At 67.4% G+C, this 57,010-nt stretch carries 52 protein-coding genes and 2 tRNA genes (2 of these 54 cut by a window edge); 24 read left to right on the top strand and 30 right to left on the bottom strand.

What is annotated here, in order from left to right; genetic code table 11:
• Both AC1VXD_RS05120 and yidD read right to left on the bottom strand, forming a co-directional pair.
• Positions 1-1,154, bottom strand: partial view of a dihydroorotase gene (locus tag AC1VXD_RS05120; RefSeq protein ID WP_482991135.1) — the 5' portion only. It extends 193 nt beyond the left edge of the window; the window shows 1,154 of its 1,347 coding nt (coding positions 1-1,154); its start codon is at positions 1,152-1,154; its stop codon lies beyond the left edge, outside the window.
• Between the two features lies 1 nt (position 1,155).
• Positions 1,156-1,410: a membrane protein insertion efficiency factor YidD gene (yidD, locus tag AC1VXD_RS05115; RefSeq protein WP_108747043.1), complete on the bottom strand. Its 255-nt coding sequence runs from the start codon at positions 1,408-1,410 to the stop codon at positions 1,156-1,158.
• A gap of 271 nt (positions 1,411-1,681) precedes the next feature.
• Here yidD and dksA point away from each other — a divergent pair, with 271 nt between their 5' ends.
• Complete coding sequence (dksA, locus tag AC1VXD_RS05110) at positions 1,682-2,896, top strand: RNA polymerase-binding protein DksA (protein ID WP_482991134.1); 1,215 nt, start codon at positions 1,682-1,684, stop codon at positions 2,894-2,896.
• A gap of 205 nt (positions 2,897-3,101) precedes the next feature.
• Here the strand turns inward: dksA and AC1VXD_RS05105 are convergent, their stop codons facing one another.
• Genes AC1VXD_RS05105 through cysS form a run of 3 tightly spaced genes read right to left on the bottom strand, consistent with a single transcriptional unit; the run spans position 3,102 to position 6,229 of the window.
• Positions 3,102-4,349 (bottom strand): MFS transporter, encoded by a 1,248-nt coding sequence (locus tag AC1VXD_RS05105; protein WP_482991133.1) that lies wholly within the window; start codon positions 4,347-4,349, stop codon positions 3,102-3,104.
• A complete protein-coding gene (locus AC1VXD_RS05100; protein WP_482991132.1) occupies positions 4,346-4,798 on the bottom strand; it encodes a SufE family protein in 453 nt (150 codons plus the stop codon). The genes AC1VXD_RS05105 and AC1VXD_RS05100 overlap by 4 nt, the downstream gene beginning before the upstream one ends.
• Positions 4,799-4,852: 54 nt before the next feature.
• The gene (gene cysS / locus AC1VXD_RS05095; protein WP_482991131.1) at positions 4,853-6,229 is read right to left on the bottom strand and encodes a cysteine--tRNA ligase; all 1,377 of its coding nucleotides are present in this window, start codon (positions 6,227-6,229) and stop codon (positions 4,853-4,855) included.
• Between the two features lie 189 nt (positions 6,230-6,418).
• Between cysS and AC1VXD_RS05090 the strand changes: the two genes are divergently transcribed.
• The 11 genes from AC1VXD_RS05090 (at position 6,419) to AC1VXD_RS05040 (ending at position 17,797) form a co-directional block, all read left to right on the top strand.
• Positions 6,419-6,982 (top strand): hypothetical protein, encoded by a 564-nt coding sequence (locus AC1VXD_RS05090; protein WP_313204794.1) that lies wholly within the window; start codon positions 6,419-6,421, stop codon positions 6,980-6,982.
• Between the two features lie 353 nt (positions 6,983-7,335).
• Positions 7,336-8,346 carry an N-acetylornithine carbamoyltransferase gene (locus tag AC1VXD_RS05085; protein WP_482991130.1) on the top strand — a complete coding sequence of 337 codons (1,011 nt, stop codon included), beginning with the start codon at positions 7,336-7,338 and terminating at the stop codon, positions 8,344-8,346.
• Positions 8,347-8,466: 120 nt separating this feature from the next.
• Positions 8,467-9,663 (top strand): argininosuccinate synthase, encoded by a 1,197-nt coding sequence (locus tag AC1VXD_RS05080; RefSeq protein WP_482991129.1) that lies wholly within the window; start codon positions 8,467-8,469, stop codon positions 9,661-9,663.
• A 109-nt stretch (positions 9,664-9,772) separates the two neighbouring features.
• A complete protein-coding gene (locus AC1VXD_RS05075; RefSeq protein ID WP_200753575.1) occupies positions 9,773-10,861 on the top strand; it encodes an acetylornithine deacetylase in 1,089 nt (362 codons plus the stop codon).
• A gap of 24 nt (positions 10,862-10,885) precedes the next feature.
• Entirely contained in the window at positions 10,886-12,214 is a 1,329-nt protein-coding gene (locus AC1VXD_RS05070; RefSeq protein ID WP_367382731.1) for an acetylglutamate kinase, read from the top strand.
• Positions 12,215-12,219: 5 nt separating this feature from the next.
• Positions 12,220-12,822, top strand: a complete 603-nt coding sequence (locus AC1VXD_RS05065) for a GNAT family N-acetyltransferase (RefSeq protein WP_482991128.1) — start codon at positions 12,220-12,222, stop codon at positions 12,820-12,822.
• Positions 12,819-13,772, top strand: a complete 954-nt coding sequence (argC, locus tag AC1VXD_RS05060; RefSeq protein ID WP_482991127.1) for an N-acetyl-gamma-glutamyl-phosphate reductase — start codon at positions 12,819-12,821, stop codon at positions 13,770-13,772. The genes AC1VXD_RS05065 and argC overlap by 4 nt, the downstream gene beginning before the upstream one ends.
• Positions 13,773-13,805: 33 nt before the next feature.
• Positions 13,806-15,101, top strand: a complete 1,296-nt coding sequence (gene argH, locus AC1VXD_RS05055; protein WP_482991126.1) for an argininosuccinate lyase — start codon at positions 13,806-13,808, stop codon at positions 15,099-15,101.
• Positions 15,101-15,364: a YciI family protein gene (locus tag AC1VXD_RS05050; RefSeq protein WP_482991125.1), complete on the top strand. Its 264-nt coding sequence runs from the start codon at positions 15,101-15,103 to the stop codon at positions 15,362-15,364. Before argH ends, AC1VXD_RS05050 begins: the two co-directional genes overlap by 1 nt.
• A gap of 10 nt (positions 15,365-15,374) precedes the next feature.
• Entirely contained in the window at positions 15,375-16,532 is a 1,158-nt protein-coding gene (proB, locus tag AC1VXD_RS05045) for a glutamate 5-kinase (RefSeq protein ID WP_482991124.1), read from the top strand.
• On the top strand, positions 16,529-17,797 hold the full coding sequence (locus AC1VXD_RS05040) for a glutamate-5-semialdehyde dehydrogenase (protein ID WP_482991123.1): 1,269 nt from the start codon (positions 16,529-16,531) through the stop codon (positions 17,795-17,797). Before proB ends, AC1VXD_RS05040 begins: the two co-directional genes overlap by 4 nt.
• Positions 17,798-18,672: 875 nt before the next feature.
• Here the strand turns inward: AC1VXD_RS05040 and pgaD are convergent.
• The 10 genes from pgaD to AC1VXD_RS04990 all read right to left on the bottom strand — a co-directional run bounded on the left by pgaD (position 18,673) and on the right by AC1VXD_RS04990 (position 29,498).
• Entirely contained in the window at positions 18,673-19,164 is a 492-nt protein-coding gene (gene pgaD / locus AC1VXD_RS05035) for a poly-beta-1,6-N-acetyl-D-glucosamine biosynthesis protein PgaD (RefSeq protein ID WP_482991122.1), read from the bottom strand.
• Positions 19,161-20,414 carry a poly-beta-1,6-N-acetyl-D-glucosamine synthase gene (pgaC, locus tag AC1VXD_RS05030; RefSeq protein ID WP_482991121.1) on the bottom strand — a complete coding sequence of 418 codons (1,254 nt, stop codon included), beginning with the start codon at positions 20,412-20,414 and terminating at the stop codon, positions 19,161-19,163. Before pgaC ends, pgaD begins: the two co-directional genes overlap by 4 nt.
• 1 nt (position 20,415) lies before the next feature.
• Positions 20,416-22,302, bottom strand: coding sequence for a poly-beta-1,6-N-acetyl-D-glucosamine N-deacetylase PgaB (pgaB, locus tag AC1VXD_RS05025; RefSeq protein WP_482991143.1), 1,887 nt, complete (start codon positions 22,300-22,302; stop codon positions 20,416-20,418).
• Between the two features lie 10 nt (positions 22,303-22,312).
• Positions 22,313-24,352 (bottom strand): poly-beta-1,6 N-acetyl-D-glucosamine export porin PgaA, encoded by a 2,040-nt coding sequence (gene pgaA / locus AC1VXD_RS05020; protein WP_482991120.1) that lies wholly within the window; start codon positions 24,350-24,352, stop codon positions 22,313-22,315.
• 470 nt (positions 24,353-24,822) lie between these two features.
• A complete protein-coding gene (locus tag AC1VXD_RS05015) occupies positions 24,823-26,028 on the bottom strand; it encodes an MFS transporter (RefSeq protein ID WP_482991119.1) in 1,206 nt (401 codons plus the stop codon).
• A 190-nt stretch (positions 26,029-26,218) separates the two neighbouring features.
• Positions 26,219-26,295 (bottom strand) — tRNA-Pro (locus tag AC1VXD_RS05010).
• A 141-nt stretch (positions 26,296-26,436) separates the two neighbouring features.
• Positions 26,437-26,513, bottom strand: a tRNA-Pro gene (locus AC1VXD_RS05005).
• Between the two features lie 55 nt (positions 26,514-26,568).
• Positions 26,569-26,685, bottom strand: a complete 117-nt coding sequence (gene cydX, locus AC1VXD_RS05000) for a cytochrome bd-I oxidase subunit CydX (RefSeq protein ID WP_482991118.1) — start codon at positions 26,683-26,685, stop codon at positions 26,569-26,571.
• A 59-nt stretch (positions 26,686-26,744) separates the two neighbouring features.
• Complete coding sequence (cydB, locus tag AC1VXD_RS04995; RefSeq protein WP_482991117.1) at positions 26,745-27,899, bottom strand: cytochrome d ubiquinol oxidase subunit II; 1,155 nt, start codon at positions 27,897-27,899, stop codon at positions 26,745-26,747.
• 15 nt (positions 27,900-27,914) lie between these two features.
• Positions 27,915-29,498 (bottom strand): cytochrome ubiquinol oxidase subunit I, encoded by a 1,584-nt coding sequence (locus tag AC1VXD_RS04990; protein ID WP_482991116.1) that lies wholly within the window; start codon positions 29,496-29,498, stop codon positions 27,915-27,917.
• Positions 29,499-29,721: 223 nt separating this feature from the next.
• Between AC1VXD_RS04990 and cydD the strand changes: the two genes are divergently transcribed.
• Positions 29,722-31,470: a thiol reductant ABC exporter subunit CydD gene (cydD, locus tag AC1VXD_RS04985; protein ID WP_482991115.1), complete on the top strand. Its 1,749-nt coding sequence runs from the start codon at positions 29,722-29,724 to the stop codon at positions 31,468-31,470.
• Positions 31,467-33,161, top strand: a complete 1,695-nt coding sequence (gene cydC / locus AC1VXD_RS04980) for a thiol reductant ABC exporter subunit CydC (protein ID WP_482991114.1) — start codon at positions 31,467-31,469, stop codon at positions 33,159-33,161. The genes cydD and cydC overlap by 4 nt, the downstream gene beginning before the upstream one ends.
• 71 nt (positions 33,162-33,232) lie before the next feature.
• Here the strand turns inward: cydC and AC1VXD_RS04975 are convergent, their stop codons facing one another.
• From AC1VXD_RS04975 to ccmA, 11 genes are all read right to left on the bottom strand, one after another.
• Positions 33,233-33,577: a DUF1294 domain-containing protein gene (locus tag AC1VXD_RS04975; RefSeq protein WP_482991113.1), complete on the bottom strand. Its 345-nt coding sequence runs from the start codon at positions 33,575-33,577 to the stop codon at positions 33,233-33,235.
• Positions 33,578-34,690, bottom strand: a complete 1,113-nt coding sequence (gene metX, locus AC1VXD_RS04970; RefSeq protein ID WP_482991112.1) for a homoserine O-acetyltransferase MetX — start codon at positions 34,688-34,690, stop codon at positions 33,578-33,580.
• Positions 34,691-34,839: 149 nt separating this feature from the next.
• Positions 34,840-35,832, bottom strand: a complete 993-nt coding sequence (locus AC1VXD_RS04965; RefSeq protein WP_482991142.1) for a tetratricopeptide repeat protein — start codon at positions 35,830-35,832, stop codon at positions 34,840-34,842.
• The gene (locus tag AC1VXD_RS04960; protein ID WP_482991141.1) at positions 35,826-36,275 is read right to left on the bottom strand and encodes a cytochrome c-type biogenesis protein; all 450 of its coding nucleotides are present in this window, start codon (positions 36,273-36,275) and stop codon (positions 35,826-35,828) included. Before AC1VXD_RS04960 ends, AC1VXD_RS04965 begins: the two co-directional genes overlap by 7 nt.
• A gap of 4 nt (positions 36,276-36,279) precedes the next feature.
• A complete protein-coding gene (locus AC1VXD_RS04955) occupies positions 36,280-36,897 on the bottom strand; it encodes a DsbE family thiol:disulfide interchange protein (RefSeq protein WP_079222496.1) in 618 nt (205 codons plus the stop codon).
• An 8-nt stretch (positions 36,898-36,905) separates the two neighbouring features.
• Positions 36,906-38,825: a heme lyase CcmF/NrfE family subunit gene (locus tag AC1VXD_RS04950; protein WP_482991140.1), complete on the bottom strand. Its 1,920-nt coding sequence runs from the start codon at positions 38,823-38,825 to the stop codon at positions 36,906-36,908.
• A 12-nt stretch (positions 38,826-38,837) separates the two neighbouring features.
• Positions 38,838-39,299, bottom strand: coding sequence for a cytochrome c maturation protein CcmE (ccmE, locus tag AC1VXD_RS04945; protein ID WP_108769353.1), 462 nt, complete (start codon positions 39,297-39,299; stop codon positions 38,838-38,840).
• Positions 39,296-39,484 carry a heme exporter protein CcmD gene (gene ccmD, locus AC1VXD_RS04940; RefSeq protein WP_482991111.1) on the bottom strand — a complete coding sequence of 63 codons (189 nt, stop codon included), beginning with the start codon at positions 39,482-39,484 and terminating at the stop codon, positions 39,296-39,298. The genes ccmE and ccmD overlap by 4 nt, the downstream gene beginning before the upstream one ends.
• A complete protein-coding gene (gene ccmC, locus AC1VXD_RS04935) occupies positions 39,481-40,233 on the bottom strand; it encodes a heme ABC transporter permease CcmC (RefSeq protein ID WP_482991110.1) in 753 nt (250 codons plus the stop codon). Before ccmC ends, ccmD begins: the two co-directional genes overlap by 4 nt.
• A gap of 43 nt (positions 40,234-40,276) precedes the next feature.
• Positions 40,277-40,972: a heme exporter protein CcmB gene (ccmB, locus tag AC1VXD_RS04930; RefSeq protein ID WP_108769350.1), complete on the bottom strand. Its 696-nt coding sequence runs from the start codon at positions 40,970-40,972 to the stop codon at positions 40,277-40,279.
• Positions 40,969-41,616 (bottom strand): heme ABC exporter ATP-binding protein CcmA, encoded by a 648-nt coding sequence (gene ccmA, locus AC1VXD_RS04925; protein WP_482991139.1) that lies wholly within the window; start codon positions 41,614-41,616, stop codon positions 40,969-40,971. Before ccmA ends, ccmB begins: the two co-directional genes overlap by 4 nt.
• Positions 41,617-41,828: 212 nt before the next feature.
• Between ccmA and AC1VXD_RS04920 the strand changes: the two genes are divergently transcribed.
• The 4 genes from AC1VXD_RS04920 to AC1VXD_RS04905 all read left to right on the top strand — a co-directional run bounded on the left by AC1VXD_RS04920 (position 41,829) and on the right by AC1VXD_RS04905 (position 45,018).
• A complete protein-coding gene (locus AC1VXD_RS04920) occupies positions 41,829-42,977 on the top strand; it encodes a pyridoxal phosphate-dependent aminotransferase (protein ID WP_482991109.1) in 1,149 nt (382 codons plus the stop codon).
• Entirely contained in the window at positions 42,977-43,594 is a 618-nt protein-coding gene (locus tag AC1VXD_RS04915) for a DUF4304 domain-containing protein (protein ID WP_482991108.1), read from the top strand. The genes AC1VXD_RS04920 and AC1VXD_RS04915 overlap by 1 nt, the downstream gene beginning before the upstream one ends.
• Before the next feature lie 64 nt (positions 43,595-43,658).
• A complete protein-coding gene (locus AC1VXD_RS04910; RefSeq protein ID WP_482991107.1) occupies positions 43,659-44,465 on the top strand; it encodes an amidohydrolase in 807 nt (268 codons plus the stop codon).
• Positions 44,466-44,583: 118 nt separating this feature from the next.
• Complete coding sequence (locus tag AC1VXD_RS04905; protein ID WP_482991106.1) at positions 44,584-45,018, top strand: hypothetical protein; 435 nt, start codon at positions 44,584-44,586, stop codon at positions 45,016-45,018.
• Between the two features lie 489 nt (positions 45,019-45,507).
• Here the strand turns inward: AC1VXD_RS04905 and AC1VXD_RS04900 are convergent, their stop codons facing one another.
• From AC1VXD_RS04900 to AC1VXD_RS04885, 4 genes are read right to left on the bottom strand one after another with little or no spacing between them, the layout of a single operon-like run.
• On the bottom strand, positions 45,508-46,221 hold the full coding sequence (locus AC1VXD_RS04900) for a hypothetical protein (RefSeq protein WP_482991105.1): 714 nt from the start codon (positions 46,219-46,221) through the stop codon (positions 45,508-45,510).
• 36 nt (positions 46,222-46,257) lie between these two features.
• Positions 46,258-47,934, bottom strand: coding sequence for a pseudouridine synthase (locus tag AC1VXD_RS04895; protein ID WP_482991104.1), 1,677 nt, complete (start codon positions 47,932-47,934; stop codon positions 46,258-46,260).
• Positions 47,927-48,808 carry an SMC-Scp complex subunit ScpB gene (scpB, locus tag AC1VXD_RS04890; protein WP_482991103.1) on the bottom strand — a complete coding sequence of 294 codons (882 nt, stop codon included), beginning with the start codon at positions 48,806-48,808 and terminating at the stop codon, positions 47,927-47,929. Before scpB ends, AC1VXD_RS04895 begins: the two co-directional genes overlap by 8 nt.
• 13 nt (positions 48,809-48,821) lie before the next feature.
• On the bottom strand, positions 48,822-49,727 hold the full coding sequence (locus tag AC1VXD_RS04885; RefSeq protein WP_482991102.1) for a segregation and condensation protein A: 906 nt from the start codon (positions 49,725-49,727) through the stop codon (positions 48,822-48,824).
• Between the two features lie 372 nt (positions 49,728-50,099).
• Between AC1VXD_RS04885 and AC1VXD_RS04880 the strand changes: the two genes are divergently transcribed.
• From AC1VXD_RS04880 to AC1VXD_RS04855, 6 genes are all read left to right on the top strand, one after another.
• Positions 50,100-50,399: a YciI family protein gene (locus AC1VXD_RS04880; protein ID WP_482991101.1), complete on the top strand. Its 300-nt coding sequence runs from the start codon at positions 50,100-50,102 to the stop codon at positions 50,397-50,399.
• The gene (locus tag AC1VXD_RS04875) at positions 50,396-50,671 is read left to right on the top strand and encodes a BolA family protein (protein WP_482991100.1); all 276 of its coding nucleotides are present in this window, start codon (positions 50,396-50,398) and stop codon (positions 50,669-50,671) included. Before AC1VXD_RS04880 ends, AC1VXD_RS04875 begins: the two co-directional genes overlap by 4 nt.
• 148 nt (positions 50,672-50,819) lie before the next feature.
• A complete protein-coding gene (locus tag AC1VXD_RS04870; RefSeq protein WP_079222482.1) occupies positions 50,820-51,857 on the top strand; it encodes a LacI family DNA-binding transcriptional regulator in 1,038 nt (345 codons plus the stop codon).
• A gap of 74 nt (positions 51,858-51,931) precedes the next feature.
• Positions 51,932-54,991: a TonB-dependent receptor gene (locus AC1VXD_RS04865; RefSeq protein ID WP_482991099.1), complete on the top strand. Its 3,060-nt coding sequence runs from the start codon at positions 51,932-51,934 to the stop codon at positions 54,989-54,991.
• Positions 54,992-55,242: 251 nt separating this feature from the next.
• Positions 55,243-56,847 carry a glucoamylase family protein gene (locus AC1VXD_RS04860; RefSeq protein ID WP_482991098.1) on the top strand — a complete coding sequence of 535 codons (1,605 nt, stop codon included), beginning with the start codon at positions 55,243-55,245 and terminating at the stop codon, positions 56,845-56,847.
• A 49-nt stretch (positions 56,848-56,896) separates the two neighbouring features.
• Positions 56,897-57,010: the 5' portion of a sugar ABC transporter substrate-binding protein gene (locus AC1VXD_RS04855; protein ID WP_482991138.1), read on the top strand. It continues 1,182 nt past the right edge of the window; the window shows 114 of its 1,296 coding nt (coding positions 1-114); it begins with the start codon at positions 56,897-56,899; its stop codon lies beyond the right edge, outside the window.

Here is a 57,010-nt window from a genome sequence, read left to right as displayed (position 1 = left end):
TCGGCGAAATAGCCTTCGCGCAGGAAGCCGCGCTCTTCCACGTCGAACAGCTGCGCCGGGGCGTGGGCGAACTTCTGCACCACCTGCTCGCGGGTCAGCTTGCCTTCGTGCACGCGCTCCAGCGCGGCCACCAGCGCGTACTGCACCAGCGGCAGGCCGGACGGTGCCTGCGCGTAGGGCTTCTGCTTCTCTTCCCAGGTATGCGGGGCATGGTCGGTGGCCAGCACGTCCAGCACGTCATCGGCCAGCGCGGCGGTGATCGCCTCGCGGTCGGAGACTTCCTTGATGGCCGGGTTGCACTTGATCAGGTTGCCCTTGGTTGCGTAATCCGGGCGCGCGAAGTGCAGGAAGTGCACGCAGGTTTCGGCGGTGATCTGCTTGCGGCTGCCGTCGGCGCGGATCAGCGGGCCCTTCTCGAACAGCGCCAGCTCGTCGGCGGTGGAGATGTGCAGCACGTGCAGGCGGGTGCCGTGCTTGCGCGCCAGCGACATCGCCAGGCGGGTCGACTTGATGCAGGCCTCGCGCGAGCGGATGTCCGGATGCATGTCCGGGGTCAGCGCGTCGCCGTACTTTTCCTGGAAGGCCTTGAGGTTGGCATCGATCATCGGTGTGTCTTCGCAGTGCGTGATGATCGGGGTCGGGCATTCGCGGAAGATCGCGTCCAGCGTCTCCGGGTCGTCCACCAGCATGTTGCCGGTTGAGGCGCCCATGAACACCTTCACGCCCGGTGCCTTCTTCGGGTCCAGCGCGCGGATCGCTTCCAGGTTGTCGTTGCTGGCGCCGTGGTAGAAGCCGTAGTTGGCCCAGGCGCGGCCGCGTGCCAGCTCGTACTTGGCTTCCAGGATGGTCGAATCCAGGGTCGGCGGGTTGGTGTTGGGCATGTCCATGAAGCTGGTCAGGCCACCGGCCACCGCGGCCGCCGATTCGCTGGCGATGTCGCCCTTGTGGGTCAGACCCGGTTCGCGGAAGTGCACCTGGTCATCGATCATGCCGGGCAGCAGCCAGCGCCCGGCCGCGTCCACCACCTGCTCGCCGTCGCGCGGGGCCAGGCCGCTGCCGATCTGCGCGATGCGGCCGTTCTCGATGCGCAGGTCGCCGTCGAAGGTGCGGCCTTCGTTGACCATGCGGGCGTTGGTGATGAGGGTGGAGGACATGTCAGTGTTTTCCTGTGCAACGGCAAGAGGGGGCGTTGGGGGATTCGGGCACCGGGTCGAAGCCGCCGGGATGGAACGGGTGGCAGCGGCCAAGGCGGCGCGCGGCCAGCCAGCTGCCACGCAGCGGACCGTGCATCGAGATGGCGTCCATGGCGTATTCAGAACAGCTCGGCACGAAACGGCAGCGCGGCCCCAGGAGGGGGCTGATGAAGCGCTTGTAGAAGCGCAGCAGGGCAATGAGCAGGCGCGAGATCACCCAGTCATCTTATGCCAGTTGGCATGAAGGCCACATTTGTGCAGGATGGGGTGTTGGTCGCATGTCGCCCATGGCCTGCGACCGGTACCGGCACCGTGGGGTGCCGGCCAGGTTCCGTACCGCGCGAGGCGGTCCATGTTCGTCGGACCGACACTTTGGGCCGCTGGCTCCAGGACTGAATGGAGCAGGCCCCCAAGGTTGCTGCTGCGGGTCGGGTAGGCTATAAAGGCCCGCTTTCCCGGGCCCCGGGGAATCCAAGGAAGAGCGTTTCGTGGCTGCTAAAAAAACTGCAAAGAAGGCCGTCGAGGCCGCCAAGAAAACCGCCAAGCCTGTTGTGAAGAAGTTGGCGGCCAAGCCTGTTGCCAAGAAGCCGGCCAGCAAGACGGCCACCAAGGCAGCATCCTCGCAACCGGCGGCCAGGAAGGCCACCGCAACGAAATCGCCGGCCAAGGCCAGCAAGCCAGCGGCGAAGAAGGCCGCTGCGCCGGCCAAGGCCAAGCCCGCGGCAGCCAGCAAGAAGGCGCCGCTGGTGAAGAAGGCAGCCAGCAAGGCGGCACCGGCCAAGAAGGCCGTCGCCAAGCCCGCGCCGAAGTCGGTGGCCAAGAAGGCCGCGGCCAGACCGGTCGCCAAGCCGGCGGCGAAGAAGGCTGCACCGGCTAAACCCGTCGCCACGTCTGCCGCTGTAAAGAAAGCCACCAAGAATGTCGCCAAGCCGGCTGCCAAGCCGGCCCCGGCCCCGGTAGTGAAAACCGCACCGAAGCCCGCCGCCAAGGCAGCTCCGGCCAAGTCTGTCCCGGCCAAGACCGCGGCAGTGGCAGCAGCCAAACCGGCCCCCAAGCCGGCCCCGGCCGCCACCCCTGCAGCATCGACCGCCCCGCAATCCAAGAATCCCGTGCCCGTTTCGAAATCGCCTGCCAAGACCGCCGTGAAAACCGCCGTGAAACCTGATCCCGCTCCGAAGACCGTGTCGCGCCCCGTGGGCAAGGTCGCCGTGGCTGTGACCGCCCGTTCGGCGGCGCCGGCCCCGCGCAGCAAGTACAAGGTCGTCGAATACAAGACCGACGAGGCCACCGGCCGCCCGATCCTGCCGACCGGCTACAAGCCCAGCTCGGAAGAGGAGTACATGAGCCCGCTGCAGCAGGAATACTTCCGCCAGCGCCTGCAGAACTGGCGCGCCGACCTGGTGGAAGAATCCAAGCAGACCATCGAGAACCTGCGCGAGGAAGTGCGTGACATCGGCGACGAAGCCGAGCGCGCGACCCGCGAGACCGAGAACTCGCTGGAACTTCGTACCCGCGACCGTTACCGCAAGCTGATCGGCAAGATCGACAGCACCCTGAAGCGCCTGGAAGCCGGCGACTACGGTTACTGCGTCGACACCGGCGAAGAAATCGGCTTGGAGCGCCTCGAAGCGCGCCTGACCGCCGAGCGCACCATCGACGCCCAGGAGCGTTGGGAGCACCTGCAGAAGCAGCAGGGCGACTGATTCCAGAGCGTTGTCTGGTCATGCGAAAAACCCGGCCTCGGCCGGGTTTTTTGTTGGTCGAGCCATGCTCGGCTGGCCGTTTGTAGAGCCGAGCCCATGCTCGGCTGGCTGTTTGTAGAGCCGAGCCCATGCTCGGCTGGCTGTTTGTAGAGCCGAGCCCATGCTCGGCTGGCCGTTCAAGAAACGCAGTCGAGCAAGCTCGACTCTACTGCAGATCGCGCAGGTTCAACTTCCGCAGCGTCGGGTTCTTCCACGCCGTGATCCCGGCCACGCTCAGCACCGCGAACCCGCCCAGCACCACCGCCGGCACCAGGCCCAGCAGCTTGGCCATCGTGCCCGCATAGAACGCGCCCAGCTCGTTGGACGAGCTGATGAAGATGCCGTTGATGGACGACACCCGCCCGCGCATCTCCTCCGGCGTGGCCAGCTGCAGTATGGTCGAACGCACCACCACCGAGACGCCGTCGAAGGCCCCGTAGAACAGCAGGATCAACGCCGACAGCCAAAAATGCCGGGACAGGCCGAAGCTGACCACGCACAGGCCGAAACCGGCCACGGCGAACAGCAGCACGCGGCCGGCGTTCTTCTGCAGCGGGTGGCGGGCCAGCCACAGGCCGACCGCGATCGAGCCCAGCGCCGGTGCCGCGCGCAGGATGCCCAGGCCCTCGGGGCCGTAGTGCAGGATCTCCTGCAGGAAGGCCGGCAGCATCGCCACCACACCGCCCAGCAGGACCGAGAACATGTCCAGCGCCATCGCGCCGACCATGATGCGGTTGCCGACCACGAAGCGGGCGCCCTCGGCGATGCTCTTGAAGATCGGTGCGGCCGGGCCGTCGTGCACCGGCTCGCTCACCTTCAGCGTGGCCAGGCAGCCCATCGCCACCACGGCGAAGGCGGTGGCCACGCCGTAGGACAGGCCCTTGCCGCCCCAGCCGACCAGGATGCCGCCCAGCGCCGGGCCGACCACCATGCCCGACTGGAACACCACGCTGCCCAGGCCGGCGCCGCGGGCGAACTGGCTGCGTTCGAGCACGCGGGCAAACAGGGCGTTGTAGATGGGCGACAGAAACGCACGGACCATGCCGGTCAGCGCGATGGCGGCATAGATCGGCCACACGCCCTGGAACGGCAGCCAGCCGGTGGCGACGCCGGTCAGCACCACCGCGGTGGCGACCAGGCCCGCGCAGGCGACCATGCCCAGCCGGCGGCGCGGCAGGTGATCGACCAGGTAGCCGGCAAACGGCGCCACGCAGAAGAACGGCAGCACTTCGGCCAGGCCGACCAGGCCCAGCGAGAACGGATTGCGGGTGACTTCGTAGATGTGCCAGCCGACGGTGACGGCCACCACCTGATAGGACAGCATCGCGAAGATGCGATAGGCCAGCAGCTTGGCAAACCCCGGCCGGCCCAGCAGGGCCAGCGCGCCTTCGTCTGCGGTGGCGGCGGCGGTCACGACTGTTCGCGCTGCAGCTGGGCCTGCGCGGTCTCGCGGATGAAGGCCAGCATCGCCGCCACGCCGTTGCTGCGGGTGGGCGACAGGTGGCGGGCCAGGCCGATGTCCTGGATGTAGCTCGGTTCGGTGTCCAGGATTTCCTGCGCCGAGCGCCCGGAATACACGCGCAGGGCCAGGAAGATCAGGCCGGAGACGATGGCCGAATCACTGATGGCGTGGAAGCGCAGCGACTGCGCGTTGCCCTCGGGCACGATCCAGACCATCGACTGGCAGCCGAGCAGGCGGTGTTCTTCGGTCTTCCACGCATCGGAGAAGGCCGGCAGCTTGCGGCCGAGGTCGATCAGGTACTGGTAGCGCTCGGACCAGTCGCTGAAGAAGGCGAATTCCTCGGCGATGGCGGCCTGGGCTTCGGCGGCGGTGGGTTCAAGTGGGAACGGGGAGTCGGTCACAACGGTCTCTGCAGTGGGGGCGTGGCCGGACGCGCCGGCACGGGGCAGGGCGGGTCAGGCGCGCTTGCGCGCCCAGCGCACGCCCTGCGGGGTGTCTTCCAGCACGATGCCCTCGGCGGCCAGCTGGTCGCGGATGGCGTCGGAGCGGGCGAAATCGCGGGCCTGCTTGGCGGCGGCACGCTCGTCGATCAGCGCCTGGATGCGCGCATCGTCGTCGCCTTCGCTGGCCGCGGTGCCGAACCACTGCGCCGGGTCGACCTGCAGCAGGCCCAGGGCCAGGCCCGCGCCGAGCAGTTCACCCTTCAGGCGCGCGCGTTCGGCCGGGGCGGTGGCGCGGCGCGCCTCACCGGCGATGCGGGCCACTTCGGCCAGCGCCTGCGGGGTGTTCAGGTCGTCGTCCAGGGTCGCCTCGACGGCCGCCGGGATCGCCGCCGTGGCGGTGACGTCTGCCAGGTCGCGCAGGGTGCCGTACAGGCGGTCCAGGGTGCGCGCGGACTGTTCGATGAGCGCATCGGACCAGTCCAGCGGCTGCCGGTAGTGGGCCGACAGCAGGGCCAGACGCAGCGCCTCGGGCGGGTGCTGGCGGACCAGGTCGTGCACGCGTTCGATATTGCCCAGCGACTTGCTCATCTTGGCGCCGCCGAAGTTGAGCATGCCGTTGTGCATCCAGAAGCGGGCGAAGATCCGGCCCCCATGGGCACATTCGCTCTGCGCGATCTCGTTCTCGTGGTGCGGGAACTGCAGGTCCACGCCACCGGCATGGATGTCGATGGTCTCGCCCAGATGGGCGGCGGCCATCGCCGAGCATTCGATGTGCCAGCCCGGGCGGCCCCGGCCCCACGGCGATTCCCAGCCGGGCAGGTCGTCGCTGGACGGCTTCCACAGCACGAAATCGCCGGCATCGCGCTTGTACGGGGCCACCTCGACGCGGGCACCGGCCAGCATTTCCTCCGGATCGCGGCGCGACAGCTTGCCATAGCCGTCGAAGCTGGCCACCGCGAACAGCACGTGGCCCTCGGCGGCGTAGGCATGCCCGTTGGCGATGAGCTGCTCGATCATGGTGATGATCTGCGGCATGTGCGCGGTCACCTCCGGCTCGATGTCCGGCGGCACCACGCCCAGCGCGGCCATGTCTTCACGGTAGGCGGCGGCGAACCTGTCGGTGATGGTGCTGATCGGCACGCCCTGCTCACGCGCGGCGCTGTTGATCTTGTCGTCCACGTCGGTGATGTTGCGCGCGTAGCGCAGGCCACCAAAACGGCGCCGCAGCAGGTCGGCCAGCACCCCGAACACCACCGGGCCACGGGCGTTGCCGATGTGCACGTAGTTGTAGACCGTCGGGCCGCACACATACAGGGTCGGACAGGCCGGGTCGATCGGGGTGAACGGTTCGAGCTGGCGAGTCAGGTTGTTGTGCAGGCGCAGGGTCATGGGGCTGTGGCTGGGGGACAAGCCTGTGATTTTAGAACGTGTCGGGCCCCAATGGGGGGATGGCCGACGGCCGGCGGGCGGGGCAGGGGGGCCGCCGAGGGGTGGGCAGGAACTGCGCGGACGGGTAATGTTCAGCCCCTGCCGGTCGTCACTGCCTACACTATCGCCGTGCCCTTTCTTCCATCGCCAATGAAATCCACCGCGTTGCTGACCCTGGCCTGCCTGTCGGCGGCGCCGGTCGTGGTCCAGGCCCAGGAGGCCGAACCCCGCAACCGCGTGGTGATCGTGGAGAACGTGAAGTTCGACTACGCCCAGGTCCTGAACGTCGAGCCGGTGTTCCAGACCCTGCGCGCGACCCGGACCGAGGAGCACTGCGAGCCGATTTCGACCCGCACTCTGGCCCCGGTTAACGTAACCGGCGAGGAGCCGGTGGAAGACAAGGGCCGGATCGGCCGCTTCTGGGACTCGGTGCGCTCGATGTTCAAGCGCAGCGACGAGGAGGCCGCCCAGGAGGTTGCCGCCGAGAATCCGACCCCGGCCCCGGCCAACAACGGCCCCATGCTGACCCGTGACTGCAAGATCGTGCCGGTCGGGCGTGAGTTCCGCCGGCCCATCGCCTATGACGTGGATTACGTCTACAAGGGCACCAAGTACCGCTCGCGGCTGCCGGAAGACCCCGGCAACCGGCTGAAGGTCCGGGTGTCGATCACCCCCTGGGTGGGCCCCGAGCAGGCTGCGGCCAGCACCCCCTGACCTGCGCCGGGCCTGTTCTGCCGGCCGCGTGGGGTCTTGCGCCGACCCCGCCCCCATGCAAAGATAATCGACCATGAAGCTCACCGACTTCCAGCACGACAGCAGCGCCGCCCGCCAGGCCACTGGCATGACGTCGCGTGCCCGTCGACCGGAACCCCACATCCTCGCTGGGTAACCGGAGCTTTCTGCTGTTCGTCCGATGAAAACCCAGCCTCCCGGCTGGGTTTTTTCGTTTCCGCGCTTCAAAAATGCATGTTCCGGAAGCTTCATCTGGAACTTTTTCGTCCCACCCTGTTTCCCTGTTCTCCCTTCCACCGCGTCGAACCACCGGCGCCGCCACGCAAGGAAAGATGATGTCCCCCAAGCACTTCCTGAACACCCAGGACTGGAGCCGCAGCGATCTTGACGCGCTGCTGACCCAGGCCGCGCTGTTCAAGCGCAACAAGCTCGGCGACCAGCTCAAGGGCAAGTCGATCGCGCTGGTGTTCTTCAACCCGTCCATGCGCACCCGCACCAGCTTCGAACTGGGCGCGTTCCAGCTCGGCGCCCACGCGGTGGTGCTGCAGCCGGGCAAGGATGCATGGCCGATCGAATTCAACCTCGGCACGGTGATGGACGGCGACACGGAAGAGCACATCGCGGAAGTGGCCAAGGTGCTGGGCCGGTACTGCGACATCATCGCCGTGCGTGCGTTCCCCAAGTTCCAGGACTGGGCCTACGACCGCCAGGACATCGTCCTCAACAGCTTCGCCAGGTATTCGCCGGTGCCGGTCATCAACATGGAGACCATCACTCACCCGTGCCAGGAACTGGCCCACGTGATGGCGCTGCAGGAACACTTCGGCACCCAGGACCTGCGCGGCAAGAAGTACGTGCTGACCTGGACCTACCACCCCAAGCCGCTGAACACCGCCGTGGCCAACTCGGCGCTGACCATCGCCACCCGCATGGGCATGGACGTGACCCTGCTGTGCCCGACCGCCGACTACATCCTCGATGAGCGCTACATGGGCTGGGCCGAGCAGAACGTCGCCGAGAGCGGCGGTTCGCTGAAGATCAGCCATGACATCGACAGCGCCTACGCCGGTGCCGACGTGGTCTACGCCAAGAGCTGGGGCGCGCTGCCGTTCTTCGGCAACTGGGAGCCGGAAAAGCCGATCCGCGACGAGTTCAAGCACTTCATCGTCGACGAACGCAAGATGGCGCTGACCAACAACGGTGTGTTCAGTCACTGCCTGCCGCTGCGCCGCAACGTCAAAGCCACCGACGGCGTGATGGATTCGCCGCAGTGCATCGCCATCAACGAAGCCGAGAACCGACTGCACGTGCAGAAGGCGATCATGGCGGCGGTTGCCGGGCGCTAGATAAAACAAAGGGTGGAGCCGACCGTTGGTCGGCTGCTCCCGCAGCGGTGCAGCCAACATTCCAGCCGACCAACGGTCGGCTCTACCGAATTCCCATCCCCCCAAGTGGACCTGATTCCCATGAGCAACAAAGACGTCGTTCTCGCCTTCTCCGGCGGCCTGGATACCAGCTTCTGCGTGCCCTACCTGCAGGAGCGCGGCTACAGCGTGCACACCGTGTTCGCCGATACCGGCGGCGTGGATGATGAAGAGCGCGATTTCATCGAGAAGCGCGCCGCTGAGCTGGGCGTGGCCAGCCACCAGACCGTCAACGGCGGCCCGGCCATCTGGGAAGGCTTCGTCAAGCCGTTCGTATGGGCCGGCGAAGGCTACCAGGGCCAGTACCCGCTGCTGGTTTCCGACCGCTACCTGATCGTCGATGCCGCGCTGAAGCGTGCCGCCGAACTGGGCACCAACATCATCGCCCACGGCTGCACCGGCATGGGCAACGACCAGGTCCGCTTCGACCTGGCCGTGAAAGCCCTGGGTGACTACCAGATCATCGCGCCGATCCGCGAGATCCAGAAGGAACACACCCAGACCCGCGCCTACGAGCAGAAGTACCTGGAAGAGCGCGGCTTCGGCGTGCGCGCCAAGCAGCAGGCCTACACCATCAACGAGAACCTGCTGGGCCTGACCATGTCCGGCGGCGAGATCGACCGTTGGGAAGCCCCGGGCGAGGGTGCCCGCGGCTGGTGCGCACCGCGCAGCGAGTGGCCGGAACAGGCCCTGACCGTGACCCTGAAGTTCGTCGAAGGCGAAGCCGTCGAACTGGACGGCAAGGCGCTGCCGGGCGACCAGATCCTGGCCAAGCTCAACAAGCTGTTCGCCCCGTACGGCGTCGGCCGTGGCGTCTACACCGGTGACACCGTGATCGGCCTGAAGGGCCGCATCGTGTTCGAGGCCCCGGGCCTGGTCTCGCTGCTGGCCGCGCACCGCGCGCTGGAAGATGCCGTGCTGACCAAGCAGCAGAACCGCTTCAAGCCGGAGGTGGCACGCAAGTGGGTGGAGCTGGTGTACGAAGGCTTCTACCACGACCCGCTGAAGACCGACATCGAGGCCTTCCTGAAGTCCTCGCAGGCCAAGGTCAACGGTGAAGTGGTGCTGGAAACCCGTGGTGGCCGCGTCGACGCGGTGGCCGTGAAGTCGCCGCACCTGCTCAACACCAAGGGCGCCACCTACGCCCAGTCGGCCGACTGGGGCGTGGAAGAGGCCGAAGGCTTCATCAAGCTGTTCGGCATGAGCTCGACGCTTTACGCGCAAGTCAACCGCGGTTGACCCACCTGCGCCGCTGGCGCGCCCCCTCGAACACCAAGGGGGCTCTCCAGCAGGCGCATTCCGGTAGCGCCGGGCCATGCCCGGCGGAATTCCACAGGATTGTTGATTCATGCTTGAACAGACGCTCGATCACCTGCAGGCCCTGGTGTCCTTCGACACCCGCAACCCGCCGCGTGCGATCACCACCGGTGGCATCTTCGATTACCTGCGCGCGAACCTGCCCGGCTTCAACGTCGAGGTGATCGACCACGGTGCTGGTGCGGTCAGCCTGTACGCCGTGCGCGGTACGCCGAAGTACCTGTTCAACGTGCACCTGGACACCGTGCCGGACTCGCCGCACTGGAGTGCCGACCCGCACGTGATGCGCCGCCTGGACGACCGCGTGGTCGGCCTCGGCGTGTGTGACATCAAGGGCGCGGCCGCTGCGCTGGTGGCCGCGGCCAATGCCAGCGATGGCGACGCCGCGTTCCTGTTCTCCAGCGACGAGGAAGCCAACGACCCACGCTGCATCGCCGCGTTCCTGGCCCGTGGCCTGCCGTACGAAGCGGTGCTGGTGGCCGAGCCGACCATGAGCGAGGCCGTGCTGGCCCACCGTGGCATCAGCTCGGTGCTGATGCAGTTTGCCGGCCGTGCCGGCCATGCCTCGGGCAAGCAGGATGCGGCCGCAAGTGCTTTGCACCAGGCCATGCGCTGGGGCAACCGCGCGCTGGACCATGTGGAATCACTGGCCTCGGCGCGCTTCGGCGGCCTCACCGGCCTGCGCTTCAACATCGGTCGCGTCGAGGGTGGCATCAAGGCGAACATGATCGCCCCGGCCGCTGAAGTGCGTTTCGGCTTCCGCCCGCTGCCGTCGATGGACATCGATGCGCTGCTGGCCACCTTCGCCGGTTTCGCCGAACCGGACGCCGCACTGTTCACCGAAACTTTCCGTGGCCCCAGCCTGCCTGCCGGTGACATCGCCGAAGCCGAAAACCGCCGCCTGCTGGCGCGCGACGTGGCCGATGCGCTGGAGCTGCCGATCGGCAACGCCGTGGATTTCTGGACCGAAGCCTCGCTGTTCTCGGCCGGTGGCTACACCACGATGGTGTTCGGCCCGGGCGACATCGCCCAGGCGCACACCGCCGATGAGTTCGTGACGCTGGATCAGCTGCAGCGCTACACCGACGCCGTGCATCGCATCATCGCCGCCGGCGCCTGATACCTACCTTCTGACGAAACCGAAATGTCTCCTGCCCTCCAGCCCCACCGCCAGACCCGCCAGACCATCGTGCGCCTGCTTTCCAGCATGGCCAGCGCGAAGGAGATCAGCCAGTACCTCAAGCGTTTCTCGCAGCTGGACGCCAAGCGCTTCGCCGTGGTCAAGGTCGGCGGCGCGGTGCTGCGCGACGATCTTGAAGCACTGACCTCCTCTCTGTCGTTCCTGCAGGAAGTCGGCCTGACCCCGATCGTGCTGCACGGTGCCGGCCCGCAGCTGGATGCCGAACTGTCGGCCGCCGGCATCGAGAAGCAGACCGTCAACGGCCTGCGGGTGACCTCGCCGGAAGCGCTGGCGATCGTGCGCCGCGTGTTCCAGCAGTCCAATCTGCGCCTGGTCGAGGCCCTGCAGCAGAATGGTGCGCGCGCCACCTCCATCACCGGCGGCGTGTTCGAAGCCGAATACCTGGACGTGGACACCTACGGCCTGGTCGGTGAAGTGAAGCGGGTCAACCTGGCCCCGATCGAGGCCAGCCTGCGCGCCGGTTCGATCCCGGTCATCACCAGCCTGGGCGAGACCGCCGGCGGCCAGATCCTCAACGTCAACGCCGATTTCGCCGCCAACGAGCTGGTGCAGGAACTGCAGCCGTACAAGATCATCTTCCTCACCGGCACCGGCGGCCTGCTGGACGAGTCGGGCAGCGTGATCGATTCGATCAACCTGTCCACCGAATACGACCACCTGATCGCGCAGCCGTGGATCCACGGCGGCATGAAGGTGAAGATCGAGCAGATCAAGGACCTGCTGGACCGCCTGCCGCTGGAATCGTCGGTGTCGATCACCCGCCCGGCCGACCTGGCCAAGGAACTGTTCACCCACAAGGGCTCGGGCACGCTGGTGCGCAAGGGCGAGAAAGTGCTGCGCGCCACCGGCTGGGACGAACTGGACCTGCCGCGCCTGAAGGGCCTGATCGAATCCAGCTTCGGCCGCACCCTGGTGCCGGATTACTTCGAGAAGACCAGGCTGCTGCGCGCCTATGTCAGCGAGAACTACCGCACTGCGGTCATCCTCACCGACGAAGCCGAAGGCGTGTACCTGGACAAGTTCGCCGTGCTCGATGACGCGCAGGGCGAGGGCCTGGGCCGTGCGGTCTGGAACGTGATGCTGGAAGAAACCCCGCAGCTGTTCTGGCGCTCGCGCAACGGCAACCCGATCAACCACTTCTACTACGCCGAGTCCGATGGCTGCTACAAGCAGAACACCTGGAAGGTGTTCTGGTTCGGCGCCGATGGCATCGACCGCATCAAGACCTACGTCGACCACTGCGCCGCGCGCCCGCCGAGCCTGAAGGACTGAGCGCGATGAACCACGCCGATGCCTGGTCCACCGTACCCACCCTGCGCGGCCAGCACGTGATGCTGGAGCCGCTGCAGGTTGAGCATGTGCCCGGCCTGGCCGCGGCGCTGCAAGGCAGCGGCCTGGACCAGCTCTGGTACACCCAGGTGCCGTCGCCGGAGCGGGCAGGGCACTACGTGCAGGCCGCGCTGGACGTGCAGGCCGAAGGCAAGGTGCTGCCGTTCGTGATCCGTGATGCGGCCGGCGCGATCGTCGGCAGCACGCGGTTCTATGCGCTGGAGCCGGGCGTGCCGCGGCTCAGCCTTGGCTACACCTGGTACGCCCCGCGCGTGCAGCGCACCGGGGTCAACACCGAGGCCAAGCTGCTGTTGCTGCAGCACGCCTTCGAGACCCTGGGCTGCATCAGCGTGGTGCTGGAAACCAGCTGGTTCAACAACACCTCGCGCGCCGCCATCGCCCGCTTGGGCGCGAAGCAGGACGGCGTGCTGCGCAACTACACCCGGCATGCCGACGGCACGCCGCGCGACACCGTCATCTTTTCCATCATCGACGCGGAATGGCAGGGCGTGAAGCGCCACCTGCAGCACCGCCTGGACCATCACGCATGAACGATTCGACTTTCACCCTGGGCATTGTCGGTGCCCGCGGCCACACCGGCGCCGAGCTGATCAAGCTGGTCGCCACGCACCCGCGCCTGCAGCTCGCCTTCGTGTCCTCGCGCGAGCTGGCTGGCAAGCCCCTGGCCGACCATCACCCCGAATACAAGGGTGAGCTGCACTACGAAAACCTGGACGCCGATGCCGTGGCTGCCAAGGGCGTGGACGCGGTGATCCTGGCCCTGCCCAATGGGCTGGCCGCACCGTTCGTGGCCGCCATCCAGGCTGCCAGGCCGGAGACCGTGATCGTCGATCTGTCGGCTGATTACCGCTTCGACGGCCAGTGGTACTACGGCCTGCCGGAACTGACCCGCGGCCGCTACCAGGGCCAGAAGCACATCAGCAACCCGGGCTGCTACGCAACGGCGATGCAGCTGGCGATCCACCCGCTGCTGGACCTGCTGGCCGGTCCGCCACAGTGCTTCGGTGTCTCCGGTTACTCCGGTGCCGGCACCTCGCCCTCGGACAAGAACAATCCGGAGCTGCTGGCCGACAACCTGATGCCGTATTCGCTGACCAACCACATGCACGAGCGCGAAGTCTCCGCGCAGCTGGGCGTGCCGGTCGAGTTCATGCCGCACGTGGCCCCGCACTTCCGTGGCATCACCCTCACCGCCAACCTGTGGCTCAACCGCGCACAGACCCGCGAGCAGATCGTCGAGCGCTTCCAGCAGGCCTACGCCGCAGAAGCACTCGTGGAGATCATGGACGAAGCGCCGTGGGTCAGCCACATCGCCGGCCGCCATGGCGCGCAGGTCGGTGGCTTCACCTTGGCCCCGGGCAACAAGCGGGTGGTGGTGGTGGCGACCCTGGACAACCTGCTCAAGGGCGCGGCCACCCAGGCCATGCAGAACCTCAACCTCGCGCTGGGCATCGACGAACTGACGTCGATCCCGCACTGACACCGCTTAGTTACCGCCTTCCCGGAGCCCCCCATGGCAGACCTTCTTTGGCAGAAGCCCGGCGTCGCCGTCGACGCCCAGATCCAGACCTTCCTCGCCGGCGATGACGTGATCCTCGATCGCGAATTCTTCCTGCACGACATCGCCGCCAGCGCCGCGCACGCGCAGAGCCTGCAGCACATCGGCATCCTCAGCGCCGACGAGCTGGAAGGCCTGCTGCGCGAACTGGAGGTGCTGGCGCAGGACTTCCGCGCGGGCAGTTTCGTGCTTGATACGCAATACGAGGATGGCCACTCGGCCATCGAAGCCCGCCTGACCGAGCGCCTGGGCGATGCCGGCCGCAAGATCCACACCGGCCGCAGCCGCAACGACCAGATCCTGGTCGCCACCCGTCTGTGGCTGAAGGAAAAGCTGCAGCGCGTGGCCCAGCTCAGCGCCGAAGTGGCCAAGGTCGCGCTGGACCGCGCGCAGGCCGAGAAGGACCTGCCGATTCCCGGCTACACCCACATCCAGCGCGCCGTGGTCTCTTCGGCGGGCATGTGGTGGGCCGGCTGGGCCGAGGCCTTCATCGACAACGCCGTGCGCGCGCGTGATACCCATGCGCTGGTCGACGCCAATCCGCTGGGCACCGCCGCCGGTTACGGCGTGAACCTGCCGCTGGACCGCGAACACACCACCGCTGTGCTGGGCTTTGCGCGCATGCAGATCTCGCCGATCTACGCGCAGCTGTCGCGCGGCAAGTTCGAGCTGGCCGCACTGGAAGCGCTGGGTGGCGCGACCCTGGATCTGCGCCGCATCGCCTGGGATCTTTCGCTGTTCACCAGCGCCGAGTTCGGTTTCGTCGCGCTGCCGGCGCAGTACACCACCGGCAGTTCGATCATGCCGAACAAGCGCAACCCGGACGTCATCGAACTGATGCGCGCCACCCACGCCAGCGTGGCTGCGGCACGCACCGAGATCGAGCAGCTGCTGTCGCTGCCGTCGGGTTACCACCGCGACCTGCAATCTTCGAAGGGCGCCATCTTCCACGGCTTCGGCCGCGGCCTGGCCGCGCTGGAGCTGCTGCCGGCGCTGCTGGCCAACCTGGAATGGCGCGACGACAGGCTGCGCGCGGCGATCGATTCGGGCATGTACGCCACCGACGTGGCGGTGGAAGCGGCCGTGGCCGGCGTACCGTTCCGCGAGGCCTACAAGGCCGCGGCCGCCGGTGCCGACAGTGCAGGGCAGGGCCGCACGCCGGAAGGCAGCCTGGCCGCGCGCGTGTCGCCCGGTTCGGCCGCCGACCTGCGCCTGGATGAGCTGCGTACGCGCTGGCAGGCGCTGGGTTGATGGCGGGCACCGTCTACCTGGTGCTGGCCATGCGCCGGCCCGACTTCAACGCCGCCGCCGTGCAGCCGCACCTGGATTTCCTCGAGGCGCTGCGCGAGCGCGGCCAGCTGCAGCTGACCGGTGGCTTCAGCGATGGCACCGGCGGCGCCTACCTGCTGCGCAACGTGGGCAGCCTTGCCGAAGCCCAGGCCATCGTCGCCACTGATCCGCTGGTGACGATGCAGGCCTCGCACCTGACCGTGCACGAATGGAACACCCGCTGAGACGCACCTGATGACCCTGCACGCCACCCACGTCGCCTCGCCGTTCCCCGAACAAGCGCTGCCGCCGTGGCGGCGTGCCGTGCTCAAGGTCGGCAGCAGCCTGCTGGCCGCCGATGGCGGTGGCCTGTCGCCGCGCCATGCGCTGGGCCTGGCCCAGTTCGTCTCGGCCAATGTGCTGGCCGGTCGCGAGGTGGTCATCGTCTCGTCCGGCGCAGTCGCCGCCGGCCGCGCCATCCTGCCGCGTGCCGATGAGCCGGGTGCGGCGATGGCCGCGCGGCAGGCGCTGGCCGCGCTCGGCCAGGCACAGCTGATCGGGCTCTGGCAGCGCTTCTTCGAACGCCCGGTTGCCCAGGTACTGTTGACCCACGACGACCTGCGCAACCGTCGCCGCTACCTCAATGCACGCGCCACGCTGACCGAGCTGCTGCGCCTGGGCGCGTTGCCGGTGGTCAACGAGAACGACACCGTGTCGGTGGACGAACTCAAGCTGGGCGACAACGATAATCTCGCCGCCACCGTGGCCGCGCTGGTCGATGCCGATGCGCTGTTCATCGCCACCGACATCGACGGCCTGTACAGCGCCGACCCGCGCACCGTCGCCGACGCGCGGCCGCTGCACGACGTGCCGGAGCTGGATGAGGCGGTGTTGGCGATGGCAGGCGGTGCCGGTTCGCGCGCCGGGACCGGCGGCATGCGCACCAAGCTGGAAGCCGCGGCCAAGGCTGGCCGGCTCGGCATCGAAACCTATCTGTTCAACGGCCGCAGCGGCGACGTGGTGCGTGCGTTGGCGCAGGATCGCCTGTTCGGCACGCGCATCCACGCCGCGCGCAGCCGCGAGGCCGCACGCAAACACTGGCTGCGTCACGCACCGCTGGCCGAGGGCGCGATCGTGGTCGATGCCGGTGCAGCGCAGGCGATGCGCGAGAAGGGCGCCTCGCTGCTGCCCGGCGGCATCACCGGTGCCGACGGCGATTTCCGCCGCGGCGACATGGTGCAGGTGTGCTGGCAGGCCCCGCAGGGTCGCCTCTGCGTCGCCCGCGGCGTCAGCCAGTACGCCGCCGATGACGTGCGCCGCATCGCCGGCCGCCATTCCCGCGACATCCAGGCCGTGCTCGGTTACAACTACGGCGGTACCGTCGTCCATCGCGACGACCTGGTGCTGCCATGACCGGACTGCAGGACACCCATATGAGTGAGATCGAAGCGCAGGCACGTGCCTGCCGTGACGCGGCCCAGGTGGTCGCCGGCCTGGACAGCGCCGCACGCGGCAGGCTGCTGCAGGCCATGGCCCAGGCCCTGGAAATGAACGCCGGGTCGATCCTGGCCGGCAATGCCCGTGACCTCGTCGCTGCACGCGAGAAGGGCGTCGGCAGTGCGATGCTCGACCGCCTGGCACTGGATCCGGCGCGCCTGTTCGCGATGGCCGAGGCCGTGCGCGACGTGGCCGCGCTGCCGGATCCGGTGGGGCAGGTGACCCGCGACGACGTGCGCCCCAACGGCATCCGCGTACAGAAGGTACGCGTGCCGCTGGGCGTGATCGCGATGATCTACGAAGCGCGCCCGAACGTGACCGCCGAAGCCGCCGCGCTGTGCCTGAAGGCCGGCAACGGCGTGATCCTGCGCGGTGGTTCGGAGGCGATCCATTCCAACACCGCCATCGCCCAGGCACTGGCCGCGGCAATGCAGGCCAACGGCGTGCCACCGGCCGCGGTGACCGTGCTGACCGACCTGCGCCGCGAGGCCATGCTGGAGCTGCTGCAGCTGCACGAGCTGATCGACCTGGCCATTCCGCGTGGCGGCGAAGGGCTGATCCGTTTCGTGGCCGAGCACGCGCGCGTGCCGGTCATCAAGCACTACAAGGGCGTCTGCCACCTGTTCGTCGATGCCAGCGCCGGCCTGGACAAGGCCGTTGCCCTGCTTGTGGATGGCAAATGCAGCCGCCCGGCGGCCTGCAATTCGCTGGAGACGCTGCTGGTGCACCGCGACGTTGCCGAGGCGTTCCTGCCGCGCGCGGCGCAGGCACTGGGCGAACGTGGCGTGCAGCTGCGTGCCGACGAACGCGCGCAGCCGCTGCTGCCGGGCAGCACGGCCGCCACCGATGAGGACTACGCGGCCGAATTCCTCGACCTGGTGCTGGCGGTGCGCGTGGTCGACGATCTCGACGCCGCCATCGCGCATATCCGCACCTACACCTCCGACCACACCGAAGTGATCGCTACCGAAGACGCAGCCAATGCCGAGCGCTTCGTCAACGCACTGCGCTCGGCAGTGGTGATGGTCAATGCGTCCTCGCGCTTCTCCGATGGCGGCCAGCTGGGCCTGGGCAGCGAGATCGGCATTTCCACCACGCGGCTGCATGCGTATGGGCCGATGGGACTGGAAGCGCTGACGGTCGAACGTTTCGTGGTGCGCGGCGAAGGGCAGACCCGGTAGGGAGTGGCTTGCAGGGCTTGCAGCCCTGCACCTGCTTTGAATCAGCGTCAACGTCAACGGCAGAAGCTGACTATCCGTGGGATGGCGGGGGGGGTCCGGTTGAGGGGGACGCCGTAAACCCATCCATGGGGGCTTGGTCGCCGCATGCTCGTGTGCGCTGTCCTGCGCACACAGCAAGACCGGGGTTGGGCGTCCTGCCCAACCCGCCCGAGGCATGCCTCGGGCCCATGCGGCTCACACCCCCTCAACCGGACCCACCCCGCCTTCGACAGTTGGCCGCGATCTGCCGAAGCACGGGGTCGGATCCGGTTGCTGCGCAACGGGCTCTGGCCCCAATGTGGAGTTTCGATATCTGAGAGATTTCATCCACGCATGGCGTGGATCTACTGGAACGGCGTCCGGCCTTGGTAGGTGTCGACCGTTGGTCGGCATTGGTGAATTCATTCGATATCTGACAGATGTGCCGACCAACGGTCGGCACCCACCAACAGCAGCGCGGGATCGACACAGTAGAGCCACGCCATGCGTGGATGAATTCATTCGGTATCTGACAGATGTGCCGACCAACGGTCGGCACCTACCAACAGCGGCGTGAACCTGTCGAAGACGGGGCACTGTGGGTTTGCGGGGTGTGAGCCGCATGGGCCCGAGGCATGCCTCGGGCGGGTTGGGCAGGACGCCCAACCCCGGTCTTGCCGTGTGCGCAGGACAGCGCACACGAGCAAGCGGCGACCAAGCCCCCATGGATGGGTTTACGGCGTCCCCGCAAAACCACAGTGCCCCGCCATCCCACGGAATGCAGGCATTTGACGTTGACGTTGACGTTGATTCTGCAGGTGCAGGGCTGCAAGCCCTGCCGAAACAACACCCATCCCTTACAGCAGCGGCTGCCGCGTCATCCCCACCGGCCGCGCGTTGTCGTCCATGTGCAGCGTCACCGCCTTCGCATTCATCAGCTGCTCGGCCAGTGCATCTGTCGCACCCAGTGCATGGGCGATGTCCGCGCGGCTGGAATCCTCTCGCGGCGCGCGCCTTTCCTTGCCGCCAAACCGGTAGCGGTTGTACTCCGCCCAGGCGATCAGCAGCAGCGAACAGCAGACCAGGATGACCGGCAGCGCGATCATCACGAACGGGTCCACGTGCTGCTTGCGCTGGTACAGCTGCACGTAGGCCAGGTGCCCGCCCAGCAGCCAGGACACCAGGGTCACCAGCGGTGCCCACAGGTAGAAGTAGAAACCCCAGAACGCCAGGGTCACGAAGCCCCAGGCCGTGCGCTGCAGGCGCGGCTGCTGGCGCGACTTCTGGATCAATCGCGAATCAAAGCGGTTGGACGACTTTTTCCCGGTCGTGTCACGTACGGCGTTCATCGGATCCCCCGGTCAGGGCTGACCCAGGTGGCACGCTTGCCGCGGCGCTTGGACAGCGTCTTCGGCAGCGCCACCAGGGTGGTGAACAGGCTGATCAACCAGTACGCCATCGGGTACCAGATGACCCAGAAGTAGTTGCGTCCAATGTGGGTTTCGTAACGACGGTCGATGATCAGGCTGCTGGCGAACTGCAGCAGGCAGACCAGGGCCAGGATCACGCCGTGCCATTGCGGCAGCAGCGTCTCGATGTGCAGCGGGGCCGGCAGCGGCATGAACTTGCCCAGCGCCCACAGCACCACGATCAGCAGCATCGTGTACGCCCAGAACACGCTGAGGATGTACTCCAACAGCACACCCCACATGCGTCGCTTGCGCCAGCTGAACAACGACGAGCCGTGCCGCAGCAGCACTTCCACGCCACCCTGCGCCCAGCGCAGGCGCTGCCGCCAGAGACCCTTCAGCGTTTCCGGCATCAGGATGAAGCACAGCGCGTTGGGTTCGTAGCGGATGTCCCAGTGGTCCAGCTGCAGTCGCCAGCTGATGTCGATGTCCTCGGTCACCATGTCGTCGGCCCAGTAGCCGATGCGGTGCAGGGCCGTGCGGCGAAACGCGGCGATCACCCCGGACACAGTGAAGATGCGCCCGTACACGCGCTGCGCGCGCTTGATCATGCCGATGATCGACGAGAACTCGGCCACCTGCAGGCGGCCGAGCAGGGTGGAGCGGTTGCGGATGCGCGGGTTGCCGGTCACCGCGCCCACGCGCGGGCCGCTGGTCAGGTGCCAGACCATCCAGTGCATGGCGAACTCTTCCAGCATCGCGTCGCCGTCGATGCACACCAGGTACTCCGAGCGCGAGGCGAGGGCACCCATGCGCAGCGCATTGGCCTTGCCCAGGTTGCGATCCAGGTGCACCACGCGCAGGCGCGGGTGCAGGGCGGCCAGGGCGTCCAGGCGGGCACCGGTGTCGTCGCTGCTGCCATCGTTGATGGCGATCACTTCGAAATCCGGATAGCGCTGCGCCAGTGCCGCGCCGATGGTGTCGTCCAGGTTGTCCGATTCGTTGTGGCAGGGGATCAACAGCGTGGCGAACGGGTAGCTGTCCATCGGCGGCGGATCGTTGCGCGGTCGCGACTTCCGCTCGCGGCGGAAGAAATAGTACAGGCCGCCTGACATCCAGAAGAACGCCATCACCATCGGGTAGAAGAAGGCGAACTGGAACAGGGCATACAGCCAGGGGCTCATGTCCATGTCACTTCTCCGGATACGGGAAGTTGCGCGCGGACATCGCGGCGCGCGTGTCCGTGGTCGACGGCTTGTCGGCAATGAAATCGTCCGGGTACCACGCGAAATGGCGCACGCCCTGTGCCTGCAGCCGGCGGACCTGCGCGCGCAGGCGCTGGCCGCTGATCGGCGTCTGCGTGCGCCAGTCCACGGTCTGCAGCTCGAACATCGTGTGCTTGAGGTCCGGATCGTGCGCGCGCACCGCCCTGACCAGCCGGTCCAGCCAGCGCTCGGGGTGCTTGCTGCCTTCCATCCACGGCATCGCCATCAGCGCGGTGCGGTCATAGGCCAGGTTGAACAAATCCAGGCGCTGGGCGAACCAGCTGGCGCTCTGTGGCTCCAGCACCGGTTGCGCGTACAGGTTGCGCACGGTGCCCAGCTTCGGCCGCCAGCGCTGGGCGGTGTCGCGTAGTTCCAGGGTGAAGTCGATCAGCGCCTGGGTGCGCCCGCCATCGGCGCCTTCCTGCGGCAGCTGGGCCAGTTCGGTGTCGCGTACGTAGGCATCGTCATGGAACAGCAGGCCTTCGAAGTACGAATTGATCGCCAGGTCTTCGTAGATGTCCTTGATGATCTGCCGCGCCTGCGCCTTGGTAAAATCCAGCCGGTACATGCCGTCGCGTTCCGGGCTGGCGATGCCCAGCGCGGTGCGCTGCGCCGCATCCGGCAGCTCATAGCCGAGCACCGGCAGCCAGGCATAGACCTTCACCCCAGCACGGGTCTTCAGCTGCCAGGCCACGCGGTTGAACAGGTCCGCGCGCATCGGCATGTGACGGTTGGGGAAGTACAGCGCGTCGGCCGTGTTGTTGCCATCGGGATCGGCGAAGGCCTGCAGGTAGACGTGGGTCGGGCCCACCTTCTTGACGCGGTCGATCAACTTGTCGAGGTTGCGTGCCAGCTGTGCCGGGTCCGGGTCGTAGACCGCATCCAGGTCGATCTGCAGCGCACGCGTGCCGTCCAGGCTGACGTTGCGGCGCAGTTCGAAGGCCAGCGAGCTGACGTTCGGGTTGTTGGTCACCAGCAGGCGGGCCAGACCGTGCAGATCGGACGTGACCGGCGTGCTGCGGCCTTCCAGGTCGAACGACACCGGCATGCCCAGTTGTTCGGCAATGTCGTTGCTCAGCTTGTTGTAGGCCGCATACGGCCACACGATCGCCTTCGGGGTGACGCCCAGTTCCTTCTGGATGCGCTTGACACTCAGCGCGAGATCGTCGCGCAGGCGCTTTTCGTATTGCTGCGCGGTCTCATAGTGCCGGGTCTGCGGATCGTAGATCCGGGTGATCACCGCCGGGGTCTGGTTGCCCTGCGGGTTGGACTGCACGCCGTGGTGCTGGTTGTCGGTATGGCTGGCCAGTTCGATCAGGCCGCTGGCCTGCATCTCCCGCAGCTGGTCCCAGGTCAGGAAGTCATCGTGGCCGAACGGGCGGTAGCCGTAGTCGATGGTGCGGCCCGGGGCCATGTCGACGTAGTCGGTGATCACCGCCACCAGCGCCGGGTAGTTGTAGGCACGCAGCAGCGGGTAGACGCGGCTGTAGACGCTGCGCAGGCCATCGTCGAAGGTCAGCAGCACCGGCCGAGGCGGCAGCTGGGCTTCGCCGCGCGAGGCCTTGATCAGCTGCGACAGCGAGATCGGGTGGTAGCCGTGCGCGCTGAGCCAGTCCAGGTGCGCAGCGAAGTTCTGCGTGCTGACCGCGTACGCATCGGCATCGCCTTTCTCACGCACATCGTCGCGGATGTCGTGGTAGCTCAGCACCAGCAGGCCGTTGTCGGCCGAATCCAGGTCGCGCTCCTGGGCAGGGGCCGGCAGGGCCAGCAGCACCAGCCCCAGCAGAAGCACGGTCATCAGGTATCGAAGCATCCGTTCCATCTCACTCTCCCCAGCGCAGCGCGGCATCGAAGCCGATGTGACGTTCACGTTGGCCATCGTAGACCGGCCGCGACCAGCTCACGCCGTATTCGAAGATCCTGCCCTGGCCGAACTGCCACTCGTGGCGGTAGGCCACCGTGGGAATGAGCGAGCTGCCGAATCCTTCCTGCCAGTAATCGCCCAGCGACATCGTCAAGCGGTGGCGGAAGTGGCGTTCGTAGTGGCGCCACAGCTGCTGGTCGATGCGCAGGCCGATCTCCACCGAGCGGTCACGCGAAGGGTTGAAGTAGGGCACGTCGTCACGCGAGCCGCGGCTGGTGTAGAGGCTGCCGAGGCCATCAATGATCACGCGCGGGCGGGTCAGGAGGCGCTGTTCGATCGCGGTGTTGAGGGTGTCGCGGCGGTTGCCGTCGTCGTAGCGGAACTGGCTGCCGCCCAGGCTCCAGTGGGTGAGCTCGTTGCGGGTGTAGTCGACGGCCACTGCCACGCTGTCGGCGGTGATGCCAGACACGCGCGCCTGCATCGAAGCTTCCGGGTCGTTGCGTGCGGCGGTCACGCCGGCGTGCCACTGGTCGTTGAACTGCCAGCCGAAGCCACCGCGCAGGCCGGTGTCGCCGATGCTGTCGTTGGGCCGCACCACGGCGGCCTCGGCATCGACGCGGCCGAAGCGGTAGCGCGCACCGGCACCGATCCACAGCGGATTGATCTTCTGGTCCTGGAAGGTCACCGAGCGCCGGTCGGCGAAGGCGAACAGGCGCCAGCGGTCATCGAGGATGGGCGAGGCCACTTCGGTGCCGTAATGCAGGTCGTCGTTGCCCAGCGGTGAGCTGCCGCCGCCGCCGGAACTGCGGCCACCTTCCACGGTGGCCTGCAGCTGCCAGCCGCGATGGGCACGCCAGTCGCGGTCCATCCGCTGGACCGAGGGCTGGTTGGGGTAGCGCTCGAGCAGATCGTCATGCAGCGGCCGCGCGAGGTCGTCGCGCTGCAGCTGCACGTAGGATTCGTACATGCCGATCCGCGGCGAGACATCGCGCGGGTCGAGGGTGTAGGCCATCTGGTGACGTTCGAGCGCCCGCCGCGGCCAGCCGCGCATCTGATAGACGCTGCCCAGCGCGGTCTGCAGCCCGCCATTGCCCGGCCCGACGTCGACCAGGGCTTCCAGCTCGCGCTGCGCGGTGGACAGGTCGCCGCTGTAGGCGCGGATCATCGACAGGTTGAGGTCGGCCTCATAGCGCGCCCAGTTGGCGTACGGGCTCTTGCCGCCGCCCCAGCGCCACTCCGGCTCGTCCTTCTGCCACGTCTCCAGGTAGCCGATGGCCGTCTCGGCCTGCTCGGTCTCGAGGTAGGCGTAGGCCAGTTCGGAACGCGACTGGAAACGCGACGGATCGTTCTTCACTGCCGCTTGCAGCAGCGGAATGGCCTCGTCCGGGTGCTGGGTGGCCATCATCGAATCGCCGACCGCAGGCAGCACGTAGTCGGGCAGGGCATGGCCCTCCTGCTGCAGGGCGCGCGCTTCATCGCGCACCTGGGCATGGCGGGACAGGCGGTTGAGCAGGATCAGGCGGTCCATGCGGATGCGCAGCGGCGCCTGCGCCAGCGGTGTGCCGTCGCGCAGTACGTACTGCTCCATTTCCGCCAGCGAGGCTTCGGCTTCGTCCAGGCGGCTGTCTTCGCTCTGGCCGTAGGCCAGGCTCCAGTTCACCCGCTTGGCGATGTAGTTCGCCTCCAGGCGCGCCGTCTGGTCGGCATCGAACAGCTCAGGCCGCGCCTGGTACAGGCGCCAGGCGCGGTCGGCATTGCCGATGTCGCCCAGGGTCAGGACCTGCAGCTTGTACAGCAGCGGGTCGTTGGGCTCATGCAGCTGCGAGCGCTCGATCGCGGCCAGCGCATCGACCCAGCGGGCCTGGTCACGGTAGTGGCCGATCTCGGCCATCCGGTCAGCGCGGCTGATACTGGCCGGCAGCGAAGCAGCATGGGCCCCGAACGCCAAGGCGGCGCAGGCCAGGCCGACGCAGAGCGCCAGCGGACGGTGGACAATCATGAAACCCCCTTAGCATCCCTACTTCAACGATGCGATGAAAGTGTGACGCACATCACATGCCAGCTGTGCCTGGCCGTCTCCCGCGGTGGCCAGAGCCTGCCTTTACAGCTAAGACGCAATAGTCCTGCCAGACCGGTCAAGCTCATCGCAACTCCCTGACAACCAACCACTTTTTCAGGTCTTTCAGCGGCGCCCAAGGCGTCCGCCGGGCGCCGCCCTGACCCGGAGTCTGGAGCCGCCCGGAACGGCAGCCCCTCCGCGTCATGATTGGACACCCTACGTCAGCAGATGCCGAAGCGATGTGTAGAAGCATCGTGAGAGAGACGTGTGCATCCCTTCAGATTCGAGATCCGACCACGTTCATCCACCCACACCGCCGCGCCCAGCAAACAGAAACCCAGAGCCGTTGTTGCCGTTGCCGTTGACCTTGGCAGGTGCAGGGCGCAGCCCTGCCGCAGCAACCCAACCCCTTACCAGAGGTCTTCCAGCTTGCGCGGCTTGCACGCCACCCACGACGCGCCCAGCATCAGCGCCGCGCAGCCGAACAGGAAGCCGAACGGCAGCCCCCAGCCATTGCTGACCGTATGCAGCCAGCCCACCATAAACGGCCCCAGGCAGCTGAAGCTGTAGCCCACGCCCTGCATGAAGCCGGACAACGCCGCTGACCCGGTCGGGGTGCGCGTGCGCAGGTTGATCAGCGTCAGCGCCAGCGGGAACGTCGACGGGCCCACGCCCAGCATCGCCGCCCACAGCAGCGGCGCCTTCAGCGGTGCCAGCAGCAGGCCGGTGAAGGCGATGACGAAGGCGAAGAAGCCGATCAGCACCAGCGGGAACGGGTTCGGCAGGCGCACCGCCAGCGAGGGAATGACCAGCGACGGCAGCAGGCCCAGCGCCGAGAACACCGCCACCATCACCCCACCGAACGCCGGCGTGGCACCGGCTTCGACCACGATGCGCGGCAGCCAGGTGAACATCGAATAGGTCATCAGCGAGGTCATGCCGAACATCAGCGTCATGCTCCAGCCCAGCGACGTGCGCCAGACCCGGCCGTGCGGCTGCGCGGTGGGATCGCTGCCGTCCTGTACCGGCTTCGGCGCGCGGCGGGCCAGCATCAGCCAGGGCAGGGCGGCGGCCAGCGCCAGCAGTGCCCACATGCCCAGCGACACGCGCCAGCCCGCGGCATTGGCGACCGGCACCGCCAGCAGCGCCGGCGTCATCGTGCCCAGCTGCAGCACGCTGATGTACAGCGTGCTCATCGTGCCGACCTTGTTGGCGAAGTAGCGCTTCACCAGCGGCGGCACCACCACGTTGCCGATGCCCATGCCGGCCAACGCGATCACCGAGCCCAGCAGCAGCGTGCCGACGTTGCCGGCGCTGGAGCGCAGCAGCAGGCCGGCCATGGCCAGGGTCATCGCCAGCAGCGTGGTGCGCTCCAGGCCCAGGCGCCGGGCCACGGCCGGGGTCGCCACGCCGAACAGCGCGAACGAGGCGGTGGGCAGCATGCCGAGCACGCCGGTCATGGTGGTGCCGAAGCCGAACTGCTGGCCGAGCACGTCCAGCAGCGGAGTGATGGAGGTGACCGCGGTACGCAGGTTGACCGCCGCCAGCATGATGGCGGCGAACGCCAGCAGGCGGCCGTGCAGCAGCGAGGGTGAGGGCGAAGTCGGGGACGTCATGCGGCGGGTCCTTGCAGGTGGCGCACGCGGCGTCTTGGGCGTGCAGCGCCGGCACCGGGCCAGGCCGGTGCAGGGGTGGGGGAAAGGGTGCCCATTGTACGGGGCGGGGCCGGGCGGGATGCCGCCAAGCGACAGGCACAAAAAAACCCGGAGGACTGTCGTCTTCCAGGCTTCTTGGTGACCACTGAAGTGGTCGGGGAGACAGGATTCGAACCTGCGACCTCTACGTCCCGAACGTAGCGCTCTACCAGACTGAGCTACACCCCGAAGGGAGCCGCCTATTCTATCCATTCACCCCGATGGCGGCAAGGGGTAAATGGTGTTTCTTCACACTGCCGAAGCAGTGGAATCCTTCAGGGAACAAAAAAGCCTGGAAGACTTCACCAGGCTTCAATGCGACCACCGAAGTGGTCGGGGAGACAGGATTCGAACCTGCGACCTCTACGTCCCGAACGTAGCGCTCTACCAGACTGAGCTACACCCCGAAGGAGCCGCCTAAGATACCGTGTGAAGGCCAAGGCGGCAAGGTTTTTTTACAGCTCAGCGACTGTTTTCTTCCTCCAGGCGGTTCCGCTCGCGCGATTCGAACCACATGCCGTTGAGGATGGCCACGGTGGAGGCCAGGCCAGTGCCGAGGATCCAGGCGAAATACCACATGCTCGTATCTCCTTCGTTTGGGGCAGATGCCGACCGTGGGTCGGCACGGATGCAATCCATCAATACGCGTTCGGGTTGTCGCCCATTTCTTCGACCGTCGTCTTGCCTTTCAGCACGCGGTACACCCAGGTGGTGTAGGCGAGGATGATCGGCAGGAAGATGGCCGTGGCCAGCAGCATGATCCACAGCGTCAGGTGGCTGGACGAGCTGTCCCAGACGGTGAGGCTGGAGGTGGGCTGGCTGGAGGACGGCAGCAGGAAGGGGAAGATGGCGAAGCCGACGGTGAGGATGATGCCGGCGATGGACGCGCCCGAGGCGATGAAGGCCAGGCCGCCGCGGCGTGCACGCAGCAGCGCCGCACTGGCCAGCGCACCCAGCAGGCCCAGCACCGGGAACACGATCGTGGCCGGCATGCTGCTGTAGTTTCGCAGCCAGCCACCGGCAGCCGTGCCGATCGCCGCCGTCTTCAGCAGCGGGTTGGTCGGGCCGTCGGTCACCACCTGCGAGGTGATCTGGTAACCGGGCAGGCCGAAGGCGACCCAGAGACCTGCCACCGCGAACAGCAGGAAGCTGATCAGCGCGGCGATGCTGCCGTAGCGTGCGGCACGTTCAGCGACCGGGCCGTCGGTCTTGATGACCAGCATGGCTGCACCGTGCGAGACCAGCATGGCCACGCTGACCAGGCCGGCGATGAGCGCGAACGGTGTGAGCAGGCCGAAGAACGAACCGGTGTAGGTGACGCGCAGGGTGTCATCGAAGTGGAACGGCACGCCCAGCAGCACGTTGCCCACCGCCACGCCGGCAATCAGGCCCGGCAGCAGGCCACCGACGAACAGCACGCGGTCCCAGTTGTCGCGCCAGCGCCGGGACGGCATCTTGCTGCGGTACTTGAAGCCGACCGGCCGCAGGATCAGGCCGAACAGCATCGCGAACACCGCCAGGTAGAAGCCGGAGAAGCTGACCGCATACAGCGGCGGCCAGGCGGCGAAGATCGCGCCGCCGCCCAGCACCAGCCAGACCTGGTTGCCTTCCCAGACCGGGCCGACGGTGTTGATCACCCGCCGGCGTTCCTCATCGGTTTTCGCCACGAACGGCAGCAGCGTGCCGACGCCGAGATCGAAGCCGTCCATCACCGCCCAGCCGATCAGCAGGATGCCGAGCAGCAGCCACCAGATCACGCGGAGCGTGGTGTAATCAAGTGCAATGAATTCCATCTGGATTCTCCTGCCTCAGGCCTGTCCGGCAGCGGCTGCAGTGGGGGAAACAGGGCGGATGTCGGCCTGCAGCGTCGGCAGGATGTCATCCGGGCCGGTGCGGATCGCCTTCAGCATCAGCTTGATCTCGATGACCAGCAGCACCGTGTAGAGCGCGGTGAACACCGCCAGCGTGGTCAGGATTTCATGCAGGGCCAGGCCCGACGCGGCGTAGAAGGTGGGCAGCACGCCATCCACCGCCCACGGCTGGCGGCCGTACTCGGCCACGAACCAACCGCATTCGATCGCGATCCACGGCGCCGGCAGGCTCCACACGGCCAGCTTCAGGAACCAGCGCTTGTCCTGGAAGGTGTTGCGGCAGGAGAAGTAGAACGCCAGGGCGAAGAAGGCGATCAGATAGAAGCCCAGGCCTGCCATGATGCGGAAGGTCCAGAACAGCGGTGCCACGCGCGGCACGGTATCCATCGCGGCCTTGGAGATTTCCTCCGGGGTGGCATTGAGGATGTCCTCACGGTAACGCTTCAGCAGCAGGCCATGGCCCAGGTCCTGCCAGTGGCGGTCGAACATTTCGCGCGCCTGCAGGTCGGTCTTGTCCTTCTTGATGCGTTCCAGTGCGCCATAGGCGAGCTGGCCACCGCGGATGCGGTGCTCGGCGCGGTCCACCAGTTCCAGGATGCCGGGAATCGGCTGGTTCAGCGAACGGGTGGCGATCAGGCCCATCAAATACGGGATCTTGATCGCGTAGTCGTTCTGGTGCGTGGTCTGGTTGGGAATGCCGAAGGCGGTGAAGTCGGCCGGCGCACGCTCGGTTTCCCACATCGCTTCGATCGCGGCCAGCTTCATCTTCTGGTGCTCGCTGGCGGCGTAGCCGCTCTCGTCACCCAGTACCACCACCGACAGCGAGGACAGCAGGCCGAACGCCGCGGCCACCGCGAACGAGCGACGGGCCATGTCCTTGTGCTTGTTGCGCAGCAGGTACAGGGCGCTGATCGACATCACGAAGATGGCACCGGTCACGTAGCCGGCGCTGACGGTGTGCACGAACTTGGCCTGCGCCACCGGGTTGAACAGCACCGCGGCGAAGTCCACCACTTCCATGCGCATCGTGTCCGGGTTGAACACCGCACCGGTCGGGTTCTGCATCCAGCCGTTGGCGATCAGGATCCACACCGCCGACAGGTTGGTGCCCAGCGCCATCAGCCAGGTGACGGTGAGGTGCTTGACCGGGCTCAGGCGCTTCCAGCCGAAGAAGAACAGACCGATGAAGGTCGCTTCGAGGAAGAAGGCCATCAGGCCTTCGATGGCCAGCGGCGCACCGAAGATGTCGCCCACGTAGTGGCTGTAGTACGACCAGTTCATGCCGAACTGGAATTCCATCACCAGGCCGGTGGCCACGCCGATGGCGAAGTTGATGCCGAACAGCGTGCCCCAGAACAGGGTCATCTGCCGCCAGACCTGTTTGCGGGTCATGACGTACACGCTCTCCATGATGGCCACCATGAAGGACAGGCCGAGCGTGAGTGGTACGAATAGGAAGTGGTACATCGCGGTCAGAGCGAATTGCAGCCGCGACAGTTCTACGACTGTCTGATCAATCATGGCCTGGCTACCTCGTTGGATAGTGCCGTTGCAGGTGGCGGGAAGGGTGGTCTTCGGGTGAATGATGTGACCGACTACTTCAAACAGCCTTGATCCAGATCAATGTATGAACAGGTGTCCAAGGGGATCGTATGCCTTTCCCGTGACGCCTGCGACCGCCTGCCGCAGGGGCGCCTGCGACCTGGGCCTACAATGCGGAGCATCCCCGTTGCCTGTGAAGACCTTGAGCGCTGCCGAACCTACTGCTGCCGAGCCCCGCACCGCGGAGGAGGAATCGACCCTGCAACGGCGTGCCCGCACCGCCTGGCTGGCCGGCCTGGCCCATGCCGCGCGCGGCCGGCGGCGGCTGGCGGCCCTGTGCATCAGCCTGTCCGGTGCCCTGCTGATCGGCCAGGCGGCCGCGATCGCCTGGCTGGTGCAGACGGTGCTGGTGGAGCGCGCGCCGCTGGCCGATGGCCTGCCGGTGCTGGCCGCGCTGGCGGTCATCCTGGTGCTGCGCACGCTGCTGGGCAGCGCCACCCAGGCCGCCGCCGGGGACGTCGCCGATGCGGCCCGGCTGGCCCTGCGTGAACGCGTGTTCGCGCGCCTGCTCGGCCACGGCCCGCTGTGGCTGCGCCAGCGCCGCACCGGCGAGCTGGGCGAGCTGATGCTGCACCACGGCGATGCCATCGAAAACTATTACAGCGGCTTCCTGCCGGTGCGCACCGAAGTGGTGGTGGTGCCGCTGCTGATCCTCGCTGCGGTGGCGTGGGTCGACTGGGTGGTCGCGCTGATCCTGCTGTTCACCGCGCCGCTGGTGCCGTTCTTCATGATGCTGGTGGGCTGGGGTGCCGAATCCGCCGGTCGCGCGCAGCTGGGTGAACTGGCGCGCATGAGCGGTCACTTCGCCGACCGCATCAAGGGGCTGGGCCTGCTGCGCCTGTATGGGCAGGGCGAGGCCGAACTGGCCGGCATCGAAGCGGCTGCCGAAGGGGTGCGCGTGCGCACGATGAAGGTGCTGCGCATCGCCTTCCTGTCCTCCACCGTGCTGGAATTCTTCGCCTCGGTGAGCGTTGCGATGGTCGCGCTGTACCTCGGCCTGAGCTACCTGGGGCTGATGTCCCTGCATGCGACGGTGCCGACGCTCGGTGGGGGTCTGTTCTGCCTGCTGCTGGCGCCGGAGTTTTACGCACCGCTGCGACGGCTGGCCGCGCATTACCACGACCGCGCCAATGCGCTGGCCGCCGCTGCCGAAGTCGAGCGGCTGCTGCTGTCGCTGCCCGGGGAGCCAGCGGTGGCCGAGGTACCGCCGGCACCGCTGGCGGTGGAGCCGGCCGAGGCCGCCTTGCCGCCGCTGCAGGCGCAGGGTCTGGTGCTGCGCCCGCTCGGTGCCCCACACGATGTGCTGCAGGGCGTGGACCTGCGGCTGGAACCCGGCCAGCGGCTGGCCCTGGTCGGCCCCAGCGGCTCGGGCAAGAGCACGCTGCTGGAAGCGCTGGCCGGCTGGTTGCCGCCGCGTGCCGGGCGGGTGCAGCAACGCGCCGGCGTGCAGGTGGCCTACGCCAGCCAGCGCCCCTATCTGTTCCATGGTTCGATTGCCGACAACCTGCGGCTGGCCGACCCCGGTGCCAGCGATGCACGCCTGCGCGCGGTGGCCGAGGCGGCGCAGGTGCTGCAGTTCGCCCGGCGCCTGCCGGAGGGGCTGGACACGCTGATCGGCGAGCGCGGCTTCGGCCTGTCTGGTGGCGAGGCGCGGCGCATCGGCCTGGCCCGCCTGTTGCTGCGCGACCCGCAGGTGCTGTTGCTGGATGAGCCGACCGCCTTCCTCGATGGCGAGACCGAAGCGGCGTTGCTGAGCAGCCTGGCCGCTTACGCGCGTGGCCGCAGCGTGGTGGTGGCCACCCACAGCCCGGCGGTGATCGCCTGGGCCGACCGCTGCCTGTTGTTGCCTGAAGGGCGCCTGGTCGATCCGGCACAGGCGCTGCGCGCATGAGCCGCTCGGCCGATTCGCTGCGCGCGGTGTTCCTGCGCCACCGACCGCGCCTGCTGCTGACGGTGCTGCTGCTGTGGGTCACGATGCTGGCCGGCACCGCGCTGCTGGGCCTGTCCGGTGGCTTCCTCACCGCCGCCGCGCTGGCCGGTGCCGCTGGCCTGGCGCAGGGCTTCAATTTCTTCTCGCCATCGGCTGGCATCCGCGGCCTGACCATGGCGCGCATCGTCTCGCGCTATTTCGAAAAGCTGGTCGGCCACGATGCCACCCTGCGCATCGCCCGCGACCTGCGCGTGTGGTTCTTCCGCCGCGCGCTGCCGCTGGCCCCGGCGCGGTTGGGTGCCACGCGTACTGGCGATCTGCTGGCGCGCCTGCTGGGTGACATCGGTGAAGTCGACGGCCTGCTGGTGCGCGCCATCGGGCCGCTGGTGGCGCTGGGCGCGTTGTCGTTGGTGGCGGTGGTTTCGGCGGCGCCGATCCTGCCCTCGGCCGCCGTGCTGCTGGCCGTGCTGGCGCTGCTGATCGGCTTCGGCGTGCCGTGGCTGGGCGTACGCGGGCATGACGACGAAGAGGCCGACCGTGCCGCACACCGCACCGCACTGCGTACCGCTGCATTCGAAGGCCTGGAGGGGGCGGGTGATCTGGCCGCGCTGCATGCCGACGCCGCGTGGCAGCTGAAGGTGCGGGTGGCGGCCAAGCAGCTGGCCTCGCGCGACCGGCGTCGACGCTGGCGGCTGATCGCCGCCTCGACCCTGCACGGCCTGGTGGCTGGGCTGGGTCTGGTGGCGATGCTGGCGCTGGCCCTGCAGGCGGCCGAACAGCAGAGCATTCCCGCGGAAATGGCCGCCGGCCTGGTGTTCCTGACCGTAGCGATGATCGAGTTGTGGGCGGGCATGGGGCTGGCCTGGCAGTCGCTGCAGTCCGGCCGCATCGCCGCGGACCGCCTGCAGTCCATCGTCGAGCAGACGCCGACGGTGGAGGACCCGGCAGCGCCGCAGGCAGTGCCCAACGGAGCGGCCGTACAGTGGGAGAACGTGCACTTCCGTTGGCCGGGTGCGGCGCGGCCGGTACTGGCGGGCCTGCAGCTGAGCCTGGCACCGGGTGAGCGCATCGCCATCCGCGGCGACAGTGGCAGTGGCAAGACCACGCTGTCGAGCCTGCTGCTGCGCCTGTGGGATCCGCAGCAGGGACGGGTGAGTTACGGCGGTCGCGACCTGCGCGAGTTCGCCCAGGAAGACTGGCACCGGCAGCTGGCATGGCTGCCGCAGAACGCGCCGGTGTTTGCCGGCAGCGTGGCCGAGAACCTGCGGCTGGGTGATCCAGAGGCAGGCGATGACGCCCTGTGGGCGGTACTGCGCCGCGTGCGGCTGGCTGAGTGGGCCGAGCGCAATGGCGGCCTGCAGACCTGGGTGGGCGAGAACGGCGCGACGATGTCGGCCGGGCAGGCAAGGCGGCTGGCCTTGGCGCGCGCGCTGCTGCGCAATGCACCGATCCTGTTGCTGGACGAACCGACCGAAGGCCTGGACGTGGATGCCGCGCATGCGCTGCTGCAGGATCTGGCTGGATTGCTGGAGGGGCGCAGCCTGTTGATGATCACCCACGACGACCTGCCCGACGGCGTGGTCGATGCGCAGTACCGTTTGCGTGACGGCGTGTTGCAGCGGGAATCCACGCATGGCGTGGATCTACTGTAGAGCCGAGCCTATGCTCGGCTCCGCGCAGAAGGCAGCCGAGCATGGGCTCGGCTTTACACTCATCCGGGTGGTTACCGCGAAAATTCGCGCAGCATCACTGCGATCGACGCCACGTTGGCCACCACGCACAGCCAGAACACCCACTGGAATTCCGCCTTGCGGTGTTTGTGCCGGAACAGCGCCTGACCCAGCAGCGCGCCCGGCCAGCCACCGGCGAAGGCCAGCAGCTGCAACGTGCGTTCGGGGATGCGCCACTGCTTGCGCTGTGCCGCCCGCTTGTCATGCCCGTACAGGCCGCACGACAGCGAACTGGCCAGCAGGCACCAGCCGCCCAGCCACAGCGGCAGCACGCCGCTGACCGTCATCGCGATAAGCGCGCCGAACGCAGCCAGTGCCAGGTTGCGCCGCCAGGCCACTTACAGCGCGTCGAGGAAACCGCGCACGGCCGGGCCGAAGCGATCGAAATCGACGAGGAAGGCGTCGTGGCCCTGCGGTGAGTCCAGGCCGATGAACTGCGCATCGGCACCACCGGCACGCAGGCCGTCGGCGACCTGTTGCTGCTGCTGCACCGGGAACAGGATGTCGGTGTTGGCGCCGATGGCCAGCGCCCTTTCGACGCGGATCTTCGCCAGCCCGGCCAGCACGTCGCCGTCGGCATACTCGGCCAGGTCGAACCAGTCCATCGAGCGGCTCAGATACAGGTAGCAGTTTGGATCGAAGAAGCGCACGAATCGCCGTGCATGGCCTTCGAGGTAGCTTTCGACCTGGAATTCCAGACCGAACGGGTCATCATCGGTCTGGTCCGAATCCAGTCGCACGCGACCGAAGCGGCCATCCCATTCCAGCGCGGAACGGTAGGTGATCACGCCCAGCTTGCGTGCCATGCGCATGCCCGATTCCGGATAATCGGTTTCGGTATAGCGCCCGCCATCCCACTTGGGGTCGAGGCGGATGGCTTCGCGCTGCAGCGAGCGGATGGCAATGGAGAACGGCAAGGCCTGCGCGCTGCCGGAAATGTTGATGTGGCTGCGGGCGATGCCCGGCTGCAGCATCAGCACCGCCAGCGCGGTCATGCCGCCCATCGAATTGCCGACCACGCAGGCCAGCTGCTCGATGCCCAGCGCGTGCACGACCTCGATGGCCGCGCGTGCACCGTCTTCTACCGACAGTTCCGGGAAGTCGAGGCGATAGAGCTCGCCGGTGGCCGGATCCAGCGAGGCCGGGCCAGTGGAACCCTTGCAGCTGCCCAGCGAATTGACGCAGACCACGAACCAGCGGTCGGTGTCGATCGGCTTGCCAGCGCCGACCATCGCTTCCCACCAGCCTGGGGCCGGGTTGTCGGCATTGGCGGCGGCATGTGCGTCCGGCGACAGGCCGGTGACGATCAGGATCGCGTTGCGGCCGTCGGCGGCCAGCGTGCCCCAGGTCTCGTAGGCCACGCGCGCGCCATGCAGGGCGCCGCCGCGCTTGAACGGGAACGGCGAGGGCAGGGCATGAAATCGGGTGCCGGGCGGGATGAATTCAGTCATGCGGGCATTCTAGCGGGGACGCCTGTGCAGCAGGCGACACGCTGGTTTCCATTGCCGGCGCACGCATCCGCCGGTCATGGCCCGGCGCTACCGGTGATTGGTGCGCGGGTAGCGACGGGCCATGCCCGGCGAGCGCAGCGGTGCGCGATCTACGGGAACCGGAGCTCCACCACGCCGTCATGCGGCAGCTGCACGCGCACCACTTCGCTCTGCAGGTCGCCATCGCTGCGATTGGCGCTGCCACTGCGCGAAACGCGTGCCAGCACTTCCACTTCGGCATGCGCCGACAGAGGTGCGGTCGGCATCGGGCTGTCGCCGTCACCGAGGCCGACCGTTGCCGGGAAACCGGCCAGCGGCAGCCTGCGTGCGGCCACCGGCATCGGCGGGCCACCGACGGCGCGTGCGAGCACGAACACCTGGGTGCTGGCCGGCCAATCAGCCTGCTTCAACGAGGCGGGCAGCTGCACGCGGACCTGCAGCAGGGCGGGCGCCTCCGCGGCCGGTGCGTCCACCGCCTGGCCGGCGGCCTCGCGGGCGATGGCGATCTGTGCCTGCAGGGCCTGCGCGGCACCGGGCTCCAGGCGCGGCAGCAGGCTGCTCCAGACATCGGCCGCTTCGGCATTGCGGCCGCGTTGGCGCAGGGCGATGCCGAGCAGCCAGCTGGCGCGCTCGGCATCGGGTGCCAAGCGACGGGCCTGCCGCAGCCAGTCCATCGCGGTGTCATCGAACTGCTTGCCCGCATCGGCCTGCGCGCGTGCCTGCGCGGCTTCCACCAGCACGCCGGCATCATCCGGGGCGAGGGCAACGGCGCGGGCGAAGGCGTCGGCGGCGGCCGGGGCATCGCCGAGCTCGGCCTGCGAGCGGCCCAGCAGCGCCCAGCCATCGGCGCGTTGCGGGTCGCGCTGCAGTGCCTGCTGCAGTGCCTTCACCCCATCACGCAGGGTGGCCACCGACGGTGCCGGGTGCACCTGTGCGGCGCGCGGGTCGCCCACCAGCAGGTACAGGCAGGCACCGACCACGCCCAGTGCCAGCACACCCGTCACGAAACCGCGGCGGCCCTGGCGGCGCAGCGGCCACAGCACCAGCGCGGCCATCAGCGCGGCGACCAGGCCGGCCAGCACGGGCAGAAGGTTGCTCACCAGCCATCTCCTTCGTCGGCGTTGCCGGCCGGTGCCGGCGCCACGTTGCGGCCACGGCGGCGGACGATGCCCAGCACCACCACGCCACCGGCGCCAAGCAGCAGCAGCGGGCCGCCCCACAGCAGCCAGGTGCCCGGCTGCAGCGGCGGCTGGTAGAGCACGAACTCACCGTAGCGGGCCACCAGGAACTGCTTGATCTGCGCATCGTCGAGACCCTGCTGCATCAGCTGCAGCACCTCGCGGCGCAGGTCCTGGGCAATCTGTGCGTTGGAATCGGCCAGCGACTGGTTCTGGCACTGCACGCAGCGCAGCTGCGCGGCCAGGTCGTGGAAGCGGGCTTCTTCAGCTGCGTCGCGGAAGGCGAGCGGACGCGGGTCGTGCAGCGGCTGCTGGGCAGGCGCGGGCAGCGCCGCCGCCATCAGCAGCGCAAGCAGCAGCCAGTGCAGCGGCTTACGGATTACCGTGCAGGCCGGCATCGGCATTGCCCTGGGCCTTCTCGATCTTCTGCAGCGCCGGAATCAGTTTTTCGTCGACCACCTGCTGGGTCATCGCGCCGCTGTACTTCCAGCGCACGATGCCGCTGCCGTCGACCAGGAAGGTCTCCGGCGCGGCGGTCACGCCCCAGTCGATGGCGGTGCGGCCTTCGACATCGCTCAGCACCACCATGAACGGGTTGCCCAGCGTTTCCAGCCAATGCAGCGCGTCGGTCGGCTCGTCCTTCCAGTTGTAGCCGATCACGCGCACGCGCTTGCTCTCGGCGAAGCGGGTCAGCACCGGGTGTTCCTCGCGGCAGGCCGCGCACCAGCTGCCCCACACGTTCAACAGGTAAGGCGCACCGCGCAGTTCTTCGCTGCGCACGGTCATGCTCGGGTCGTGCAGCACCGGCAGGGCGAAGGCCGGTGCCGGCTTGTCGATCAGCGCCGAGGGCAGCACGTCGCGCTGCGGGTCGCCTGATTTCATCACCCCGTAGATCATCAGCCCGAGCAGGCCGAAGAAGAACAGCACGCCGATCACGATGGCTACCGGCGGCAGCGGGCGGGACGGACGCGGGGCGGGGGACTCGGACATGGAAACTCCTACGGACGACGGAAACGACGATCAGCGGCGGTGATGAATCCGCCCAGGGCCATCAGCAGCGCGCCCAGCCAGATCCAGCGCACGAACGGCTTGATGTGCACCCGTACCGCCCATGCATTGTTGCCCAGCGGCTCGCCCAATGCCACGTAGACGTCACCGCTCAGGCGTGCATCGATGCCGGCCTCGGTCATCACCTGGCTGCCGCTGGCGTACTGGCGCTTTTCCGGATGCAGCAGGGCCAGCTCGCGGCCATTGCGGAACACGCGCAGATGACCGCGGTCGGCGGTGAAGTTGGGGCCCTCGCGATGGTCCACGCCTTCAAAGCGCACTTCATGGCGCCCGACCGCCACCTGCTGGCCCGGTGTCAGTGCGACTTCGCGCTGCACGTTCAAGGCTTCCACCAGCAGCGCGCCGGCGAGGAACACGGCGACGCCGGCATGGGCGACGATCATGCCGAGCATTTCGCCGGTGAAGCGGCCATTGCCACGCAGGCGCTGCCAGACGAAGCGCGCCGTGCCCAGTCCGACCCAGGCCGCCGCCGCCACGCCGAGGCCGGCCTTCCAGCCGTTCTGCGGGGCCTGCCACCAGGCCAGCCCACCCAGCAGCACGGCCAGGCCCAGCCATGGTGCCAGCAGGGCGAACGCGCGCGACGGCTGGTCACGCTGCCACTTCACCAGCGGGCCGAAGGGCAGCAGCAGCACCATCGGCGCCATCAGCAGCAGGAACAGGCTGCCGAAATAGGGCGGGCCGACCGAGATCTTGCCCAGCGACAGTGCGTCGGCCAGCAGCGGATACAGCGTGCCCAGCAGCACCATCGCGCAGGCGGTGGCCAGCAGCAGGTTGTTGGCCAGCAGCAGGGTTTCGCGTGAGGTGGCAGTAAAGCCGCGGCGCGGGTCATCGGCATCCACGCTGAGGCCGCTGGCGCGCAGCAGGTACAGCAGCAGGCTGCCACCGACCAGCAGCGACAGGAACACCAGGATGAACAAGCCACGCGACGGATCGGCGGCGAACGAATGCACGCTGGTCAGCACGCCCGAGCGCACCAGGAAGGTGCCCAGCAGCGACAGCGCGAAGGCGGCGATGGCCAGCAGCAGGGTCCAGCTGCCGAAGGTGCCGCGCTTTTCAGTGACGGCCTGCGAGTGGATCAGCGCTGCGCCGACCAGCCAGGGCATGAAACTGGCATTTTCCACCGGGTCCCAGAACCACCAGCCGCCCCAGCCCAACTCGTAATAGGCCCACCAGCTGCCCAGCGCGATGCCCAGGGTCAGGAAGCCCCAGGCCACGTTGGTCCACGGCCGCGTCCAGCGCAGCCAGCGCGCATCCACGCGGCCTTCCAGCAGGGCGGCCACGGCGAAGGCGAACGGCACCGCGAAACCGACGTAGCCCAGGTACAGCATCGGCGGGTGGATGATCAGGCCGGGGTCCTGCAGCAGTGGATTGAGGTCGCGGCCTTCCAGCGGCGCCGGGTTCAGGCGCAGGAACGGGTTGGAGGTGAAGATGAGGAAGGCGAGGAAGCCGACGCTGACCACGCCCATCACCGCCAGCACGCGCGCCTGCACCGGCGCGGGCAGGTGCCGCGAGAACAGCGCCACCGCACCGGTCCACAGCGCCAGCACCAGCGCCCACATCAGCAGCGAGCCCTCGTGCGCGCCCCAGACCGCCGAGTAGCGGTAGATCATCGGCAGCAGTGAATTGGAATTCTCGGCCACGTAGCGCACCGAGAAATCCTGCCGCACGAAGGCGGCAGTCAGCACCGCGAACGCGCCGGCCACCAGTAGCAGCTGGGCCAGCGCGGCCGGTCGGGCCACCGCCATCCACGCGTCGTTGCCACGCTGCGCGCCCACCAGCGGCAGGCCGGCCTGCAGCAGCGAGGCCAGCAATGCACACAGCAGCAGGATCTGGCCCAGCTCTGGCAGCACTCCAGGCAACACTCAGCGCACCTCGGTGGCCGGTACCGGCACGTCGTGCTTGCGATGGGCATCACCCATCTTGTCGGCCACTTCCTTCGGCACGTACTTCTCATCGTGCTTGGCCAGCACTTCATCGGCGACGAATACGCCGTCCTGCAGGCGTCCGCTGGCGACCACGGCGGTGCCTTCGGCAAACATGTCCGGCAGGATGCGCGAGGTCAGCACGGCCAGCTGCGCATCGCCATCGGTGACCTCGAAGCGGGCATCGAGCGAGCCGACCGGGCGGTTGAACGAGCCCTTGACCACCATTCCGCCGAGGCGGAAGCGGGTCTGCGCATCGACATCGCCGCGCAGCACTTCCGACGGCGTATAGAGGTAGGCGATGTTGCGTTCCAGCGCCATCGCCACCAGTGCGGTGGCCAGGCCGGAGGCGAGCAGGGCCAGCAGCACCCAGGCCATGCGGCGGCGCTGCACCGGCGTCATCGTTCCAGCTCCGCCGTCAGCGCCGGCGCGGCCTGCTGCGCGCTCTGCCGTGCCTGCTGCCGCTGCTGGCGCGACTGCGCCTGGCGGCGCGCGGCGCGCAGACGCAGCCACGAACCGATGGCATCGGCCAGCAGTACCAGCACGAACACCGCATAGGCGCCGATCACGAAGGGCAGGTGGGTCATCGCGGGGTCTCCTCCACGCGCTCGCCGACCCAGGCCTTGCCGGCCTCGCGGTCGAGGTTGTCGGCGCGTGCCTTGGCCAGTACCGAGCCGGCGAACCAGAACTTGGTGCCGATCACCATCCACCACAGCGGCGCGATCATCGCGCTGCTGATCGCCGAATCACCGAACACGCTGATCGACTGGCGCTGGTGCAGGCCGCCCCACCAGTCCACCGAATAGCGGATGACCGGCAGCAGGCTGACGCCGACGATGGCCAGCAGGCCGGCCGCGCGCGCGGCGCTGCGGCGGTCCTCGATGGCGTGGTACAGGCCGATGACGCCCAGGTACAGGAACAGCAGGACCAGTTCGCTGGTCATGCGCGGGTCCCAGTCCCACCAGGTGCCCCAGGTGCCCTTGCCCCAGATGCTGCCGGTGAGCAGGGTGATGAGGGTGAAGCCGGCGCCCATCGGGGCGCAGGCCATGGCCAGGATCTCGCAGATCTTGATGCGCCAGATCAGCGCGATGGCGGCGTACAGGGCCATCAGCGCGAACACGAACAGGCTCATCCAGGCGCTTGGCACGTGGATGTAGAGGATGCGGAAGCTGTCCAGCTGGCGCGCTTCCGGTGGCACCACCAGCAGTGCCTGCCACAGGCCGACCAGCAGCACCGGCAGCGCAGCGATGTAGAACACACGCGACCAGCGGGCAGCGAAACGATCGAAGGTAGGCGGCGAACCGAGTTGATGGAACCAGCGGACGATCGGATTCATGCGTGACGGCTATCCAGCAAGGGTGGATTGGCTCTCTGCCCGTTCAACTCAGGGAAATACGGATGGCCGCAGCGGTCGCCAGCGGTGCCAGCAGCAGGGCGACCACCAGCCCTGCGCCCAGCATCAGCAGCGCACCGACCGGATCCTGCCCGCGGCTGGCCGCCGCCAGACTGCCCGCACCGAACACCAGCACCGGTACGTACAGCGGCAACGACAGCAACGCCACGAGAATACCAGAGCGCCGGATGCCCACGGTCAGCGCGGCGACCACGCCACCGATCAGGCTCAGTACCGGTGTTCCCAGCAGCAACGATGCCAGCAACATCGGCAGTTGGTCATGTGGCAGATGCAGCATTTCCGCCAGCAGCGGGCTGACCACGATCAGCGGCAGCGCGGTGGTAGCCCAGTGCAGCAGCACGCGCACCAGCACCAGCCAGGCCAGTGGCACCGGGGCCAGCAGCCATTGTTCCAGCGATCCATCCTCGGCATCGGAACGGAACAGCGAATCCAGCGCCAGCTGCCCGGCCAGCAGCACCGCCAGCCACAGCACGGCGCCAGCGGTGGCCGCCAGCGGCTGCGGATCGCGGCCCTGCGCCAGCGCGAACAGCACCACCACCAGCAGGGCGAACAGCACCGGCTGCAGTGCATCGCCACGGCGGCGCCAGAGCAGACGCAGATCGCGCGAGAACAGGGCGCGGGCGGTCTGCCACAGGCCCGGTTCGGTACCGGGGGCGATCATGCGGCACCTCCCGGCACCGTTGCGGCCGCTTGCCCGGGCGCGCGCAGCTCGAGCAGGCGCGTGCGCACCGGCGGTGCGGCATAGGCGCCGTGGGTGGTGACCAGGGCGGCACCGCCGCCGCGCAGATGCGCCGAAATCATCCGGTTGACCAGGTTGATGCCATCCAGATCGAGGTTGGCGTAGGGTTCGTCGAGCAGCCACAGCGGTGCCGGCGACAGCCAGATGCGGGCCAGCGCCAGGCGCCTTTTCTGCCCGGCCGACAGGTGCCGCACCAGGGTGTCCTCATAACCGGCCAGGCCGACGATGGCCAGCGCGCTGCCGGGCATCTGCTTGGCCCGGCGGCCGTGCAGGCCGCAGAGGAAGTGCAGGTTCTCCAGCGTGTCCAGGTCCGGCTTCAGCGCCGGCAGGTGGCTGAGGTAGGCGACATAGCGGGCGCGTTCGGTGTTGCTGGCCTGCTTGCCGTCGATGCGCACCTGGCCGGCGCCGGGGCGGGCCAGGCCGGCCAGTACGCGCAGCAGGGTGGTCTTGCCGGCACCATTGCCGCCCTGCACCAGCAGGGCCTCGCCGGCGTCCACGTGGAAGTCCAGCGGGCCGAACACGGGTTCGTCATTGCGGGAGAAGCTCAGGCCGCTGGCGGCCAGCAATGCTGGGGTGTTCAAGGGGCAGGGGTCTTCGTGCCGGAGTGCGGCGGCAATTGTAGCGATGAAACCTGCCCTGGTAGCGCCGGGCCATGCCCGGCGGCCGCAAGGAATATGCAAAGAGCCGCCGGGTATGACCCGGCGCTACCGGTTGAGTCCACGGGCAGGGCGTGGATTTCGTACACTTTCAGTCCTTGTCTCCCCATTCCCCCAGGCCGATGCAACCCACCACCAAGCTGCCCAAGGTCGGTACCACGATCTTCACCGTGATGTCCCAGCTCGCTGCCGAACACGGCGCGGTCAACCTGGGCCAGGGTTTCCCGGATTTCTCCGCGCCGCAGCGCCTGATCGACGAAACCACCAAGGCGATGGGCGCCGGCCTCAACCAGTACCCGCCAATGACCGGCGTGGCCCCGCTGCGCCAGGCCATCGCGCAGAAGTCGCTGGACCTGTACGGCGCGACGATCGATCCGGACACGGAGATCACCGTCACCAGCGGCGCCACCGAGGCGATCTTCAACGCCATCCACGCCGTGGTGCGTGCCGGCGAGGAAGTGATCGTGCTGGACCCGGCCTACGACTGCTATGAACCGGCCATAGAGCTGGCCGGCGCCATCGCCGTGCACGTGCCGCTGGACCCGCAGACGTTCGCCGTCGACTGGGACCGCGTGCGTGCGGCGATCACCCCGCGCACCCGCATGCTGATGGTCAACACCCCGCACAACCCGTCCGGTGCGATGCTGGACGAGGCCGACATGCAGGCGCTGGCCGACCTGCTGCGTGGCACGCAGATCTACCTGATTTCCGATGAGGTGTACGAACACATCATCTACGACGGCCGCCGCCACGAATCGGCGCTGCGCTACCCGGAACTACGCGAGCGCACCTTCGTCATCTCCAGCTTCGGCAAGACCTACCACTGCACCGGCTGGAAGATCGGCTACGCGGTGGCGCCGCCGCTGCTGACCGCTGAATTCCGCAAGGTGCACCAGTACAACACCTTCACCAGCTTCGGTCCGGCGCAGTATGGCTTCGCCGCGATGATCCGCGACGAGCCCGAGCACCACCTGGAGCTGGGCGCGTTCTACCAAGCCAAGCGCGACCGTTTCCGCGAGCAGCTGGCCGGCACCCGCCTGAAGCCGCTGCCCGTACCGGGCGGCTACTTCCAGCTGGTCGACTACTCGGCCATCAGCGATCTGCCCGACCACGAATTCGTGAAGTGGCTGACCATCGAGAAGGGCGTCACCGCCATCCCGCTGTCGCCGTTCTATGAAGCCGCGCCGGTCGGCCAGCGCCTGGTGCGCCTGTGCTTCGCCAAGAACGAAGCGACGATGGACGCGGCGATCGAACGCCTGCGCCTGCTGTAATGGCAGCCGGTCCGGGGGCGGGCAGGGAGAGATTCTTCGAGCTTCTTGAGTCGGAGTTCTTTCCGCGTCTGCTGCAGGAGGGGTTCGTTCGCCAAGGGCGGACCTTCCGCAGGATTCGCACTCCGTTGATTCATGTCGTCGAGTGCCAGCCCGGATCCAGTGGGGAGTGGTGCTACCTGGAGATGGGCGCGCATCTTTCGTTCCTGCCTCAGCACGGCGGTGGCGAATTCTCGCCGACGACCATTGACGAATCCGGCTGTGTGTTCCGGGAGCGGCTTGCCGGTGATGGCGCGATTGCGGGAGGTGGCTGGGCCTATGGGGCTTCCGAACAGGAGAGTTTCTCCTCAGCGAAGGCGCTTGGTTCAGCCTGGGAAAGCGCCGGCAGCCACTTCTTCGCGGCTCACCAGAACTTCCCGGACGACTATCTGGCCATGTTGAACAAGGCGGATTTCGAGCAGGCTCGGGCGATCGACTTGCTCACCTTTGCGCGTGTAGCGGCCAATCTGCAGCGCAAGGAGCAGGCATTGACGCTGGCTCGCCTGGGCTTGGAACGGGTGGCTCCAGCTGCGAGATCGCTCAGGGCGCAGTTGCGCCGGTTCATCGAAAACGAAGGGTGAGATCGACGCGCTTGATCGCGTCATCGCCACCCACTGCTTCTTCATACTCTGCGAATCCATGACCATGAATGACCTGCGCATTTCCCTCGTCCAGGGCGACACCCGCTGGCATGACCCGGCGGGCAACCGTGAGTACTACGGCGCACTGTTGGCGCCGCTGGCCGGCAGCACCGACCTGGTGATCCTGCCGGAGACCTTCACCAGTGGCTTCTCCAACGAGGCCATCGCCCAGGCCGAAGGCATGGACGGCCCGACCGTCGCCTGGGTGCGCGAACAGGCGAAGGCGCTGGACGCGGCGGTGATCGGCAGCGTGCAGCTGCGTGATGGCGACGGCGTCTACAACCGCCTGCTGTTCGCCACGCCGGACGGCGCGCTGCAGTACTACGACAAGCGCCACCTGTTCCGTTACGGCGGCGAGCACGAGCGTTACGCCGCTGGCCGCGACCGCCTGAGCGTGGAATGGAAGGGCTGGCGGATCAATCCACAGGTCTGCTACGACCTGCGTTTTCCGGTGTTCTGCCGCAACCGCTACAACGTGGAGCGGGCAGGGCAGATGGATTTCGACCTGCAGATCTTCGTGGCCAACTGGCCGTCGGCGCGTGCCTACGCGTGGAAGACCCTGCTGCGTGCACGGGCGATCGAGAACCTGTGCTTCGTGGCGGCGGTCAACCGCATCGGTGTGGACGGCAACCAGCTGCACTACGCTGGCGACAGCGCGGTGATCGACTTCCTTGGCCAGCCGCAGGTGGAGATCCGCGAACGCGAGCAGGTGGTCACCACCACCATCTCGGCCGAGGCCCTGGCCGCGCACCGCGCGCGCTTCCCGGCGATGCTCGATGCCGATGCGTTCCACCTGGACGAACGCGCCTGAGATCGGGCCCGGTGTGGCGGCTGAACGCTTGCCACACCGCCTCGCGCGCCTGCATCCACCGTGCACGCGCGCGCTGCTAGATTCGCGGCCAGTCCGACCTGAAGTGGAAGTCCTGCCGATGAACAAGCCCCTTGTCCTGCTGCTGGCGCTGGCCGCAGCCTCCCTGGCCCCGGCCGCGCATGCCGGTGGCAACCTCGACTGCCAGCTGCGCTACAACCTGTCCGGCTGGTCGCTGATCTACAAGACCGCCTCGGGCAACGGCACCCTCCAGTGCAGCAACGGCGCGACCCTGCCGGTGCGCATCCAGCTCAAGGGCGGCGGCCTGACCGTGGGCAAGTCGAAGATCACCAACGGCCGCGGCAGCTTCACCGGCGCGGTGGGCATCAACGAACTGCTGGGCATCTATGCCTCGGTGGGCGCGCACGCCGGCGCGGTGAAATCCAGCAACGCGCAGGTGATGACCAAGGGCGACGTCTCGCTGGCCCTGTCCGGCACCGGCAAGGGCTGGGACCTGGGCGTGGACGGCACCGCCTTCACCATCAGCCGCCGCTGACCACGAAAAAGGGGACGGAGGGGATTAAGTCGTTTAAGGCACAAACGACTTAATCCCCTCCGTCCCCTTTTTTGTATCAGGTGACCTGTGCGTTGGTGCGCACGTTGAGTCTCCAGCGCACCGTTCCTTCGTCCGGCAGATGCGGGTGGTGCGACCGGGGTGGGAACGCTTGGCCTTGGGTACAGCTGATTTCACTTCTGCAGCCCTGGCAGCTGTAGATGCCCGAGACCGGTACCGTGTCGCCGGGGTCGTACAAGGTGGTCCACCAGCTGTTGCTGGGGTCGACGATCGTCAGGAAAGAACGGCTTGTATGCCAGGCCATGTGCACTGCCTCATCTGGGAACGAGACGTCACGTTACGGAGCGAGCGCGCCAATTGCGTCGACTTCTGGCACGAATTGCACGCTTTCAAACAATTCCTAACTGCCCTGCACACCGCACACCCCGGTCGGGGCCAGGACTCTCCGCGTGCCGTACCGTCAGGGACGGCTCAGTGCTGGGCGAGCAACCAGGCCAGCGTGCTGCGGTGCGGCTTGGGCAGGGTCGCCACCGCGTCGAACATGGTGCGTGATGCCCAGCAGGCGTCAGCCGGTGCGACGGTTTCCATGCGTGGCAGGACGGCCATGGCGCGGGCACGTACCGCATCGTCGGGCAGGCTGTCCATGAAGGCTTCCGACGCTGCCTGGATCTGCGCTTCACTGACCTTGCTTGGCGGGCGTTGTTCCAGCTCGGCCAGGCTGGCTTCGTAGCTCATTTCGAACCAGGCATCGATGTCCGCGGGCGGCAGCTTTTCCAGCTGGGCGAAGAACACCGTGCTCAGTCGCGCCACATCGGCAGGGGTGACCGCACGTGAGATCTGCGCGCAGTCCTGCACCGGCATGGCGTGCAGGACGCTGGCCATGACCTTGGCGCGTTGCTGCAGACGCTGCGACGGCAATCGCGCGACGCCGTCGAGGCTCAGTTGGGCGCCGGCCTGAAGGGCTTTTTCCTTGCTGCCTGCCTGCTTGATGCGTTCCATGTAACGCGGGTCGATGATCAGCCGGCGTACCAGGCGGTCAGTCGGTGCATGCAGCGGGGAAGATTTCGGCCACGGGTTCTGCGTGGCGGCCAGCTCCTGCTTCAGGCGGTCGGCGGCGCGTTCGCAGCCGCCCACCACCAGCATCAGGGCCAGCAGGGCGCCGAGGCGGGCGCCCTGGGACAACATCCGTGTCATCGATCATTCCGTCCTGGTTGGATTGGATCAGCCGCCGCGCGGGCCGCTGCGACGCGGGCCGCCCGGGCCGCGGTTGCCGCCGGGGCCACCCGGGCCACGGTTGCCACCCGGGCCGCCGGGACCACGGTTGCCACCGGGACCACCCGGGCCACGGTTGCCGCCCGGACCGCGATTGCCGCCCGGACGTGCATTGGCGTTGCCGCCCGGACGACCGTTGCCGGCCGGACGCGCGCTGCCGTACGGGCTGAAGCCCGGGTTGGCGTGGTCGGACGGGAAGCTCGGGGCGTTGCCCGGATGGCCGTACGGGTGCTTGTTGCCCTGGCCCTGCGAGCGGTTACCCGCACCGGCCGGACGACCCTGGCCGCCACCGGCGCCACCACGGCCTTCGCCGCCGAAGCCGCCACGACCCTGGCCGCCACCTGCACCGGCGCCCGGACCCTTCGGCTTGCCGTACGGACGTCCCTGGCCGCCCGCGCCTGCGCCCGGACCACGGGCACCCGGGCCACGTGCGCCCGGACCGGCGTTGCGGTGGCCGCTCGGACCGGTGCTGACACCGTCCGGCACGTACCAGGTACGGAACGCGGCCGGGTTGCCTTCCGGCAGCGAACGGTCGTTCTTCGGCGCGCGCTGCTTGAACGGCTTCTGCGACTGCTTGGCGGCTGCTTCACCGCTGACGGTCAGGCCGCCCTTGAAGCCGCCACCCTTGCCGCCGCGACCACGGCCGCGGTCTTCGCGCACGTTGTCGAAGCGACGCAGTTCGCGACCTTCATCGGCGGTGCTGTGGCCGTTGACGTAGGCATTGCCACGACCGCCTTCGCGCACGCGCACGGTGGTCTTGGCGGCGCGACGCTGGCCGATCACCGGCTGCAAGGTCAGTGCCGACGGCGCGCCTTCTTCCAGCTTCAGCTGCGCGCGCAGGGCTTCGACCTGGGCAGTGGGCAGCTCGACCGAATGGCCACGCACCAGTTCGCGCGGCAGGCTGACCTTGCCGTAGCGGGTGCGCTTCAGGCGGCTGACCTGGCAGCCCTGCGATTCCCACAGGCGGCGCACTTCGCGGTTGCGGCCTTCCTTCACCACGACGCGGAACCAGTCGTGCGAATCGGTGCCGCCGATGCGTTCGATCTCGTCGAACTTGGCCGGGCCGTCTTCCAGCGCCACGCCACGGGCGAGGCGGTCGACGATGGCGTCGGAGACCTTCTCTTCGCCTTCCGGGGCGCGCACGCGCACCACGTACTCGCGCTCGACCTCGAACGACGGGTGCATCATGGCGTTGGCCAGTTCACCGTCGGTGGTGGCCAGCAGCAGGCCGGTGGTGTTGATGTCCAGGCGGCCGATGGCGATCCAGCGCGCGCCCTTCAGCGGCGGCAGGGATTCAAACACGGTCGGGCGGCCTTCGGGATCTTCGCGGGTGGTCACTTCGCCTTCCGGCTTGTTGTAGACCAGCACGCGCGACGGCTCGGCCAGGGCGGTGGCGACGAAGCCGCGGCCATCCAGCTCGATCTTGTCGCCGCTCTTGACCGACATGCCGGTCTGCGCGACTTCGCCGTTGACCTTGACCAGGCCTTCGGCGATGCGCTGTTCCAGCGCGCGGCGCGAGCCGAGGCCGGCCTGGGCCAGCACCTTGTGCAGGCGCTCTTCCAGCTTGAACTGTTCGGAGGTGGCTTCGCGCTTCAGCGAGAGCTTGCTACGGGGGGTGTCACTCATCAGTTTTGCTCCGGCCGACGGTTTGGAGGTCGGCCTCTGGTTCGGAATCGGCTTGGTCAACAGCCACGGTCGTCGTCGCGACGGCGTTGTCTTCGCGTTCGTTCACTGGCACCGCGCGCTCGCCCGGCGCGGAATCGGGGTGCCCATCATCGAGGGGCGAAGGTGCTTGCTCATCGGTGGCCGGCGCAGCAGCTGCCGCGTCGGCGGATTTCTCGGTGTTGCCATCACCGCCCTGCAGGCCGGCGTCATCCTTGGCGACCGCATCGGGGTCGGCGCTGATGTCCGGGCCGGCGGCGCCGGCAACGGCGGGACCATCACGGTCCAGCGCCAGCTGCGGTTCCAGCTCGCCCAGGTCCTTCAGTTCCGACAACGGCGGCAGTTCGTCCAGGCGCTTCAGGCCGAAATAGTCCAGGAAGCCCTTGGTGGTACCGAACAGCGCCGGCTTGCCGGGCACGTCGCGGTGGCCGACCACGCGGATCCATTCGCGTTCTTCCAGTGCCTGGATGATGTTGCTGCTGACCGCCACGCCGCGCACCTGCTCGATCTCGCCGCGGGTGATCGGCTGCCGGTAGGCAATCAGTGCCAGGGTTTCCAGGGTGGCACGGGTGTAACGGGTCTTGCGTTCGGTCCACAGCCGGCTGATCCAGCCGTGCACCTCGCCGGTCACCTGGTAGCGGAAGCCGGAGGCGACCTCGACCAGTTCCACGCCGCGCCCTTCGCAGCCTTCGCGCAGGCGCTCCAGCGCACGTTCGATGCTGCCCGGCGGTGCCGGTTCCTCTTCCGGGAACAGGTCTTTCAGCTGGGCCAGGGTGAGCGGCTGGCTGGAGGCCAGCAGGGCACCCTCGACAATGCGGTTGATCAGCGTCTGGTCCATCGGCAGTCAGCGCTCACTCGTTCTCATTGGCGGCGTCGTTGTCGTCGAACTCGCTGCTGAACTGCAGCGGGGCGTTGGTGTTGCCGGCGGCCAGGGACTTCACGTAAATCGGCGCCAGCGGCTCTTCCTGGACCAGGTCCAGCAGCTGTTCCTTGGCCAGTTCCAGCACCGCCAGGAACGTGACCAGCACGCCCAGCTTGCCCTCTTCGGCGGTGAACAGTCCTTCAAAGCGGTAGAACTTCCCGTCTTCAAGCCGGCCGAGCACCTCACCCATGCGCTGCCGCACGCTCAGGGCCTCGCGCTTGATCGCATGGCCGCTGAACAGCTCGGCGCGCTTGAGCACGTCGTGCAGGGCCAGCAGCATTTCCTTCAGGTCCACCGGCGGCGGCAGCTTCACCGTCGCCCGCTCGGGCATGAACGCGTGCGCCACCGTGGTGTCGCGGTCCTGGCGGGGCAGGGCGTCGATATCCTCGGCGGCCTGCTTGAAACGTTCGTACTCCTGCAGCCGGCGCACCAGCTCGGCACGCGGGTCGGCCTCGTCACCGTCGTCGCTGACCGGGCGCGGCAGCAGCATGCGCGACTTCACCTCGGCCAGGATGGCGGCCATCACCAGGTACTCGGCGGCCAGCTCGAAACGCAGCTCGCGCATCACGGTGATGTATTCCACGTACTGCCGGGTGATCTCGGCCACGGGAATGTCCAGCACGTCCAGGTTCTGCCGGCGGATCAGGTACAGCAGCAGGTCCAGCGGGCCTTCAAAGGCATCCAGGATGACTTCCAGCGCATCCGGCGGGATGTACAGGTCCTGCGGAATCTGCAGGACCGGTTGCCCATGCACCACGGCCAGCGGCATTTCCTGCTGCTGGGGGGCGGGCGGCCGGGTTGGCGGGTTCGCGTCGAGCGCGAGTTCGGAAGTCATCTAATGGACAATAGGATTGCAACGGACCAGTCGCGGTGCCGGTTCTGCCGGGCCTTCGCCACGGCGCCGCAGGCACCAGACACGCCGGGATCGGCGCGATTCCACACATATCAAACAGCAGGACGCGCCGCAGGAAAACGGCGGCGACGGAACTACGGGGAGGTCGTCTACGTGGCCCGGCCGGTTGGCCCGGTTCGAAGCAGCGGTACGGTCGTCGGGGGCTGCGTTGGCCGCAAAAACCGACGGGCTGCTGCATCACGCCACGTGCAATGGTGCGTAGGGTACGGCTTTGCCTGGCCAGTGTCCAGCCGGGCCGGTATCAGCGGCCCATTGGCTAGAATCGACGCACCGCAACATGAACGAGGAATGCCCGTGTTCTATGTGATTGAAGGTTACGACGGCCAGGATGTGCTGGCGCAGCGGCTGCAGGCCCGGCCCGAGCACCTGGCGCGGCTGCACGCGCTGCGCGACGAGGGACGCCTGCTGCTGGCCGGGCCCTGCCCGGCGATCGACAGCGACGATCCGGGTCCGGCCGGTTTCAGTGGTTCGGTGGTGATTGCCGCGTTCGATTCGCTGGCGCAGGCCCGCGAGTGGGCCGATGCCGACCCGTATGTGGCCGCGGGCGTCTACACCCGCGTCGAGGTCCGGCCCTTCCGCAAGGTGCTGCCATGAGCGCGCAGCGCATCGATCTAATACGTGTTGCGTTGCAGCAGGCGCTGGCGCCGAGCACGCTGGAGATCGAAGACGACAGTCATCGCCATGCCGGCCATGCCGGCGCACGCGATGGACGCGGCCATTTCAACGTGCTGGTGGTCAGCGAGCAGTTCGCCGGCATGGGCCCGTTGGCGCGCCATCGCGCCGTGTATGCCGCGCTGGGCGGGCTGATGGAGACCGATATCCATGCGCTGTCCATACGCGCATACACCCTGTCCGAGCAGGGCTGATGGCCTGTCCTGCAAAGTCCTGCCAGGTCCAGGAACAGACCTGTCCACGTCAGATTTCTGTGTCCATCCAGGGACATTCGTCTAACGGAGTGTTTACAAGCGGAGATGGAAACGCTTACATTCCGCGCCAAGCTGGTAGGTCCAAGCCGTGGAGGGCGGCTTCGTGAACAAGGCAGCCATAACAATCAAAGACGTCGCACGAGAAGCCCGGGTCTCCGTGGCTACGGTTTCCCGCGCGCTGAACGGGCATGAGAATGTCGCCGAACCGGTCCGCCAGCTTGTGCTGGAGGTCGCCGCGAGGCTGCGTTACACCCCGCACGCCGCCGCACGCAGCCTGAGCAGCCGCCGTACCAATACGGTAGGCGTGGTGCTGCCTGATCTGTACGGCGAATTCTTCTCCGAGCTGATGCGCGGCATCGACAACGTTGCCCGCAACCGTCGCCAGCACCTGCTGGTGTCCAGCTACCACGGCGACCAGGTACAGCAGGGCGCCGCCCTGCGTGCCATGCGCGGCCGCGTCGATGGCCTGCTGGTGCTCTCGCCCTATGCCGAGAGTCCCGGCTTCCTCACCGACAACCTGCCGCAGTCGCTGCCCACGGTCCTGATCAATACCTATCTGCCGGGGCAGGATCACCCGGTCCTGAGCATCGACGATCACGCCGGTGCGATGGCCATGACCCGCCACCTGCTCGATGCCGGCCACCGCCGCATCGCGTTCATTTCTGGCCCGGACCTCAACTTCGACGCGCGCGAGCGCCTGCGTGGCTTCCGTGACGCGCTGGCGGCTTTTGGCAACGGCGCCGAAGGCATCGAGTTGCCCGGTGATTTCGACGAAGCTTCCGGCCATCGCGCCGGTCAGGAGATGCTGGCAGCCGGCGCGCTGCCTGATGCCGTGTTCGCCGCCAACGACATGATGGCCCTGGGTTGCCTGTATGCCTTCGCGCAGGCAGGCATCCATGTGCCCACCGATGTCGCCCTGGCGGGTTTCGATGACATTCCACTGGCGCGGTTTGTACACCCATCGTTGACCACCATGCAGGTCAGTATCGCCGAGTTGGGCGATAGGGCGATGACGCGTCTGATGCAGTTGATGGACGGCAACACCCCCGAAGGGGCAGGTGACAAGCAGACGCTTGTTCCCCGCCTCATCGTTCGCGATTCCACTACTCCGCCATCGGGCCATTGAAGCCAGAGGCGTTCCTTCTTTTGATTGATCGCAGGTACCGCATCCGCGGATACCGCCACCCGGAGATTGAGTTGATGATGCATTCCACGATCCGCATGCCGGCCCGCCGGCTGCTGAGCACCGCACTGGTCAGCTGCCTGATGCTGGCTGCCGCCCCGAACGTCATGGCGCAGTCGGCCAACGCCAGCCTGCGCGGCCAGGTGGCCGGGGCCCAGGCCGGCTCGGAAGTCACCGCGACCAACGTTGCCACCGGCACCGTCCGTCGCGGCACCGTGCGTGCCGATGGCACCTATTCGCTGATGGGCCTGGATCCGGGCACCTATGACGTGGTCGCCAACGGCCAGAGCCAGAAGGTCACCGTCACCGTTGCCTCGACCTCCACGCTGAACTTCAGCGAGGCCGCCGCCGGCGGTACGTCCGGTGGCAGCGCCGCGACCAACCTGGACACCGTCAACGTCGTCGCACCGACCCTGCTGCAGGAAGTGCGCACCTCCGAAGTCGGCAAGACCGTCAGCCTGCAGCAGATCCAGACCACCCCGCAGGTGTCGCGCAACTTCCTGGAGTTCGCCGATGCGGTGCCGGGCCTGATCTTCACCCGTGATGCCAAGGGCAATACCTCGCTGCGCGGCGGTGCCACCAACTCCGACGGCACCAACGTCTACATCGACGGCGTGGGCCAGAAGAGCTACGTCAAGGGCGGCGGCGTGGCCGGCCAGTCCGGCAGCGCCGGCAACCCGTTCCCGCAGCTGGCGATCGGCGAATACAAGGTCATCAGCGGCAACTACAAGGCCGAGTACGGCCAGGTGTCGAGCGCCGCAGTGACCGCTGCGACCAAGTCCGGCACCAATGAATTCAAGGGTGAGGCGTTCTACCGCTACACCGACGAGGACATGCGCGCCAAGACCCCGGCCGAGCGCCAGGGCGGCAAGGACAAGATGGTCTCGGCCGAGAAGGAATACGGCTTCGCCCTGGGCGGCCCGATCATCCAGGACAAGGCGCACTTCTTCGTGACCTACGAAGCCAAGCGCTTCGACCTGCCGGTCACCATCGCGCCGGACGGGGCCGTCACCAGCGCCGCCGCCCTGCTGCCGGCCGCCGGTGCCGCGGGCCTCGGTCCGGCCAGCCAGCCGTTCCAGCAGGACCTGATCTTCGGTAAGGTCGACTTCGAGCCGACCGACAACGACCGCATCGAGCTGACCTTCCAAGACCGCGACGAAACCCAGTCGCAGTTCAGTGGCCAGACCTCGCCGGAAGCCGGCCGTGAAGTGGTCAACACTGACCGTCGTTACGCCCTGCGCTGGAACCATAGCGGCGAGCGTTTCTACAACGAAATGATGGTCACACACGAAGACTCGTTCAACAACCCGACCCCGCTGACTCTGGCCAACGGCATCACCTACACCGCACCGGACGGCACCGAAGACCGCACCATCGTCAAGATCGGTGGCGCCTCGGCGCTGGATTCGCAGGTGAAGGGCCAGAAGGGCTGGTCGATCGAAGACAACCTGACCCTGGACGGCATCCAGTGGGCCGGCGACCACACCATCAAGATGGGCGTGAAGTACAAGGCGATCGACCTGTACGCCTCGGATGCGGCACAGATCAACCCGACCTTCACCTACAGCCTGGGCGATCCGGACTTCCCGGATGGCATCCCGTACAAGGCCCAGTTCGTCAAGCCGGTGACCGGCGTGGACGGCGTGTCCGGTGAAGTGCGTTCGAAGTCCAAGCAGTACGGCGTGTTCATCCAGGACGACTGGCAGGTCAACGACCACCTGCAGGTCAACCTGGGCCTGCGCTGGGACTACGAAGTCACCCCGTCCTACCTGGACTTCGTGACCCCGCAGGCCGTGGTCGATGCGATCTACTCGCAGGATCCGCGCGCCCCCGCTGGCCAGACCTACGCCGATTCGCTGGCCCTGGGCGGCCTGGACATCAGCAACTACATCAGCAACGGCCACAACCGCAAGGCGTTCAAGGATGCCTGGCAGCCGCGCCTGGGCTTCTCGTATGACATCAATGCCGACGAGCAGCATGTGATCCACGGTGGTGCCGGCCGTTCGTACGACCGCGACCTGTTCGACAACCTGCAGCTGGAAACCACCAAGCTGGCACTGCCGCAGCCGACCATCTACTTCCGCAACCCGGCCACCGGCGCCTGCATCAACGGCCAGGCCGCCTGCTATGACTGGAACCCGAACCTGCTCAACGGCATCGAGAACCTGCAGGCTCTGGTCGGTTCGACCAGCAATGCCGGCCTGGAAATCGACCTGCTCAACAACAAGCTGAAGGCTCCGTACTCGGATCAGTTCAGCCTGGGCATGAGCAACCAGATCGGTGACTGGCTGACCGACGCCACCATCGCCCGCACCCTGAGCTACGACGGCTTCGCCTTCACCCTGGGCAACCGTTACCCGACCGGCCAGTTCTTCGATGACCCGCGCCTGTGCGGTGGCACCGAGCCGGGCCTGAGCCAGGCCTGGAGCTGCAACGTGCCGGGCTTCGGCAGCCTGATCATCGGCCAGCAGGGCATCAAGACCCGTGCGACCCAGGTCCTGCTGTCGGCGCAGAAGCCGTTCACCAAGGAAAGCGGCTGGGGCACCTCGATCGCCTACACCTGGACGACCGCGCGCCACAACCGCGATATCAACGAGAAGTACGCCTTCGACCGCGGCCTGATCGAGGATTACCCGACCATCCGTTCCAACGGTGCACCGCGCCACCGCCTGGTGGTGACCGGTTCGTACGCTGGCTTCTGGGGCATCACCTTCGGTGGCAAGATCACCCTGGCCACCCCGACCGCCGTCAACGACTGGTACCCGATCCCGCAGGCCAGTGGCTACGACCTGCCCACCCCGCAGGCCGCCGTGCCGAACGCCAACGGCAAGTTCCTGCTGGGTGGCAAGATCTTCGGCTACCGTTCGGTCGACCTGCAGGCGACGAAGACGTTCAAGATGCCGGGCGACACCGAGATGTATGCTCGAATCGACATCATCAACGTGTTCAACTTCGACAACTTCTCCACCTACAACTACGTCAAGACCAACGGCAAGCTGCAGGCCAGCTACAACGAGACCGGCGACATCATCGGTACTCCGCGCCAGGTCAAGGCCGAAGTGGGCTTCCGCTTCTAAGCAAGGACGTAGTGCTGCAACACCCCGATGCCGGTGGTCCGCCGCTGGCATCGGGACCTGGCAATGGCCGGCCCCTGGGCCGGTCCATTGTCCAGCCCCCTGCGCCGTACCGATGACGGGGCAGGGGACTGGGCAATGGCAACAGTCCCGCGACCACGCTGCGTGGTTTTTTTTGAGTTCGGTTTGTAAACGATTTCAGGCTATTGGACGTTATGCTTTCCGATCGATCAGTTTTCCGGAGGACCCGCGCCATGCAGGCACGCCACCTGTTGACCGCCGCTGCGATGACCCTGGCCATCGCCGCCTGCAAACCGGCCCAGCAGGAGCCTGCAAAGCCCAAGCCGCCGGTGATCCTGCTGGAGGCCGACGCACCGCCGCGGCCGATGAAGCCGGAACTGCCGCCGCTGTTCGATGACATCGAGCGCCGTACGTTCCAGTTCTTCTGGGACACCACCAACGAGCTCAACGGCCTGACCCCGGACCGCTTCCCGTCGCGTCCGTTCGCCAGCATCGCCTCGGTGGGCTTCGCCCTGACCGCGTACCCGATCGGCATCGAGAACGGCTGGGTCAGCCGCAACCAGGCGATCGACCGCACCCTGACCACGCTGAAATTCTTCCGCGACGTGCCGATGGGCCCGCAGCGTACCGGCAAGGCCGGCTACAAGGGCTTCTATTACCACTTCCTGGACATGCAGGAAGGCCGCCGCTACGACAGCTGGGTCGAGCTGTCCTCGGTGGATACCGCGCTGCTGATGATGGGCGTGCTGTTCGCCCAGTCGTACTACGACGGCGAGGACCCGCGCGAGAAGGAGATCCGGCAGATCGCCGACCAGCTGTACAAGCAGGTCGACTGGCCGTGGCTGCAGCAGCGTGCGCCGCTGATCTCGATGGGCTGGTTCCCCGAGAGCGGCTTCATCGACCATGACTGGATGGGCTACAACGAGGCGATGATGGTCTACATCCTCGCCCTGGGCTCGCCCAGCCACCCGGTCAGCCCGGATGCGTGGACGGTATGGACGCGCACCTATGACAACGACTGGGGTGTCTACCAGGGGCAGGAATACCTGTCCTTCGGCCCGCTGTTCGGCCACCAGTACAGCCACGTCTGGATCGATTTCCGCGACATCCAGGATGCCTACATGCGCGAGCGTGGCAGCACCTACTTCCTCAACAGTCGCTCGGCCGCGCTGGCCCACCGCGAATACGCCATCGCCAACCCGATGCAGTGGAAGGACTACGGCGAGAACGTGTGGGGCCTGACCGCCAGCGATGGCCCGCAGAACACCACCCAGGAATACCGTGGCGAGCAGCGCCAGTTCCGCCATTACTCCTCGCGCGGCGCCGGCCTGCGCGAAAACTTCGATGACGGCACCATCGCCCCGACCGCGGCGATCTCCTCGATCGTGTTCGCGCCCGAGGAAGTGATCCCGGCCACGCTGGAGATGCACAAGCGCTACGGCGACTACATCTATTCCAGCTACGGCTTCCTGGATTCGTTCAACCCGAGCTTCAACTACGACATCCCGATCAAGACCGGCCGCATGGTGCCGGACCGCGGCTGGGTGGCCAGCGATTACATCGCCATCGACCAGGGCCCGATCCTGACGATGATCGCCAACTACCGCAACGACTTCGTCTGGGAAGTGATGAAGAAGAACCCGTACATCCGCAAGGGCCTGGAACGGGCCGGTTTCAGCGGTGGCTGGCTGGCCCCGGAAGGGTCGTTCCAGCCGCTGGTGCTGGAAAAGGATGAGAAGGCCGCGGCGGCACGTGCGGTCGGTATCGCAGAATCACGCGCGGCTGCCGCGCAGGAACAGAAGAACAATGCCAACCGCAACACGGGCCAGGGGAAGTAACAAGGTGCACGATTGGATTGACCGCCTGCGACGCTGGGCCCTGCCTGCGATGGCCGCACTGGCCATGGCCGGCTGCGCGCGCACCGAGCAGGGCACCACCACGGTCCGCTTCTGGGCCATGGGCCGCGAGGCCGAAGTGGTCAGCGAACTCATCCACGAGTTC

It is taken from the genome of Stenotrophomonas sp. STEN054 (assembly GCF_056854535.1).
The sequence above is the reverse complement of the archived record's forward strand: the minus strand, read 5'-3'. Positions and strand labels throughout refer to the sequence as shown.

Coding starts and splice junctions, on each gene's coding strand:
- AC1VXD_RS05040 (WP_482991123.1), top strand. CDS start 16,529: ATGACCGGACTGCAGGACACCCATATGAGTGAGATCGAAGCGCAGGCA.
- AC1VXD_RS04895 (WP_482991104.1), bottom strand. CDS start 47,934: ATGAGTGACACCCCCCGTAGCAAGCTCTCGCTGAAGCGCGAAGCCACC.
- metX (WP_482991112.1), bottom strand. CDS start 34,690: ATGACTGAATTCATCCCGCCCGGCACCCGATTTCATGCCCTGCCCTCG.
- cydC (WP_482991114.1), top strand. CDS start 31,467: ATGAGCCGCTCGGCCGATTCGCTGCGCGCGGTGTTCCTGCGCCACCGA.
- AC1VXD_RS05065 (WP_482991128.1), top strand. CDS start 12,220: ATGAACCACGCCGATGCCTGGTCCACCGTACCCACCCTGCGCGGCCAG.
- AC1VXD_RS05075 (WP_200753575.1), top strand. CDS start 9,773: ATGCTTGAACAGACGCTCGATCACCTGCAGGCCCTGGTGTCCTTCGAC.
- AC1VXD_RS04920 (WP_482991109.1), top strand. CDS start 41,829: ATGCAACCCACCACCAAGCTGCCCAAGGTCGGTACCACGATCTTCACC.
- proB (WP_482991124.1), top strand. CDS start 15,375: ATGACCCTGCACGCCACCCACGTCGCCTCGCCGTTCCCCGAACAAGCG.
- AC1VXD_RS05050 (WP_482991125.1), top strand. CDS start 15,101: ATGGCGGGCACCGTCTACCTGGTGCTGGCCATGCGCCGGCCCGACTTC.
- pgaD (WP_482991122.1), bottom strand. CDS start 19,164: ATGAACGCCGTACGTGACACGACCGGGAAAAAGTCGTCCAACCGCTTT.
- AC1VXD_RS04905 (WP_482991106.1), top strand. CDS start 44,584: ATGAACAAGCCCCTTGTCCTGCTGCTGGCGCTGGCCGCAGCCTCCCTG.
- AC1VXD_RS04865 (WP_482991099.1), top strand. CDS start 51,932: ATGATGCATTCCACGATCCGCATGCCGGCCCGCCGGCTGCTGAGCACC.
- AC1VXD_RS05090 (WP_313204794.1), top strand. CDS start 6,419: ATGAAATCCACCGCGTTGCTGACCCTGGCCTGCCTGTCGGCGGCGCCG.
- AC1VXD_RS05085 (WP_482991130.1), top strand. CDS start 7,336: ATGTCCCCCAAGCACTTCCTGAACACCCAGGACTGGAGCCGCAGCGAT.
- pgaA (WP_482991120.1), bottom strand. CDS start 24,352: ATGATTGTCCACCGTCCGCTGGCGCTCTGCGTCGGCCTGGCCTGCGCC.
- pgaC (WP_482991121.1), bottom strand. CDS start 20,414: ATGGACATGAGCCCCTGGCTGTATGCCCTGTTCCAGTTCGCCTTCTTC.
- argH (WP_482991126.1), top strand. CDS start 13,806: ATGGCAGACCTTCTTTGGCAGAAGCCCGGCGTCGCCGTCGACGCCCAG.
- AC1VXD_RS04900 (WP_482991105.1), bottom strand. CDS start 46,221: ATGTTGTCCCAGGGCGCCCGCCTCGGCGCCCTGCTGGCCCTGATGCTG.
- AC1VXD_RS04990 (WP_482991116.1), bottom strand. CDS start 29,498: ATGATTGATCAGACAGTCGTAGAACTGTCGCGGCTGCAATTCGCTCTG.
- AC1VXD_RS05080 (WP_482991129.1), top strand. CDS start 8,467: ATGAGCAACAAAGACGTCGTTCTCGCCTTCTCCGGCGGCCTGGATACC.
- AC1VXD_RS04955 (WP_079222496.1), bottom strand. CDS start 36,897: ATGTCCGAGTCCCCCGCCCCGCGTCCGTCCCGCCCGCTGCCGCCGGTA.
- ccmB (WP_108769350.1), bottom strand. CDS start 40,972: ATGATCGCCCCCGGTACCGAACCGGGCCTGTGGCAGACCGCCCGCGCC.
- AC1VXD_RS04875 (WP_482991100.1), top strand. CDS start 50,396: ATGAGCGCGCAGCGCATCGATCTAATACGTGTTGCGTTGCAGCAGGCG.
- AC1VXD_RS04860 (WP_482991098.1), top strand. CDS start 55,243: ATGCAGGCACGCCACCTGTTGACCGCCGCTGCGATGACCCTGGCCATC.
- AC1VXD_RS04910 (WP_482991107.1), top strand. CDS start 43,659: ATGAATGACCTGCGCATTTCCCTCGTCCAGGGCGACACCCGCTGGCAT.
- ccmD (WP_482991111.1), bottom strand. CDS start 39,484: ATGACCCACCTGCCCTTCGTGATCGGCGCCTATGCGGTGTTCGTGCTG.
- cydX (WP_482991118.1), bottom strand. CDS start 26,685: ATGTGGTATTTCGCCTGGATCCTCGGCACTGGCCTGGCCTCCACCGTG.
- cydB (WP_482991117.1), bottom strand. CDS start 27,899: ATGGAATTCATTGCACTTGATTACACCACGCTCCGCGTGATCTGGTGG.
- cysS (WP_482991131.1), bottom strand. CDS start 6,229: ATGACCCTGCGCCTGCACAACAACCTGACTCGCCAGCTCGAACCGTTC.
- pgaB (WP_482991143.1), bottom strand. CDS start 22,302: ATGCTTCGATACCTGATGACCGTGCTTCTGCTGGGGCTGGTGCTGCTG.
- AC1VXD_RS04915 (WP_482991108.1), top strand. CDS start 42,977: ATGGCAGCCGGTCCGGGGGCGGGCAGGGAGAGATTCTTCGAGCTTCTT.
- argC (WP_482991127.1), top strand. CDS start 12,819: ATGAACGATTCGACTTTCACCCTGGGCATTGTCGGTGCCCGCGGCCAC.
- AC1VXD_RS05015 (WP_482991119.1), bottom strand. CDS start 26,028: ATGACGTCCCCGACTTCGCCCTCACCCTCGCTGCTGCACGGCCGCCTG.
- scpB (WP_482991103.1), bottom strand. CDS start 48,808: ATGGACCAGACGCTGATCAACCGCATTGTCGAGGGTGCCCTGCTGGCC.
- AC1VXD_RS05070 (WP_367382731.1), top strand. CDS start 10,886: ATGTCTCCTGCCCTCCAGCCCCACCGCCAGACCCGCCAGACCATCGTG.
- ccmE (WP_108769353.1), bottom strand. CDS start 39,299: ATGACGCCGGTGCAGCGCCGCCGCATGGCCTGGGTGCTGCTGGCCCTG.
- AC1VXD_RS04885 (WP_482991102.1), bottom strand. CDS start 49,727: ATGACTTCCGAACTCGCGCTCGACGCGAACCCGCCAACCCGGCCGCCC.
- ccmC (WP_482991110.1), bottom strand. CDS start 40,233: ATGAATCCGATCGTCCGCTGGTTCCATCAACTCGGTTCGCCGCCTACC.